53 protein-coding genes and 1 pseudogene (1 of these 54 running past the window's edge) are annotated in these 57671 nt (G+C 50.7%); 26 read left to right on the forward strand and 28 right to left on the reverse strand.

Translation table 11 applies throughout. The features are described from left to right. The 3 genes from KO503_RS10240 to KO503_RS10245 all read left to right on the forward strand — a co-directional run. A partial coding sequence (locus KO503_RS10240) for a hypothetical protein (RefSeq protein ID WP_215991466.1) occupies nt 1-1071 on the forward strand: 1071 nt, incomplete at its 5' end. A 181-nt stretch (nt 1072-1252) separates the two neighbouring features. Then, nucleotides 1253-1516 carry a hypothetical protein gene (locus tag KO503_RS18020; protein ID WP_354667587.1) on the forward strand — a complete coding sequence of 88 codons (264 nt, stop codon included), beginning with the start codon at nt 1253-1255 and terminating at the stop codon, nt 1514-1516. A 109-nt stretch (nt 1517-1625) separates the two neighbouring features. Beyond that, nucleotides 1626-2987 carry a YbaY family lipoprotein gene (locus KO503_RS10245; RefSeq protein ID WP_215991467.1) on the forward strand — a complete coding sequence of 454 codons (1362 nt, stop codon included), beginning with the start codon at nt 1626-1628 and terminating at the stop codon, nt 2985-2987. 248 nt (nt 2988-3235) lie between these two features. On the opposite strand, the gene KO503_RS10250 is transcribed toward KO503_RS10245, so the two are convergent. From KO503_RS10250 to KO503_RS10265, 4 genes are read right to left on the reverse strand one after another with little or no spacing between them, the layout of a single operon-like run. After that, entirely contained in the window at nt 3236-3742 is a 507-nt protein-coding gene (locus KO503_RS10250; protein WP_215991468.1) for a hypothetical protein, read from the reverse strand. 8 nt (nt 3743-3750) lie between these two features. Continuing rightward, nucleotides 3751-4743: a YHYH protein gene (locus KO503_RS10255; RefSeq protein WP_215991469.1), complete on the reverse strand. Its 993-nt coding sequence runs from the start codon at nt 4741-4743 to the stop codon at nt 3751-3753. 33 nt (nt 4744-4776) lie between these two features. Next, complete coding sequence (locus tag KO503_RS10260) at nt 4777-5925, reverse strand: DUF1566 domain-containing protein (protein WP_215991470.1); 1149 nt, start codon at nt 5923-5925, stop codon at nt 4777-4779. A gap of 11 nt (nt 5926-5936) precedes the next feature. Next, nucleotides 5937-6425, reverse strand: coding sequence for a MarR family winged helix-turn-helix transcriptional regulator (locus KO503_RS10265; RefSeq protein ID WP_215991471.1), 489 nt, complete (start codon nt 6423-6425; stop codon nt 5937-5939). 235 nt (nt 6426-6660) lie between these two features. Here KO503_RS10265 and KO503_RS10270 point away from each other — a divergent pair, with 235 nt between their 5' ends. Further along, complete coding sequence (locus KO503_RS10270) at nt 6661-6849, forward strand: ParD-like family protein (RefSeq protein ID WP_252731035.1); 189 nt, start codon at nt 6661-6663, stop codon at nt 6847-6849. Between the two features lie 513 nt (nt 6850-7362). Here KO503_RS10270 and KO503_RS10275 read toward each other — a convergent pair. From KO503_RS10275 to KO503_RS10285, 3 genes are read right to left on the reverse strand one after another with little or no spacing between them, the layout of a single operon-like run. Continuing rightward, nucleotides 7363-8349, reverse strand: a complete 987-nt coding sequence (locus tag KO503_RS10275; protein ID WP_215991472.1) for an ATP-binding protein — start codon at nt 8347-8349, stop codon at nt 7363-7365. Further along, nucleotides 8349-10691, reverse strand: a complete 2343-nt coding sequence (locus KO503_RS10280; RefSeq protein ID WP_215991473.1) for a DDE-type integrase/transposase/recombinase — start codon at nt 10689-10691, stop codon at nt 8349-8351. The genes KO503_RS10275 and KO503_RS10280 overlap by 1 nt, the downstream gene beginning before the upstream one ends. Next, complete coding sequence (locus tag KO503_RS10285; RefSeq protein WP_215991474.1) at nt 10688-11467, reverse strand: Tn7 transposase TnsA N-terminal domain-containing protein; 780 nt, start codon at nt 11465-11467, stop codon at nt 10688-10690. The genes KO503_RS10280 and KO503_RS10285 overlap by 4 nt, the downstream gene beginning before the upstream one ends. Before the next feature lie 911 nt (nt 11468-12378). Between KO503_RS10285 and KO503_RS10290 the strand changes: the two genes are divergently transcribed. The 5 genes from KO503_RS10290 (at nt 12379) to KO503_RS10310 (ending at nt 18605) form a co-directional block, all read left to right on the forward strand. Further along, complete coding sequence (locus KO503_RS10290) at nt 12379-14130, forward strand: hypothetical protein (protein ID WP_215991475.1); 1752 nt, start codon at nt 12379-12381, stop codon at nt 14128-14130. A gap of 366 nt (nt 14131-14496) precedes the next feature. Further along, nucleotides 14497-14829: a hypothetical protein gene (locus KO503_RS10295; RefSeq protein WP_215991476.1), complete on the forward strand. Its 333-nt coding sequence runs from the start codon at nt 14497-14499 to the stop codon at nt 14827-14829. A gap of 155 nt (nt 14830-14984) precedes the next feature. Then, complete coding sequence (locus KO503_RS10300; protein WP_215991477.1) at nt 14985-16859, forward strand: TniQ family protein; 1875 nt, start codon at nt 14985-14987, stop codon at nt 16857-16859. Nucleotides 16860-17014: 155 nt separating this feature from the next. Next, entirely contained in the window at nt 17015-17773 is a 759-nt protein-coding gene (locus KO503_RS10305) for a hypothetical protein (RefSeq protein WP_252731036.1), read from the forward strand. Nucleotides 17774-18023: 250 nt separating this feature from the next. Further along, a complete protein-coding gene (locus tag KO503_RS10310; protein WP_215991478.1) occupies nt 18024-18605 on the forward strand; it encodes a rhomboid family intramembrane serine protease in 582 nt (193 codons plus the stop codon). 295 nt (nt 18606-18900) lie between these two features. Here the strand turns inward: KO503_RS10310 and KO503_RS10315 are convergent, their stop codons facing one another. Further along, nucleotides 18901-20820 (reverse strand): ATP-binding protein, encoded by a 1920-nt coding sequence (locus KO503_RS10315; RefSeq protein ID WP_215991479.1) that lies wholly within the window; start codon nt 20818-20820, stop codon nt 18901-18903. A 294-nt stretch (nt 20821-21114) separates the two neighbouring features. On the opposite strand from KO503_RS10315, the gene KO503_RS10320 reads away from it, so the two are divergent. After that, nucleotides 21115-21552 (forward strand): hypothetical protein, encoded by a 438-nt coding sequence (locus KO503_RS10320; protein WP_215991480.1) that lies wholly within the window; start codon nt 21115-21117, stop codon nt 21550-21552. A 232-nt stretch (nt 21553-21784) separates the two neighbouring features. Here KO503_RS10320 and KO503_RS10325 read toward each other — a convergent pair whose 3' ends face one another. Next, nucleotides 21785-22309: an SOS response-associated peptidase gene (locus KO503_RS10325; protein WP_215991481.1), complete on the reverse strand. Its 525-nt coding sequence runs from the start codon at nt 22307-22309 to the stop codon at nt 21785-21787. Between the two features lie 64 nt (nt 22310-22373). After that, nucleotides 22374-22784, reverse strand: coding sequence for a MerR family transcriptional regulator (locus KO503_RS10330; RefSeq protein WP_215991482.1), 411 nt, complete (start codon nt 22782-22784; stop codon nt 22374-22376). Nucleotides 22785-22856: 72 nt separating this feature from the next. Here KO503_RS10330 and KO503_RS10335 point away from each other — a divergent pair, with 72 nt between their 5' ends. The 3 genes from KO503_RS10335 to KO503_RS10345 are packed head-to-tail and all read left to right on the forward strand — an operon-like array spanning nt 22857 to nt 24556. Then, nucleotides 22857-23330: a methyltransferase family protein gene (locus KO503_RS10335; RefSeq protein ID WP_215991483.1), complete on the forward strand. Its 474-nt coding sequence runs from the start codon at nt 22857-22859 to the stop codon at nt 23328-23330. Further along, nucleotides 23323-24006 (forward strand): cation transporter, encoded by a 684-nt coding sequence (locus tag KO503_RS10340; protein ID WP_215991484.1) that lies wholly within the window; start codon nt 23323-23325, stop codon nt 24004-24006. Before KO503_RS10335 ends, KO503_RS10340 begins: the two co-directional genes overlap by 8 nt. Beyond that, entirely contained in the window at nt 23996-24556 is a 561-nt protein-coding gene (locus KO503_RS10345) for a methyltransferase family protein (RefSeq protein WP_215991485.1), read from the forward strand. The genes KO503_RS10340 and KO503_RS10345 overlap by 11 nt, the downstream gene beginning before the upstream one ends. 340 nt (nt 24557-24896) lie before the next feature. Here KO503_RS10345 and KO503_RS10350 read toward each other — a convergent pair whose 3' ends face one another. Next, on the reverse strand, nt 24897-25916 hold the full coding sequence (locus KO503_RS10350; protein ID WP_215991486.1) for an IS110 family transposase: 1020 nt from the start codon (nt 25914-25916) through the stop codon (nt 24897-24899). 275 nt (nt 25917-26191) lie between these two features. Between KO503_RS10350 and KO503_RS10355 the strand changes: the two genes are divergently transcribed. Both KO503_RS10355 and KO503_RS10360 read left to right on the forward strand, forming a co-directional pair. Next, nucleotides 26192-26482 (forward strand): ankyrin repeat domain-containing protein, encoded by a 291-nt coding sequence (locus tag KO503_RS10355; protein WP_215991487.1) that lies wholly within the window; start codon nt 26192-26194, stop codon nt 26480-26482. A 118-nt stretch (nt 26483-26600) separates the two neighbouring features. Further along, a complete protein-coding gene (locus KO503_RS10360) occupies nt 26601-27962 on the forward strand; it encodes a YbaY family lipoprotein (RefSeq protein WP_215991488.1) in 1362 nt (453 codons plus the stop codon). Between the two features lie 226 nt (nt 27963-28188). On the opposite strand, the gene cueR is transcribed toward KO503_RS10360, so the two are convergent. Next, nucleotides 28189-28572 (reverse strand): Cu(I)-responsive transcriptional regulator, encoded by a 384-nt coding sequence (cueR, locus tag KO503_RS10365; RefSeq protein WP_215991489.1) that lies wholly within the window; start codon nt 28570-28572, stop codon nt 28189-28191. Between the two features lie 91 nt (nt 28573-28663). Here cueR and KO503_RS10370 point away from each other — a divergent pair, with 91 nt between their 5' ends. The 4 genes from KO503_RS10370 (at nt 28664) to KO503_RS10385 (ending at nt 31646) form a co-directional block, all read left to right on the forward strand. Further along, a complete protein-coding gene (locus tag KO503_RS10370; RefSeq protein WP_252731037.1) occupies nt 28664-29413 on the forward strand; it encodes a MauE/DoxX family redox-associated membrane protein in 750 nt (249 codons plus the stop codon). 72 nt (nt 29414-29485) lie between these two features. After that, nucleotides 29486-29920: a c-type cytochrome gene (locus KO503_RS10375; RefSeq protein ID WP_215991490.1), complete on the forward strand. Its 435-nt coding sequence runs from the start codon at nt 29486-29488 to the stop codon at nt 29918-29920. Next, entirely contained in the window at nt 29920-31224 is a 1305-nt protein-coding gene (locus KO503_RS10380) for a multicopper oxidase family protein (RefSeq protein ID WP_215991491.1), read from the forward strand. The genes KO503_RS10375 and KO503_RS10380 overlap by 1 nt, the downstream gene beginning before the upstream one ends. Next, a complete protein-coding gene (locus KO503_RS10385) occupies nt 31221-31646 on the forward strand; it encodes a c-type cytochrome (RefSeq protein ID WP_215991492.1) in 426 nt (141 codons plus the stop codon). The genes KO503_RS10380 and KO503_RS10385 overlap by 4 nt, the downstream gene beginning before the upstream one ends. A gap of 327 nt (nt 31647-31973) precedes the next feature. Here the strand turns inward: KO503_RS10385 and KO503_RS10390 are convergent, their stop codons facing one another. Then, nucleotides 31974-32921: an SDR family oxidoreductase gene (locus KO503_RS10390; protein WP_215991493.1), complete on the reverse strand. Its 948-nt coding sequence runs from the start codon at nt 32919-32921 to the stop codon at nt 31974-31976. 168 nt (nt 32922-33089) lie between these two features. Between KO503_RS10390 and KO503_RS10395 the strand changes: the two genes are divergently transcribed. Beyond that, nucleotides 33090-33983: an AraC family transcriptional regulator gene (locus tag KO503_RS10395; protein ID WP_215991494.1), complete on the forward strand. Its 894-nt coding sequence runs from the start codon at nt 33090-33092 to the stop codon at nt 33981-33983. A gap of 262 nt (nt 33984-34245) precedes the next feature. On the opposite strand, the gene KO503_RS10400 is transcribed toward KO503_RS10395, so the two are convergent. Both KO503_RS10400 and KO503_RS10405 read right to left on the reverse strand, forming a co-directional pair. Next, entirely contained in the window at nt 34246-36132 is a 1887-nt protein-coding gene (locus KO503_RS10400; protein WP_215991495.1) for a UvrD-helicase domain-containing protein, read from the reverse strand. Then, nucleotides 36129-38156, reverse strand: coding sequence for an ATP-dependent nuclease (locus KO503_RS10405; RefSeq protein ID WP_215991496.1), 2028 nt, complete (start codon nt 38154-38156; stop codon nt 36129-36131). The genes KO503_RS10400 and KO503_RS10405 overlap by 4 nt, the downstream gene beginning before the upstream one ends. A 280-nt stretch (nt 38157-38436) precedes the next feature. Here KO503_RS10405 and KO503_RS10410 point away from each other — a divergent pair. Further along, nucleotides 38437-38556: pseudogene (locus tag KO503_RS10410) on the forward strand (transposase); the annotation flags it as partial. Nucleotides 38557-39214: 658 nt separating this feature from the next. Here the strand turns inward: KO503_RS10410 and KO503_RS10415 are convergent. Genes KO503_RS10415 through KO503_RS10425 form a run of 3 tightly spaced genes read right to left on the reverse strand, consistent with a single transcriptional unit; the run spans nt 39215 to nt 43247 of the window. After that, a complete protein-coding gene (locus KO503_RS10415) occupies nt 39215-40225 on the reverse strand; it encodes an ATP-binding protein (RefSeq protein ID WP_215991497.1) in 1011 nt (336 codons plus the stop codon). Continuing rightward, nucleotides 40225-42462 carry a hypothetical protein gene (locus KO503_RS10420; protein WP_215991498.1) on the reverse strand — a complete coding sequence of 746 codons (2238 nt, stop codon included), beginning with the start codon at nt 42460-42462 and terminating at the stop codon, nt 40225-40227. Before KO503_RS10420 ends, KO503_RS10415 begins: the two co-directional genes overlap by 1 nt. Further along, on the reverse strand, nt 42459-43247 hold the full coding sequence (locus tag KO503_RS10425) for a hypothetical protein (RefSeq protein WP_215991499.1): 789 nt from the start codon (nt 43245-43247) through the stop codon (nt 42459-42461). Before KO503_RS10425 ends, KO503_RS10420 begins: the two co-directional genes overlap by 4 nt. Nucleotides 43248-44424: 1177 nt before the next feature. Between KO503_RS10425 and KO503_RS10430 the strand changes: the two genes are divergently transcribed. Next, complete coding sequence (locus tag KO503_RS10430) at nt 44425-45036, forward strand: hypothetical protein (RefSeq protein WP_215991500.1); 612 nt, start codon at nt 44425-44427, stop codon at nt 45034-45036. Between the two features lie 355 nt (nt 45037-45391). On the opposite strand, the gene KO503_RS10435 is transcribed toward KO503_RS10430, so the two are convergent. Further along, nucleotides 45392-45580 carry a hypothetical protein gene (locus tag KO503_RS10435; protein WP_215991501.1) on the reverse strand — a complete coding sequence of 63 codons (189 nt, stop codon included), beginning with the start codon at nt 45578-45580 and terminating at the stop codon, nt 45392-45394. Nucleotides 45581-45684: 104 nt separating this feature from the next. Here KO503_RS10435 and KO503_RS10440 point away from each other — a divergent pair, with 104 nt between their 5' ends. Then, nucleotides 45685-46260: a tetratricopeptide repeat protein gene (locus tag KO503_RS10440; protein ID WP_215991502.1), complete on the forward strand. Its 576-nt coding sequence runs from the start codon at nt 45685-45687 to the stop codon at nt 46258-46260. A 546-nt stretch (nt 46261-46806) separates the two neighbouring features. Next, a complete protein-coding gene (locus tag KO503_RS10445) occupies nt 46807-46986 on the forward strand; it encodes a hypothetical protein (RefSeq protein WP_215991503.1) in 180 nt (59 codons plus the stop codon). A 26-nt stretch (nt 46987-47012) separates the two neighbouring features. Here the strand turns inward: KO503_RS10445 and KO503_RS10450 are convergent, their stop codons facing one another. Continuing rightward, entirely contained in the window at nt 47013-47246 is a 234-nt protein-coding gene (locus tag KO503_RS10450) for a hypothetical protein (RefSeq protein ID WP_215991504.1), read from the reverse strand. A 156-nt stretch (nt 47247-47402) separates the two neighbouring features. Between KO503_RS10450 and KO503_RS10455 the strand changes: the two genes are divergently transcribed. Next, entirely contained in the window at nt 47403-47744 is a 342-nt protein-coding gene (locus KO503_RS10455) for a hypothetical protein (RefSeq protein WP_215991505.1), read from the forward strand. A 425-nt stretch (nt 47745-48169) separates the two neighbouring features. Here the strand turns inward: KO503_RS10455 and KO503_RS10460 are convergent, their stop codons facing one another. The 5 genes from KO503_RS10460 to KO503_RS10480 all read right to left on the reverse strand — a co-directional run bounded on the left by KO503_RS10460 (nt 48170) and on the right by KO503_RS10480 (nt 53721). Next, nucleotides 48170-48976 (reverse strand): inositol monophosphatase family protein, encoded by an 807-nt coding sequence (locus KO503_RS10460; protein ID WP_215991506.1) that lies wholly within the window; start codon nt 48974-48976, stop codon nt 48170-48172. Then, nucleotides 48973-49926: a glycerophosphodiester phosphodiesterase family protein gene (locus KO503_RS10465; RefSeq protein WP_215991507.1), complete on the reverse strand. Its 954-nt coding sequence runs from the start codon at nt 49924-49926 to the stop codon at nt 48973-48975. Before KO503_RS10465 ends, KO503_RS10460 begins: the two co-directional genes overlap by 4 nt. A gap of 10 nt (nt 49927-49936) precedes the next feature. Further along, a complete protein-coding gene (locus KO503_RS10470; RefSeq protein ID WP_215991508.1) occupies nt 49937-51631 on the reverse strand; it encodes an ABC transporter permease in 1695 nt (564 codons plus the stop codon). Next, a complete protein-coding gene (locus KO503_RS10475) occupies nt 51628-52626 on the reverse strand; it encodes an ABC transporter ATP-binding protein (protein WP_215991509.1) in 999 nt (332 codons plus the stop codon). The genes KO503_RS10470 and KO503_RS10475 overlap by 4 nt, the downstream gene beginning before the upstream one ends. Nucleotides 52627-52707: 81 nt before the next feature. Beyond that, nucleotides 52708-53721, reverse strand: coding sequence for an extracellular solute-binding protein (locus tag KO503_RS10480; protein ID WP_215991510.1), 1014 nt, complete (start codon nt 53719-53721; stop codon nt 52708-52710). 152 nt (nt 53722-53873) lie between these two features. Here KO503_RS10480 and KO503_RS10485 point away from each other — a divergent pair, with 152 nt between their 5' ends. Then, a complete protein-coding gene (locus KO503_RS10485; RefSeq protein ID WP_215991511.1) occupies nt 53874-54989 on the forward strand; it encodes an ROK family protein in 1116 nt (371 codons plus the stop codon). Nucleotides 54990-55315: 326 nt separating this feature from the next. Here the strand turns inward: KO503_RS10485 and KO503_RS10490 are convergent, their stop codons facing one another. The 3 genes from KO503_RS10490 to KO503_RS10500 form a co-directional block, all read right to left on the reverse strand. Next, on the reverse strand, nt 55316-55726 hold the full coding sequence (locus KO503_RS10490) for a GFA family protein (RefSeq protein ID WP_215991512.1): 411 nt from the start codon (nt 55724-55726) through the stop codon (nt 55316-55318). A 465-nt stretch (nt 55727-56191) separates the two neighbouring features. Then, entirely contained in the window at nt 56192-57097 is a 906-nt protein-coding gene (locus tag KO503_RS10495; protein ID WP_215991513.1) for an HNH endonuclease, read from the reverse strand. A 430-nt stretch (nt 57098-57527) separates the two neighbouring features. Beyond that, nucleotides 57528-57671: the 3' end of a hypothetical protein gene (locus KO503_RS10500; RefSeq protein ID WP_215991514.1), read on the reverse strand. The gene runs 414 nt beyond the window's last position; 144 of the gene's 558 nt are visible here — the last part of the coding sequence; the start codon falls outside the window, past its right edge; its stop codon occupies nt 57528-57530.

A 57671-nucleotide genomic window follows, 5' to 3' on the forward strand; every position in this document is an offset into this window, starting at 1 on the left:
CGTAAGCGGGACAAGACCATTGTGCAAAATCCCGCCTACGCTTCAGTTCTTGCGGCTTTCAATCGTCTTCAGGAAGTCGCTGGTAAAACAGGGATTGGAGGTGCGGAATTTGAACAAATAGAACGTATCAATATTCTTCACGCGAGCGCATTATATGAAAGGTGGTGCTTAGTCCGGTTAATATCGCTGTTAACAGATACCTTTGGCTTCACACCCGAACTAGACTGGCTCGATCGCGTGATTGAGGGCGTCTGCGGTCCACTTACTTCGTTCGATTTGCATTTTAACCGAAGTGATTTGGGAATGTCGGCACAACTTGAGATACAGCCAGTGCTAGAAAATGGTCGGCGACCCGATTTTCGCATCACTTTCCAAAGGGACGTTAGTGAGAAAGAACAAAAATCTTCATCAGGCGCTTTCGTTAAATTCTCTAGTGATGACCTTTCTGGTTTAATTCTCGACGCTAAGTTTCGCACGCGTTGGTTTCCCGGAGAAGGACAGCAGGTGCTGCAAGACATTGCTGTAATGCGAGGTTACGAGAGGTCAGCACGTCGTGTTTTTATCCTTCAGCCAGCCGGGAATGTGGTTTCTAGGCCAACCTCACCGCTTCCATGGGGGCATGACTGCGATTTTGGCGAGAACGAGCCTGGAAACCATCGACAAGGGATCATAAAAATCTCTCCAGAACCCAGCGCTTGGATGAATCTCCAACGTCTCATTTCTCTAGAGTTACAGGCCAGCTTCCCTGCACCGCAGAAAGATGATTATGGTAAGTGGTTTAGTAATAGCTTTTGCGTATCATGTGGTTGCCGCCACAACCCATCGGATGTTGAGCATCGACGGACCCAAAAGGATAACAACTATTGGATTTTAACTTGTCAAGATTGCGGGCTGTCAACTACCCGAACCCACTGTTTCTCGGGGTGCGGAACGTCTCTTTTCAAGAATGGACTTAACATGACATATCATCGCACAATATCTGACCAGCCTAGCAATATAGCGTGTCCATATTGCGGCGAGTTCTTTGACCGCAACATTCAAAACACTACTGGTGACAACCCTATTCGTTAAGCTGCACCGCGGCGAAGGTTTTTTTGGTCAATGGCCGGTATAGGCCGTTCGCCTCAAGCTCATGGTCTTCTGACTAGACATTAATATCAAATCTGATCACCATCTAAGGCCAGATCAAGTAGGGTGCTGGAGGCGCGCTTCACATCGTGGCCTCATATGGCTCCGTAGAAAACATTTCATTCTGGCCAATGCCGGTGCTGATCTTGAAGCGCGCGATAACCACGGAGGGACGCCACTTCATGTCGCATCGCAATTCGGAACGCCAGAGAATGTTGAAATGCTGTTCAAGGCTGGGGCAGATGGAGCCGCGTTGAATGATGTCGCGAAAACGCCTTCGGACTTGGTGGCAGGTAATCCAAGCTTTGTGGATATCGGCGTCGACTGGACCGGGAAGCTTTTGCTCACTGAGTCAGAGTTTGATAATGTCTTAATATCATCACCATAACTCTATAGTTTTTTGAACGAACTTTTCGAAATAGAAAGAAACGCCAGTGCTTTATTCCCGCTTTATGGCCATACTCCTGACGTTTGTATTTTCCTTTGAAGGAATTGCGGTGGCTGAGACTGTCACGGGCACAGCAACCTTCCGCGAGCGTATCATGCCTCCAGCGGATGCACGCCTTGTTGTGACCTTGTCCGATATTTCGCGTGCAGACGCTCCAGCGGATGAGCTGGGACGCATCGAAATCGAAAATGCGGGCGGCCCACCTTACGCGTTTGAGATCGAGTATGACGCAAGCGAGATTGAGGAAAACCACAGCTATGCGGTTCGCGCGGCGCTCTGGGCTGGTGATCGCATGATGTTTACCACCACCACGGTCGCGCCCGTTATCACGCGCGGAGCACCGGATGAGGTTAATCTTATCATGGTGCGGATTGCCTCAGAGGCGCTAAGCAATGCAATTACGGACCAACCACTAATTGGCGCGCACGGTCTACAACTCCCTGCAACGTTCACAGGCACGCTTCCTTGCGCGGACTGTGAGGGGATCACCTATCACCTCGATATGTGGCCGGATCAAGGCTATCACATGCGCCGGGAATGGCTGGGGCGCGCTGGTGATACTGGCGACAACATTCAAGACGATATCGGATTTTGGTATTCTGATGCACAAAGCAAGACGATTGTCCTGTCCGGTTTGACTGACACGCCCAACCAGTGGGAGGTTAAGGCAGCTAACAAAATCAGGTCGTTGGATATGGACGGGAATGTCATCATATCCGACCTTCCCTATGAGCTGACCGGAAACGGCACGTTGGATGAAACAGATATCGAGGATGTCTTTCTCGGCGGCATGATGACCTATGTGGCGGATGCTGCGATGTTTCAGGAGTGTCGCACTGGGCGCAGCTATCCTGTGGTCATGGACGGTAATTACCTCGAGATGGACCGGGCATATCTTGCCGATCAATCTGACGCCGGTGCCCCACTTTATGTAAATGTCGAAGGGTCCTTTTTGATGCGTCCCGCGATGGAGGGACCAGAGCAGCGTAGTCTTGTTGTGAATCGGTTTGTTCGCACCCGCCCAGGCATCACCTGTGAACGCCAACGTGCGGATGCTACGCTGACCAATACCTACTGGAAGATTGATACTCTGGCAGGGGAGACTGCAGTCGGTTTGCCATCTGGCGGTCATGAAGCACACATGATCCTGCGCAAAAACGACGGTCGGTTTTCAGCAACAGTGGGATGTAATGGAATGATGGGTGATTTCACACAGCAAGACGGAACATTGAGCTTTGGCCCCTCCGCCGCGACACTCATGGCATGTCCGCCACCGCTGGATGCAATGGAACAAAGCCTTGCGCGGGCCCTTGAGGCCACTCAAAGCTACCGTATCAATGGTGAAACGTTGGCACTCTACGATGAGGCAAATGACATCGTTGCGCTTTTGACGGCCGTCTATTTGTATTAACCGCCCGAAACTAATTGGGTCGTTTAGATTACAGCATCTGACCTTATCGTCTCAAAGCTGCCGTTTGTTACGCAATACGTAAAGGGCAGCTCCGGGCAGAAAGCGGAGTTTTCAAAGTTTGAAAGTTGCGCCAAAGCTGCCATTCGGCAAAGATGCAGCTAACGGCAACTTGGAGCCCTAATTCACATATGCTGCGCTTTGCACAAATGTCTGTTTTAAGAAAATTTCGGTGAGGATGGGCTCTCTAATCAGTTCCCGCTCGATGGGCGAATGACCGGAACCGTCGACGCTATCAAATCACCGTCGGGGTTTGCCCAAGTGCTGTGATCATTTGCGTTTAGCGTGACCGTCAGGGCGTTCACACCCGGCGAAAACAGCGATGATGGGACATGATACCAGTTGCCATAGACCCGCGCGATTTTCACGCCGTTGATGTAGATATGCGCATGGCCTTCGTTTGCGACAACGTCTCGGTTTATCGCTGCGGGCGTGAAGGTAAAATTCTGCACGAGAATTTGCACGTTGTAGCCGTCCATCGCGTCTGGAAAGGCGAGATGCGTTATGCTGGGGATGGGTAAGTCTGGGTCAACCGGTCGCGCGGGGTGGTCGTGTTCGACGCCTTCATCGGCCATTGTTGACATGTCGTGATCCATTCCGGACATGTTCATTTCAGACTGCTGCGCATTTGTTGACCCAACTGCGAAGAACAAAAACGCGGCGGCAAGGCCTGCCGCGTTCCAAACCACTTTGTGCATATTGGTCCTCATTGGGGCGGCGCGGGCATGACAGCCATAAGCGCGTCCACGCTGATGCCCAATGCTTCGGCGGCTGCATCAAAGTCTGGTGAACCACCGGCCCCAAGCGCGTTACGCAACGTATCAGTGCTGATCCCAAGTGCTGTTGCAGCCCCCGTTAGGTCGGGGCCGCCGCCACCCATCGTCATTGATGCTTGTTCAATCTCGCCGTGGTAACAGTCGATCATGTAGGGCGCTTCGTCCGCCGTCAGATGATAGTGATAAATGCCATCCGGAAACTCAGGTGTTGCCCCAACGTGGCCGCTACATTCGTCCAGCTCATCGCTGCCGATTTCTGCGCCGTTTAGGTCCTGATTTGCGTAGACTGGAAAGCCATCTTCAAGGACACCCAACATATAGGAATGCTCGCCTTCGATATCCAAGCGGACGGTTAGGCAAACGGGTATCCCGTGGTAGTGATAGTCGGACCCGTCGACCAATGTGTGACCGTTGCATTCATCCAGAAAGGCGACGTGATCGTGTATCACCTGATCATCTTGTGCTGTGACGGTGCGTTCAAAGTCTTCATAATCGTTGAATATCTGCGCGCCGCTCAACGCGACGCCGATCCGACCCAATGACGTATCCGTCACCTCTTCCGAGTATGTCGGAAGTGTCGTGATTGTGGTGTCGATTGGCGATTCCACAAAGTAGTCGGCAGAGTTCACCATATCGAAGAACTCGGCGGGTTTATCGGCAAAAGGCTGATCCGTTGGATCCGATGGGATCAGGTATTTATCTGCAAACCCGTGATCAGGGATGCCATCGGATTGAAACGTAAATGTATCTGCCGCGTCGTCGACGGTAATGGACACGTTGTCAGCCCAGTCCGCCGACGCAACTGCGGCGCTGGTATCAATGCGCGGTGTATCTTGGGCATTGGCGGGTAAAAGAAATGCAGCACCAAGTGTGGCACTTAAGGTGATCACTGAAAGTGAGTTGGCCGTGGTTTTGGTCTTCATGTAAGCGACTCCTCTCAAGAGTGCTGGAAACATCTATTGCGTAACATCGCGCACAAGGCGGACAGAATTAAGTGGCCGGTAATCGCCCTCTGCCGAAGGTGAATCTGCCGCCTTTCCAACAAAACGAACAGCTCCAGCACCGTGGATGTCTTCACCATCTGAGCCGGGCGCATAGCCAAACGCAACATACCAAGCGTAGTAATGTTCCGGGTCGGTGGGGCTAAAGTAGGCGGAGGTCGATGACCAATAGTAACGGTTCGCTTCGGTCCAACTGAACACCTCCGCATCAATGGCAGGAAAGACGCCAGAATAATCAACAATGCTTTGCAATTCTCGGATATTCGGCAAGCGCCAATCGTCGTAGCCTGCCAGTTCGGCCGCACTGCCATAGGCCAGCGCGCTTTGCCAATCCATGTCCTCGCCCGCATCTGCAGCCGCCCACATCAACCCAGTGGCAGCATCCGTGACAGTGCCGTCGCCATTAGCAGTAAAGACATTTTTACCGATCTCGTCGCCGGAAACACAACGCACCAACTTGCCAAACTCGGCTGGACCAGCGGTGTTGTTCTCGCCGGTCTCAGGGCCACCGGCTCCCTCTGTCTCTGCGGTTTGCTCGAACTCAGGCATATCACCCGGCGTCTCGGCCGGGTAAGCTTTGATGTGACCTGTGACGTGATTGACGCCAAAGGCAGAGGCCGCGCCACCATGGGTCGTTCCGACATAGTAGAAGTTGCTGGACCAGAATTGCTGGTCTTTGTCTGCGCCGTTAAGCGTAAAGACACTTGTATCAATATATGGCCAGCCGCTGCTGAAATCGCTGATCCCGAACAATTCTTTCAGATTGGGCGTGCGCCAGTTATCACGCCCAGCAAATTCAAGAGCTTCGCAGTAATCCTGAGCGGCCTGCCAGCCCAAACGTTCCTCGCTTGGAACTTGTTGCCACACCAGCCCCGTGACATTGTCGCTGATAGTGCCGTCACCGTTGTCAGTAAAGCTTTGAGGCGTGGCTGTGAACTGCGCGTCTTGTCCCGCAAATGCTTCGCCTGCGGCAGGACAGGCGATCTCGGCTTTATTGTCGAAGCAAGCATCTTGACCGGTATCGGTCAGAGGATAAGTGTCGCCTGCGGACGAAGAAAGTGCAGTTGTCACAAAAAGAATGGCGGAGAGTGTGAGCGTCTTCATGGGGTTACCTATTATTGGTGGTTCAGACGTGCGATGGCATTGTCGTTGGTATCTGTCGGAGCAGATCGACTCGGCGCTTTGCCGCCAAGCCGCTCCAGTAGGCTGCGCGTCAGATCAGCAAGCTGTGAGGCGTCTTCTGCGCCCATCGTGTCTTTGATCAAAGTGTCGATTTCCTGCCAAGCTGCGTAAATATCCGCCAGCAAATCTCTGCCTTTTGGCGTCAGCTCCACGATATTGCTGCGCGCTTCAGCGGGATCGACCATGCGTGAGATGTAGCCAGCCTCGATCAGCCGAGCTGTCATCGTGCTCATGCTGGCGGGCGTGATGCCAAACTCACGGACAAGCGTCACCTGAGAGACGGCACCCATGCGTGCAAGCGCATCAAGGACGCGCGCTTGGCTTTGTGACACGCCAATGTCTGCCAGCTTCTGGCGAAGCTGTTCCCCAACAAGGTTGGCGGAATGAAGTAGAAGATGGAAGTTGAATGACTCTGTTTGCATGCTAACAGTTAGTAGGCTAACTTTAGGTGCGCCGCAAGTCTTTTTTGTTGGCTATGGATTTTACGGATACGGGATGCGGGCGTTGGTTGGAGCCATTCGAGCGGCAGCTTTGTCCCGCACTCCCGCCGCTGGGACACATTGCCATGAACGTTGGCTTTGTCAATTCATCCCTGAAGCGCCACAGCCGCTTTGGGCTGACTAATGCTGTTAGACGCATATTGCACGAGGGTCCGCTATGGCCGGGAGCGACACGCGCGAGGGGCGACCAGGTGCTTGGCCCTGCGGCGCAGCAAAGGTCGGGAACGAGCCCGCTCTGGACGAGGAATTGCGCAAGTCCAGTTTGGTCATGTGCCGTTCGATCAACGCGCAGGCCGAGTTCTGGATGAAGGTTTCCGCCCTTCAAGTCCGGTTTTTCATTCGCTGATGCAAAGGTAGTGACCACCAGTTGGCGGCTTTGAATCATAGATCGCGACTACTGATACTGAGGACGATTGTTCGTCGACGATAGATACTACTTTGATTATCAAGCCAATGCATTGATTAAGGCCGATATGTGTTCGTGAATACACGAAATCAACAAAAGCGGGGTTCTTCTAACAATCCTCATGATATTTCAAACTTATCAGTAGCTTAGTAATTTCCGTGGGATATCAGCATAATAAATCTTGACAGGGTGTGCATGGAAAAATGCCATTTTGTGCATTCTTATGCCCCATCTACAAAAACAAATGTGGATAGACCATAAGGGCGCACACTAAAACGATTCGCTAAAAATGAAATCAACCTAAGTTGCTGAAATGTAATCTAAAATAATCGCCCTTGAAGGTGGGTTCAGCATAACCATGCACGCACGAACCATAACCATGCACACCGAGCAAAAAAGCGTAAAAAAAGACCCGCATAGTGCGGGTCCTCAACCTACACGGTCGGCAGTAGGTTACTTCTTTTTAGGTGCTTTTTTCGTGCGCGTCTTTTCATACATCATGAACAGCTTCTCCTGATCGAAATTGTCTTGATAGTTCGGCATAGAGAAGGGTGAATATCCCAAAGGGGTGCCAGAGATTTGGGAGAAAGCTTGAGAGAAGTGATCGTTCTTGCAGACCTTATCTCCGTTCAACAAGGCCAAGCTGAGTGCTTCGATCAGCAACTCGATTACCAGACCCCAGCGTTGACAGGCGGCGAAGGTCAGCCGCTCCAGAAAATCCTGCATCTCGAAGTCATCAAATTCCAGCTGAGCTTTGTCGGCATAGATGAACATAAGATTCATCAGCTCCTCCATATCGGATTTTCGAGACAGCTCTATGCCATCGAAACTTACGGTGCGAAGTAGCCAAGCAATTTGCTCCTCCTTGCGTATTTGAGTGGCAAGACTTGGGACGCCTGACAAGATCAACATCAGAGGCCATTGTTGGTCTTTAAGCAGCGACTTGAAGCTGTCCAAGATCTTCTGGTTCGTGAGGCTATCACCCTCAGTAAAGACATGTTGGCATTCGTCAAAATGAATGCCGACCACTCCCTGGAGTTCCGCATATTTCCGGACCTTCGACCAAATATCACTCTGGCTATGACGTCCCTTCATGGAGTAACCCAATACTGACAAAATCTCGATTCCGAGATCTTTCCAGGTAACTTTCCCAGACAACAAACAGGAGACAATCCGAGCAGGTCGACCGTCGGGCATCACGGTCGTCCCGTTATTAAATTGGGTAAGCATCCTATCGATTTCGGTCGATTTACCTTGGCGAGAATCGCCGATGACAACGATACCCCGACTCTCAAATCGACGCCCAATAGAAGCCTTGGTGTAATAGTCGGTGGCGCACCATTTCATCGCGTCAGCCAGGTCGTCTGCCCGATCGAAGGGAAAACGCGCCTCCATCAACGGCTTCCTGACTTCTACTTCTGTTGTATCAATAAAAGGCATCACTTCAACTCCTTGAGGTTGGTAGGTCGCGCTGTCTTCATGGATTTTCCTTTCGGCGCGCGCGACACAGAGCGCTTTGGAGATGAGATATCTTCCACTGCGTAGGCTTCTGAAGTTTCAGAAGCGAGAATTTGTGGATTGTTATGTTCGACGCTGTCGATGCTTGGTGTCTCGGGCGGGGCATCTACGGTCCCGTCGATTACCGAAGGCCCCCCGCCCAATGGGATAATTCCCTCATTCTGATCAATTTTGGTGACCGCATCGAGGCGGGCTGTCCCGGCAAGCCTCTGTGTGCGAATGGTTCGAGCGCCAGCGAAAGCAGCCTTCGCCAACGTCTTGCACTCCTCAATCGAGGTGTAGCTGCGGGGCAGATCATGTTCGACACTGATCGTCGAGATGTCATTGTAGCGCCGGCTGCGTGCCTCCAAGAGTCGATCATCGTAGAGCTCGGTGACCTCTGGGTCCTCGCGGCGATACTCGGCAACAAGTTGCAATACTTCGCCCAAAGTCATGTCTGCAAATGCGGACGTCTGGAGTATAACTTCAATCGGATCGCGAAAGCCCGGCATAAGAACCGTCGCGATATTAAGATTATCCGGATCTACGAAAACCTTAACCTTGCCTTCGAAGAATTGTTCCTCTCGCGCAGCTTGCAGCTCATCAGAGTTGAACCAGATGCCTTGGAAAACGCGAACGCCTTCATCGGATGGTGTGGCGCAGGCCTCCCAGCCCAAATGGATGCGGCGCGTATGAGGGTCAACGGCCGCTATCTGACCACGTGTTTCGTTGATCTCCTGATAGACATCCCAAGGGCGACGTCCAAAAATACCGGCGCCATAGTGCGTTTGAAACGGATACTCATCCACGAGATAGCGGGTCAGCATGCCATACAGCATCTCCACATCGACAACTCCGTTTCGTATGGCGTCATAGCCCGGAACATCGCCTGGACGACGTCCCGTGTATCCAGGCATCAGCTTGAAAAAATTGGACTCGATTGTTCCAAAAAAACGTTCGTCATGCGCGCGGTCTGTCGGAGAATAAGTCCTTGTAATTCCGTTGAACGTTCCAAGTCCCATTAGCGCCGAAATAGTAGCACGATTGCGCAGGCCTACTCCGTTGTCGTTGCGCAAGTGCAGCAGGCCGCACCCCTTGGCAGCTTCACGGGTGCAACCGTAGCGGATTTGTTCACGAGTCTTGTCACGCGTTGCCATCCGAAGGAGGGCCAGGGTCGCATCGGCATTGGGGTTTTCGGTAATGATCCACGCCAGCGGCATACGGCAGGCCACATCAAACATGACGATGATGTGGAGCCGTTTGCGGATATATTTGTCAGCAGCCTCGTATGCACATTTTGCATCGTCAGAGAGGGTATGCCAAAAACCTTCCTCTTTCGCTGAGGTCACCATGGACATCTTTTGCTCGTCCATTCCGCAGAGTTCACCGATCATCAGGGCGCGAAAATCAGTGCTGCCCCGCCCTTTCTTTCTTTTGGTTTCACGGGGACCTTCGACGGCAATTGCATATTCAGTCGGCGTCAGAAGGGCATCCCGATGCTTTCGCAAAGTTTTTTTCGAGGGGACAATAAGGCTCGGCAAATCATTAAGTTCCCGGCTCTTATTCAATGCCTTGACCGAGATCTCCAGGTAATTGTGAACATTCGTGTTCGAAGGGGCTTTTTTGTCCAGGCCAACCTTTTCCCATGCCTCGGTCATCAAATTACGGAGCTCTACAGGAAGGCGAGAGGTTCTATTGCCTCGCAGGTGCTGAAGGGTAATAAGCGCTTTAGCACAACGATCACGGGGATCCAGATCGATGTAGATCTGATAGTAATCATTGATGGTGCGCCCTCGATAGAGCACGTGCCCTTTGACCTGTTCTCCTCCCCTTGGAGGTTTGATGAAAACCCGCTCCCCCAACAAAAGTGTGGTTTGTTCAGCAATAAATTTGCGGGCCGCGTCTGTGTCCAGTTTGCGGCCTGAGGGGGTGAAACCCGGATCATTTTGCCTGCACTTTGCAACATAGATATCCACAGCCTCACACATCGCGAGGTGGAGCCGTCCCAGTGCTTGCTGTTTTTCATTTTTCAAAGACTGAACCGAGAAATACCCATCAAGGCGCTGAGTGAGGTGTCCGCCAGATGCGGCTTGTTCGGAATTTATTTTCCCTCCCGGCAGCTTGAGGTGTTCAACCAATCGATCAAAAGAGACAACGGTGGCAATGCCATCGTCTAGACCAACCATGGAATATCCATTGTCCGTGATCCCGGTGACCGCCATTGGCCGATTCAATAAAGTAATCTCTGTTCCTGGCGGGAAATTAAAACGTGGGGCAATAGTCATGCTGCTACTCCGATATGTGAATGTTCCCAAAGAACTTGATCAAGGTTCGCGTGAAGCAGGCCTTGGGCAACAAGCCGGTAACAGGCTCCAAAGGCCCGCCGCTGAGAGACGCCGACAATCGGGAACAGGTCCTTCATATAATACAGCGTTCTCAAACCGCAGGCCTTCTGCCACACGGCATCGTCCGCCTCCCAATCGGGGGCGGCCATAAATGAATACATCCGGAACAAGTTCTCGCGCCGCTGCCGGGTGTAGTCATTCGCATTGACGACGATCAGGTCGTCTGCGGCAGACTTTGGCGTTGCAGTGCTGATGGCGTCGATCTCGCGGATCGTCCGCTGTTTCTTAAGGCTCTCCTCGTTTCTGACATAGACAAGACGGCGATGCCCGCACCGAAACGTTACCTGAAAGTCATAAGTATGGGTGCGGTTGGCCCCATATTCATCTGTAAATTTCACACTCAGCGGTTGAAAATGCAGATCATAAACATTGGGGCACATCAACAATTGCAGGGCAACCGCAGCCTCTGCGGCGCTCTCTGCGATACCAATCTTCGGCACCCCGTCATTGGCAGGCGCACAGTATGGAATGAATACCTTATGACTTGTGTTGCTGCGTGAACTCGGGTTACGGACGCCGTCAAATGCAAGCACTCCGTGGATTTCATTCAGTTCAATGGGGCTCATACGGGGCAATTTCTGCGGCGCATGCAACCAAGTATCGTGATCTTTAACGGCATCGATATGATCGACGTAGTTTCGTTCCTTTGCAGGCATTGGTTTATCCTATTAAAGCAGTAGAACCTCGACCGGACATTCGGTCGTTGTCATCGCATCGCGCAGAACATGCACTCCACAGGAAGTGGCAGTCAGTGTTCGCGCATGCCTTCTCCATTCCCGCTCATGGCGGGTTCAGGAAGGCGGAGGATGGACAGAGAAACCTTGAACACAGGACCCAAATATGCTTTGGTCTGAAGTGAGAAGATGGACGGCTTCAATGTTGTCCGAGAGCAGTTGAACCGTTGGCGCGGATCAGCTGCTTTTTTGTTTTGTTAGTTTGTCATAATAACGCTCCTTGTTTTCCTAAACTCTCGGATGCTCGCTTTGATCCTTGGTCTGCTAATTACCACCCGCCGCGCCAGAATAAAATATTTTATAATATTTCAACCACTTACAGAAAAAATATACTCATTCTTTTTTCCGCAAGACAGGCTGACAAGCCGTTGTTTCTTTCTCCATGAGTGGCACTAGATTTCGTGCCCAACCTCCTTCCGTTGACCCAAATTCACTTCCGGAAAACTTGGTCGGTTAAAAATCCTTTTTCAGATAACGTCCCGAGATTTCCATCTAGAGCTCCACCTTGTGGCTATGGCGCACCTGAAGCATTGGTATGATTCTCATTCTAATCCCCTCTTTTTCTGTAATGCCCGCACTTGGCTGCTCGAGCTGGCTCAAACACCTCGCCCAGTCATGATCATACAGATTTATCAATGCTCCTTTGCCGACAACATCACACTCAAAAGGTAGCGAAAATCATGCAGATCTGCGAGTTCAGATTACATATCAATAAAACATCTATCAGTGTCTGATAGATATTTTATTGACTGCAAATTTTCAGTTGGTTCTTTTACACCCAAGAAATTTCCGACATGGTAAGCTAGAAGTTCTTTCGTGGGGTGAAACCGCAAATGCAAATTCCGTCTGAGATTGATACAAACAGTTTTGAAGGCCTGACTCGACTGCTGCGGTTTACCATCGGGATGAGGGACAATGATGAAGACAAAGCCGCGCTCAAACATCTTGAAAAACGGTTCGGCCTCACCGCCTACGAGCCACAACTTCGGGGCGCCCTCGAAGATTTTGCAGAGCATCTTAACAGACTTGAGAGCAAACAACGTTTTGAAGCCGTTTGTTCCCTCATTTCAGGCGCGATTGATCCAAATGACATATTGGATCAAGAGCTAGCCCAGGCCATTCTTGACTTCAGCCGCCATAAAAGGATTGTGCGTTTTTCATTCACACCAAGCCTTCTGCTTTGCCTCAAGCACGCACAGATAGTTAAGCCCAAACATTTTCTATATGAACTCAGATATAGTGGGGTTGGCTTGGACAAAGAGCTAGCGGCTTTTGCATCACTTTTTCTAAATTTGGCCATCTATGTGGAATCCAACCCGCCTTGGGTTCCAGACATGGTTTTCGACGATAGCGAGCCGAACACGGAACTGCCAGATCTTGAAATATCGTTTCCGCCTGCAAACTTCAAATTAAATGACGCACCCCACCTTGAAGAAAGCGTTCGAGCATCGAAACTGCCACGTGCAGTAGATCGCGGAAAATATGATCTCGAAAGTGTAATGCTGGACTACCTTTGTTTTACAGAAAGGTCGGTTTTAGTTTTTACCTCTGAGAGTTTTCTTCACTCAACCAAGCAATCACGTCTTCTCGTCCGGCAACGCCTGTTAGATTTCCAGCGCATCGACAGCGTGACAGAACTAACAATGACTTCGCCTCATTTGTTCTTGATCGAACTCGCCCCTGAGCTCGCTCAGGTGATTTCCATTCGGATGGCTGTGAGTTCAGACGCCAGCCAGATCGGCTTATCCGCAATTAAACCAAATGAAGACAGCAGAAAAGTTGCATATGTTCCTGTGTCCGATATTCGCTCGGCAGGCGACACATTAAAGCCTGCGCGCTATTTGGTGACAGGCCCAGCCGGTGGGCGAAATCTCGCAGAGCATTTCAGAAACGCCTTCTATCCGGGGAAATACAAGTTGGCAGATTTATTCGAAATTACCCGGCCAAAAACAACAAGGCATGATCCAGTCGGAACGTTTGAAATTCAGGAAGTCCGTGCTGGCAATATATCAGCAAACGGCGAAATCACGGGGCAGCTTCGGAGAATTAGCATTCGTTCGACCTTAGCGATTGGGTTGGAGGAGCAGCTCATCAAACCTGGTGACATCTTATTCGCCCACCGGGGACCGATTGGTCACGCAACATATGTGACCGACGCGACTACCCAAAAGTCGCCGATGTGGGCCGGTCAGACGCTACTGATTTTCCGACCACGAAAAAGAAGCTCGGGCAACCAGAACGCGATATATTGTGATCCAAGGGTGTTATTCATGTATTTATTAACCCCTGCAGTCCAAAAAGATTGGAGCAGGTCCGTTTCGGATGAGCGCAGCCCAGCGATCCCGATAGGTCGCATCGAAAGCTTAAATCTACCAGAAAACCTTATTCTTCCCAGGAAGCCAAAGAAGGGCGATCCGACAGCTAGCCAATATTCGAGTCATATTCATAAAGAACAAATACTTACCGAATATCAAAAAAGACAAAAACAACTAATGAATCTGCGAGAACTTCAAGACAGCATGAATGAAGGTTTAGTGCGGGTCTGGGATTCGGCTTGGGAAAAACAGGTAGACGGTAAAAATTAAAGAGCTTCACGAGTGGAAAAGTGTTGGTGGCAGGAAGTATCTTCTATCGCGGCTCCGGTTCGGTGACTGTCGAACATAGATGACGTGAAAACTGAAGCTTCACCGATGCAGGAATGTTGGAAATCTGTGATGGCATTGACGATTTTCGGGCCGTCGACCTGGATATCGGCGCGGTCCGTAGACGGCATTTGGCTTGGGGCACATTACAACAACCTATGCCCGCACCCAAATGCAGATCAACGAGGTAGGGAATCTGACTCGACACACATTAACTATGGTATAATATTTTAAGGTGAATGTAGCTAACAGAACTGCAACATCTCTAATGCCACACTATCATCAATGCTTGAAATTAGGGGCCTAGATATGGTTGAACGCCCTACACTTGACGATATCCAGCGTGAGAGCGCGCTCTTTATTGGGCCACCACAACCAACTCAAGCACCAAAAATGCAACGGCGGCTGACAGTAAATGACGATATTTATGTCGAAACGTTTGTAACTGCCTATGTCATCCGGACGGCACTTGATGCAGACTTGCCAATCGACCCAGAAAGGCTGCCTCACAAAATAGTCGAGATTATCGAAATGAACGGATCGGGACGCGACAGACCCGTTATTGATGGCCGCGCGCATTACCAAGTTGTCGACGTTATTGAGGCGCTCGACATTCGAAACGGTAAGGCCGTTCGGGATTGATCATTGGCCCGACGTGAAGATCAGGCCTTAATACAACGGCAGACGGCTAACGTAATCGCAACTACGCAACCATTTCGGAGCTCCCTCCATCCACTTTAGTCGACCCTACGTATCAGAAGGGTTAACTCATAATTTCTGACAAGTTCATATTATTCATGACAATTTTACCTATTTCCAATCCATCCCCTGCCCCTCGAGAGACCCTCTACTCTTATCTTGCCCGCCTTGCAGCGGTCTGGCAGACAGATGCTCGCGACTTGGCCTATGACATGGGTGCCCCCTACAATCGATTGTTGGATCAGGACGAGGACGCTATTGAGGCCTTAGCGGGTTGGGCTAACCTCATTCCGGACGTCACTGACGAGCTTCTATCCTGGACTGGGGTAAGAGCCGGGAATGTCAGGATGCAGTTCAGGGGCGAACTTTTCATTTCAAGAGCCTTACGCAATCCGGTGATGCGAGGCTGTCCAGTCTGCTTGCGTAAAGACACTTCAAATGCGAAAGGACCGGCCTTCTCAGCTATGGTGATGCGGGGAGATTGGCAGTTTCGCGAAGTAAATCTTTGCGTCCGACATGGTCATCCAATTGTTCCATTGTGGGAGACCAAGGCGATCAAAGACCGGTTTGATATCGGCGCACGACTCCGAGAGATCGAGGAGAAGATCCTATCAGGAGGCTTCGACCAACCGAGATTGGAGCCATCCAATTATGACCTCTGGCTTGATCGACGACTTGAGGATGGTGATGACAATACGTGGTTCAAAGATCAGCCCGTCCATATCGTAGCTCCTCTCTGTCGTCTAATTGGGCAGGCTACATCGCGATTGGGCACCTCCAACGGTGCGGTTATTTCCACTTTAGCTCATTCGGCTGGCTTCGATGTCGTGGTGCAAGGTAAAGGAGCGATCCGTGCAACTCTTGATCAAATCGCTTCTACGGCGACAAAATCGTCTGATGAGCCCAGAAAAATCTTCGGGATGCTTTATAGTCAATTAGACCGTGACTATCGGAACGAACCGGGTTTTCACCCGTTCCGGAGCCTCCTCCGAGAATGCGTCCTCGACCATTGGCCCCGAGCCGCAGGGGATGTCGTGCTGGGACACGTTGTAAAAGAGCGCCGGCGGCATTCCCTCACAACCGCGGCGTTAGAGACAGGAATCGGAATCGGGGTGCTGGAACACTTCTTGGTCGAGGCCGGTGTGTTCAAGACCGAAGATGGGCGGCCCCACAGCCGCAAGCTGTTTGATGCCGAAGCTCATTCAGCATTATTGGCAGAGATTCCGACACTTGTCGGGCCGATTGCTATGCGTAAAGCGATGGGTGCCACGCACAAAGAACTTGTAGCTTTAGAGAATGAAGAGCTGTTGATTCCACGAACCAAAGTTAAAAAGATCAAGAGCCCTTGGCGCATCTCTGACGGAACCGTCCTCGTTGCCGAGTTGTTGAAAAACTCTATTTTGGTAGACGAAAACGAAAGTAGCTGGGAAACGTTACTCCACGGAAGCAGGCGGAGGGCGATAACCCTAAAGGGTTTAGTCTGTGGCATCAAAGAAGGGCAATTGACAGTCGGCAAACGGATCGGAGTCGAAGGTTTCCATGGGATTGTGGTGCAAAAGACTGAGGTAAACCGATTGGCGGGCCCCCGCACCAGAGTTGAGGGTGAGGTGCTTGATGATGAAGCAGGGACAATGTCCGCGGCCGAATTCGGCAGATCCATCGGATTGCGAGATGGAGAGGCCATTTTGGCCTTAATTAAGGCCGGGTATGTGTCTGCACGGTTGATCACAAGCCCGCTAACTGCGCGGCTACAATACCGGATGACGCCGAACGATATGGCCAATTTTAACCAGCGCTTCGTAACTCTATCAAAGCTTTCAGCCGAAACGGGTCAACACCGGAACACAATAAGAGGCATTTTCAAATCAGCCAGAGTAGCCCCATTCTCACCTGACGGTCAGGATTTCGGCGCGGTATATCTGCGGGACGATGTTGCTGGGTTGGTGAGAAAGGATGGCCGTTTTGAGGAGTGAGAAGATAGCCCCTCAGCTTTTAATTGAATCGTGCAGCAAAACCCATGTGGTTGTATCAGACGACATGACGGGCTTGATGCCGCACGCCCAGTTAAACCGGCGATCAGCCCAAGGCGTCAATGTCTGCGAGCACATAATCATAATGCGTGGTCACTATGGGATTACAACTCAATCTGTGGCAACATCCTGACATGATCGAATTCCGCACTCTCGCCGATGACCATCCGGACCTTGCGCATTCTCCGCTGCTTCGCGGGGCTCTCCTGACTATGCAGTATGCGCTGAAGCACGGGGCAATCGAACTTACCAAAACCAAAGCTTTCAAGCGCACGTTTGTCCATTGGGCGGTCGAACATTTCGACTGGCCGGGCAAAGGCGCGGATGAGATGTTCCGTTACAACAAGGTGATCAATGAGTATGAGTTCCCCCCACTTGAAATTCTACATTTTTTGTTGATTTCCCTGCGCCTGGGGCGTCATTTCAAAGGTGAGTTTCGGCTGACCAAGCGTGGCACAGAACTGGCACAAGCCCCTGGCCACCTGTTTGCCGAACTGATCCCATACTTTGTGCTTCAGATCGATCATGCTTCCTATTCACGTTTGGAAGACCGTCCATTTGGGAAGTGGGACGTCTGGTTAAACGTGATCAATGTCGAGGCCGATCATGGCGCTACTGAGGCTGCCTTGTTCGAAACGTTCTATGATGACCCACAAGATTGGCACACTGCAGGATGGCGAGAGATGGCCGCGTTTTCATCTTACGTGCTGCGGCCGCTCGAATGGGCAGGATTGCTCATCGAGGTTCGCGAAGACGACTCCGCTCAGCGGGGCGGCCATATCTTCAAAACCCCGCTCTGGCGCAGCGCACTTAACCTTGACACCGATGACACGCTTCGGCCGATGTCCATTCAATGAGACATATTTATTGCATCCTAAAATGCAACTTTCCTCGGGCATAATTGTCCCGTAGTCGTCATGGGGGGACAGGCTCGTATGTCGCATTGCAGCAATCCGGAAGCTGCCATTCCTTACGCCCAAGCCGTAAAGTAAAGAGGTTGGCTACCTCGACTTACTTTCCTCATGGACAAATTTTTATGCAGTATGCAAAGTTATTGAAGATACTGGCCGGGCGTTTAGTTTCGCCATCATGAGGAAACGAGAGCACATGCGAGCATTTTGGCGGCGCATCGCGTCACTAACAGCTTTTATCGGGCTGCTCTGGTGTGTTCACGTCGTCAACTGGATTACCGGCTACAACTTGAACACGGTGTTCGGGCTGATCCCTCGGCAAGCCAGCGGGCTTGATGGCATCATAGCAATGCCTTTACTGCACGGAAACTTCGCGCACCTGATGTCCAATACGCCGCCACTGTTGGTGATGGGAGGGCTTTTGGTGGTGACTGTCACACGAAACATGCTTGCCGTGAACGCCATAGTCATTGGCTTGGGCGATGGGTTTGTCTGGCTGTTCGGAGGTTCGGCCATCCATATCGGTGCGTCAGGGCTAATCTTCGGCTGGTTTGGCTTCCTGGTAGCACGCGGCGTGTTGGATCATTCTCCAGTCACGCTGGGCGCGGCTCTACTGGTCGGCTCACTATACGGCTCCATGCTCTGGGGTATTCTCCCAAGTCAGCTTGGCGTTTCCTGGGAGGCACATCTATTCGGTGTCATCTCGGGAGTGGCTGCAGCATTCTTTGTGAAAACAAACGTCCATACTGAGCGGCTTCGTGGCGACCTTCAGGAATGAAGCCGCTCCTTCGGGGCGACCCGTTCAAGAGGTTGCGGACAGAAAGGGGATGACTATTAGAATAGATCATCCAAAAAAGCTCTTCCAAACCGACATGAGGTTGGCTGCCAATCGCAGAGCAATAAGGGACCAGATCGCGGCGTAAAAAGGGGCCACTGCGTTTGACATTGTGTTGCGCTTTGGCGCGAGTGCTCGCCACAAAGCTGAAACGTGCCAAAGCGCATGCTGGCCGTAGGGCCAGCATTTTCCGCGTTTTACAGTTGGCAAAACAAAAATTACTTGAAGAAACACACGACTACTTACCCAAGGTGGAAATCAGCCAGTCAATTTCATTGCGGGCATTGGAAATCAAACTTAGGTAGGAGTGAATCGAAATATTTTTGGCCAAATTATCGACCGAGACATTACGCTTGCGCTCTTTGCCAACCAGCATAATCTCAAATGACATTCCTGAATGAAACTGTATCGAAAGCTCGTCGCGATACTCCTCAGCTTGAGAAATTTCATCTCTTCCAATGGTTTTTGATGGTCGCTTGAATTCAATGAGCAGATGGCGACCGTCAAACCCTTGGGTTAAAAGTAAATCCGGACGGTTTTTTGCTTTTGAGCCATTATATTTTTTGTCGCAATACTTTTGCACAATTGTTGCCAAAGTTTCATTAGACGACATTTGAGAATATCGATGCCCGAAGACCCACAGGTTCTTTTCCAAAGACGTGTGCATAGCGTCTTCTTTGGTTTTGTCGTCATCGGCTAGGCTCTCGAGGTAGCTCAAAAACTGTCGCCTACTACGCGCTTGCCTTCCTACATTAGAGAGTTCCAGAAGTCCAAAGTCTTGCAAGGAGTCCGCAAAGTCATGAATGTCGCGAACACTGGCATCATTGATTTTTTCAAGAACGCTCCAATAGCCATCAAGCTCCATCGCGTCTAAGGCAACGTCAGCAATCACCTTTATTCTTTCGTCACTTTCGCCATAGAATTTGTTTAATATCTTGCTCAAAGCATGCTCAGCATAATGCCTGCGATTTTCTGGAAAGCTTTGCAGTCTTCTGTCTAATGCCTTCTTCAAACGAGCCTGCTGCAGGCTCATTTGATTGGTATGAGTTTCTTTCAACTTCCCTTTCACTACACCCTGCACATAGGCTTTAACTTCTTGGTAAGCCTTACTACTTTCGTTTACTGCCCCCCAATCCGCTGTAACAAAGGTATCATTCTCGGGAACAGAAATTTCACCAGCTAGGTTTTTTAAGAGCTTTCTCGGAATATCTTCGTCATCGTCCAAACCAAAATATGATGGAACCCCAACAATCTTTCCACCAACACGTAGGCTTAATCCCGGTGACTTCGGTTTTGATTTATCTTCGGAAATCGTAAAATTAACTTCGACGTTCCCCGCCTCCGACAAATTCTCTTGCACTGCTACGGACGCCCCTCTCAAATCATTGAAAGAAACACGTTCACCGTTAACGTGAACAGCGAATTTTTCTTCGCGACCGTATTCACGCACGATCAGCTCTTTGAGTTTCTTCGCTTGAGGAAAGTTCAAGCTCTGATCCAACTCTTCCAATGTTATCTTGGTGCCAACGTCACGGGTATCACTCTGAACTGTTGAAAAATTCAATGGGATTTTCTCCAGGTCAGCATCGTTGTCGATGAGTTCCCGCTTATCAATTTTAAGTTGGCATCTTTTCCCTTCTGTGAACGATTCCAGTGTCATGATACTCGCCACAGTTAATCCTGCAAACTTACCAATTCCCTTGCGCCCTTTGATCTTGCGCCCCAAAAGTGGAGATCGTTCGCCAATCCGTTTTCGTTTGTCGCTGGCAATATCAAGGTATTCATTTCGAATTGCCAGTTCAGACATGCCAACGCCATCGTCCCGAATTTCGACAGAGTCATTGGACATCACTGCTGGTAGCGAAACCCAAACGTTCTGAGCATCAGCATCCCAGGCGTTGTCAACCAGCTCTTTGAGCGCGACTTCGCTAGATCGGTATGTTTCACCAAGTAATCTTGTTAGCCGAGGATTGACCAAGAAATGCGCTTTAGTATCCATACAGTGACTATAAGGAACAATCTCACGACTACTAGATGAATTATAAGAGTTCGAAAATCGCACTTCTAATACCGACATCATTCTTTTGACCAAATTACAAAATCGTGTATGCTTTTTTGAACCGAGAAAGTCTGCTTTGGGGGAGCTGCGTCGCAGCATCGGGCTTCATTGTGACCGACTATTAACCTAGATCGGATATTAACCTAGATCGGATATCGGCCGTTGGGAAACGTCGGCGGATTGCCGACATTCGCTGGGTTCTGCGCAGACTCCGCCTCTGCGGGACGAAGTGATCTTTTACTGCAGCCGCTCAAATGCCTGTTTTCCCTCGGATCATAGCCTATAATGCCAACACTGATTGACGCCGACGGCACAGCATGACTTTGCCGCGGCTGTTATTTTCACAAAAGATTGTTACGACACTTAAGCCAATTAAAAATGAGGGAATTTGACATGCTAGACCATCGTTTAAAGTTCGCCAGTTTTGCCGCCTCGGCAATGGTGTTACTTCTGTTGATCGGGAGCCCACAAACATCGATCGCCCAAGAAGCCGAGTTCTTGCTGGAAGGTGATGGTGACTCCGGCGTCACTGACTACGCGCTACTTCTCGCCGTTTCAGGGAATGACGCAATAATCGCCATCAAGGGAAGTGGTTGTCTAGGCAAAATGGATGCTTATTTCTCGCGCATAGATCGCATGACTTGGCTTCTTTCCTCAACTGGAGACGGCGACCAATGCGAGATACTGATCAAAGAAGATGGCAAAGGTCTGATTGAGACTATTCAAGGGCCGGGCTGCTCATACTACCATGGGGCAATATGTGGTTTTTCAGGGCGCTTCAAGGCTCCCACAAGTAATGGGTTGGCACCAATTTTTGACCCGATGGGATAGTGTATTCGCCAACAAAAATGCTGATCTAAAGGTTACTTCGCCTCGAAACCGGACGTAAATGAATAGTGCAGCATCAGTCACGTCGGGCTCAAACCTGCCGTTAGTTGCAATATGTATCTGTGTCCGCTTTTTCATAGATATCATCATATGAATGGCAGTTTTCCCATAATACGAGCGCCTCAAATTAAAACTTGGTCCTCCCATTTCGTTGACAGGTAAAATTTGGACATGGCTATTCAGCGGCTTCGATGAGGCTGGACCCTTCATCCATCAATCCGAACCGCTCAACGGGCCATGTCTTTAGGGCTGTCCCGATCCCGATATCGAGGTTTGCCGAACCCTCTAGCCATGCCTCACGCTCTTCCGAATTCAGGATCACAGGCATACGATTGTGGATCCCTACCATCGCATCCGTTGCCGCACGGGTCATGATGGTGCAGGTCCGTATATCATTCCAAATAGAGAACAGCCCAGCAAAATATAAATTGGCATCGTTGCCCGCCGGAGCAAAAAAGTTGGGCCTACGATTTCCTTTGGGGCCTGTCCATTCATAGAACCCACCAGCGGGGATCAAACACCGTCCATATCGCCATGCAGCGCGGAAGGTCGGCTTTTCACGCGCCTCTTCGATCCGAGCATTGAACGTGGTCGCTTTCCATTCCTTGGGATCATTTGCTTTGAACCAGGACGGGATAAGCCCCCAACGCGCGCCTGCAGCAAATTCACACCTTGTCCGCCCAGCAGACCTTGGGGACATGTGCAGCTAAGGTCTAGTTCGAGCCCATACCTACAAAGCTGCTGGGGTGCGGCGAAAGTCTGCTTTAGTGTTCAGTTTCGCAAAGCCCGTGATCGGCAAGCGTTTCGATGACGGCACAGGTGGCCACATTTCCAGCGTCACATTTGGTGATGCGTTTCAACTCACGCTCCAATCGCCGCAGCTTCGTAATCCTACTCTGAACATCTTGTAAGTGTTGGGCAGCAATACTGTGAGCATCACTGCATGGTTTCTCTGGGTGCTGGCTCAGATCCAGAAGCCCCCTGATATCCTCGACCGAAAACCCTAGGTCACGAGAGTGACGAATGAAGGACAAGCGGCTCAGACCATCCTTTGTGTATCGGCGTTGGTTGCCTTCTGATCGCTCAGGTTCATCAATCAGACCCATTTGCTCATAGTATCGGATCGTCGGTATCTTGACGCCCGTGCGTTTGGAAAGCTGGCCGATTGAAAACATCAAATTTCCCTCTTGAAGCTCTAGTGGCTAGAGGAATTATAGTTGTGAAGAATCGAATATGGAAGTGTCTTCATGAACATACCCCCACTCGCACAACTGGCATTTTGCATTGTGATGGCAAGCTTGCTTGCCGCATTCGTCCCGCTGGCGACTTTTGAAACACCCACGTGGTTGATTGCCGCGACTGTAACGGCGGGAGCGCTGTTTCTACTACCTGCAGTCCTGAGCTTTATCCGCCACAAGACAACCGTGAACCCGCAATCACCAGAATTGGCGAGCACACTGGTGACGAACGGCATCTACAGTGTGACGCGTAACCCGATGTATGTGGGAATGCTGATCATTTTGATGGCCTTTGCCCTGTGGCTCGGTGCGGGCAGCGCAGTCTTTACTGTTGTTGCATTTTTTCTAGCCATTGATCGTTTTCAGATCAGGGGCGAGGAAGAAGCCCTCATTCGGACTTTTGGAAAACCCTTTGACGACTATGCGGCGTGTGTCCCGCGTTGGCTCTTAATCCGCACAAAACGAGGAACATCGCATGACTGAAACAATCAGCAAAACCGAAGTCGCGTGTGGTTGCTCTGGCAACCCAAAATTTGATGGTGTTGATCCAGCTTACAAGCGAGTTCTGTGGGGGGTTATCTTCATAAACGCGGCCATGTTCTTTGTAGAAATGTCGGCAGGCAAACTTGCTGGATCGCAGGCATTGCAAGCAGATGCCCTCGACTTTTTGGGGGATGCATTGACCTATGGCCTTAGTCTCGCGGTCATAGGGATGAGCCTTAAGGTTCGTTCAACCGCTGCACTGATCAAAGGTCTGAGCTTACTGTTTATGGGCCTTTGGGTCTTTGGCTCGACAGTTTACCAGATATTCATTCTGGGCGTTCCAAGCGCACAGATCATGGGTTTGATCGGGCTACTGGCGCTGGCCGCGAACTTGGCAAGTGTCCTGCTTCTGATGCGCTACAAGGACGGTGACGCCAACGTGCGTTCTGTCTGGTTGTGTTCGCGCAATGATGCCATCGGCAATGTCGCTGTCATGATTGCAAGCTTCGCGGTCTTTCTGACGGCTTCGGCGTGGCCTGATCTTATCGTAGCAATCATCATGGCAGGTCTGTTCTTGCGCTCAGCCCAGCTTATTCTGGTTCAAGCGTGGCAAGAACTGCGCTCAGGCGAGGACAGTGGCGCGCTGGAAAGTCATGGGCATGACCATGCTGAGTAACATCGAAATCCTCGCCGTTTTGGTCGGTGGGCTCGCAGGTTGCTATCTGCTTGCTGCGTTCGGGTGGTCCATCGCGTTTCCTAAGCGTCGTATCTGGCCCCCGAAGCAAGCCACAACGAGCATCAAGCTTCGGGTCTGGCTGGCCACGGTTTCAATATTTGCCGCTACGTTGGTGCTGGGTATTGCAAACTGGAACAGCTTTGATTGGCCCATGTTCGTCCGGTGGGGAATTGGTCCTACTCTGATGGTCGCAGGTAACGTCGTCGTCTGGATGGGGGTCCGGAAAATTGGCCTTGGCGCAACCAGTGGCGAAGTCGCTGAGTTGAAAACAGATGGTCTCTATCGGTATTCCCGTAACCCGCAATACTTGGCGGATATGGCCATTCTCGTGGGATGGGCGGTGCTTTCTGCGTCTGGATGGGCGGCATTTATCGCAGCGTTCGGTGTCTTGGTTTTAGCCGCGGCACCATTCGCGGAAGAACCTTGGCTAGAAGACACCTATGGGGCGGATTATAGAACTTACAAAGTTAAAGTGCGACGTTACCTTTAGCAAGATTGCCGAAAGCGGACTTTGATTTTCTAGCGAGCAAGGTCGGGTTTGTCCCGCATTGCCGTCACTGACAAACAACACTATGAACGTCGTGTGTGGATAGCTCCTGCATAGCAAGACATTTTTGAAGTAATTTCGCACTGGTCAGAAGCAGACGTGTGTCCGGCCTATTTGCGCGGCACTCGTAGCCGCTGGCCCTGATGGTTTCCGCGACCAAGTCCCAAACGGCTTATCGAACAACAACGTGTCCTGGACATTCGACGGGGTGTCTTGGTTGGCGGGCTGACTGTGCGCCATCATTTCATTGGTCTTGCTGTCTCGGGTGTTCCTTTCTTATCTCTTAAGCTGTGTGAGGCCGATAGTATTCGTTCTTGGTCAGCACCGCCCAGACTATTCGTGCGGTCTTGTTTGCCATTGCGACAGTCGCCAATCGAGCAGGTTTGCGCTCAAGAAGACCGATGGCCCATGGGTCGACCCGATCAGGGTTTACTTTCATTTGCCGCAATCGCGCTGTCATACCGGTCACTAAAAGACGCCGAATGTAGCGGTCGCCCATTTTTGTAATCCGCCCTAATCTTTCCTTTCCGCCGCTGGACAAATTCAATGGTGTCAAACCTAACCAAGCCGCGAATTGTCGGCCATTCTTGAACTGCTTAGCGTCGCCAACTGTGGCAACAATGGCTGACGCGGTGACGGGCCCGACGCCTGGGATCGTGCGCAACAGCATAACGCGTTTGTCCAGTTTCGAATGAAGCCGCATGCGCATCTCGTACCAACGGAACCTTAGATGCATCGCGATAAGTTGGTGGCTGAGTTGTCTCAGAACATCGATTGCGATTTGTGGTAGAGCGGGCTTCTCTCCTTCGAGAACTCCTTTCGCGTATTTGACTGCTGCTCCAGTTCCTTGTGGAATGATGACACCAAACTCGGCCAGCAGGCTGCGAAGCATGTTGCTCAGTTGCGTTCGCTGCCTGACGATCAAATCGCGCGCGCGATGCAGGAATAATACGGCTTGCTGTTCCTCAGACTTGGGCGCAACAAACCGCATCGTCGGGCGTGTCACCGCTTCACAGATAGCTTCAGCATCATTGGCATCAGACTTGCCGCGTTTGACATAAGGCTTCACATAATTGGCCGGGATCAGCCTAACATCGTGCCCAAGCTTGGTGAGTTCTCGTGCCCAATAGTGGCTGGACCCGCATGCCTCCATGCCGATCAAACAGGGTTCCAATTTGGTGAAGAACTGCATGAGTTGTGGGCGACGGATAGCTCGATTGAAGACAACCTTCCCATCCTTAGTAATTCCGTGGACCTGAAAAACATGTTTGGCCAGATCAATACCAACTGTTGTAACTTGCATTGTATAGCTCCTTTCCTAGCAGTGATAAACAACTGCAGTATGGCGCATTGTGACGCCAGTTGAAGCAGGAGCTATCCACCCCATCCGCTTTGTCAATTCACCCCTCAGGCGCCACAGCCGCTTTGGGCTGGGAGCGGTCATTAGACGGTTTTAGCGCGAGCGGCAGCTTAGGGCCGTTCGCCTCAAGCTCATGGTCTTCTGACTAGACATTAATATCAAATCTGATCACCATCTAAGGCCAGATCAAGTAGGGTGCTGGAGGCGCGCTTCACATCGTGGCATCATATGGCCCCGTAGAAAACATTTTCATTCTCGCCAATGCCGGTGCTGATCTTTCAGCGCGCGATAACCACGGTGGGACGCCACTTCACGTCGCATCGCAATTCGGAACGCCAGAGAATGTTGAGATGCTGCTCAAGGCTGGGGCAAATGGAGCCGCGTTGAATGATGTCCCGGAAACGCCTTCGGACTTGGTGGCAGGTAATCCAAGCTTTGTGGATATCGGCCTCGACTGGACTGGGAAGCTTTTGCTCACTGAGGCAGAGTTTGATAATGTCTTAATATGAGAACCATAACTCTATAGTTTTTTGAACGAACTTTTCGAAATAGAAAGAAACGCCAGTGCTTTACTCCCGCTTTATGGCCATGCTCCTGACGTTTGTATTTTCCTTTGAAGGAATTGCGGTGGCTGAGACTGTCACGGGCACAGCAACCTTCCGCGAGCGGATCATGCCTCCAGCGGATGCACGCCTTGTTGTGACCCTCTCCGATATTTTTCGTGCAGACGCTCCAGCGGATGAGCTGGGACGCATCGAAATCGAAAATGCGGGTGGCCCACCTTACGCGTTTGAGATCAAGTATGACGCAAGCGAGATTGAGGAAAACCACAGCTATGCGGTTCGCGCGACGCTCTGGGCTGGTGATCATATGATGTTTACCACTGACACGGTCGCGCCCGTTATCACGCGCGGAGCACCGGATGAGGTTCATCTTATCATGGTGCGGGTTGCCTCAGAGGCGCGAAGCAATGCAATTACGGACCACCCACAAATTGGCGCGCACGGTCTAGAACTGCCCGCAACATTCACAGGCACGCTTCCTTGCGCGGACTGTGAGGGGATCTCCTATCACCTCGACATGTGGCCTGACCAAGGCTATCATCTGCGCCGGGAATGGCTGGGCCGCGCTGGGGATACTGGCGACAACATTCAAGACGATATCGGGTTTTGGTATTCGGATGCACAAAGCAAGACGATTGTCCTGTCCGGTTTGACTGACACTCCCAACCAGTGGGAGGTTAAGGCAGCTAACAAAATCAGGTCGTTGGATATGGACGGGAATGTCATCACGTCCGACCTTCCTTACGAGCTGACCGGAAACGGCACGTTGGATGAAACAGATATCAAGGATGTCTTTCTCGGCGGCATGATGACATATATGGCGGATGCTGCGATGTTTCAGGAGTGTCGCACTGGGCGCAGCTATCCTGTGGTCATGGACGGTGATTACCTCGAGATGGAACGGGCATATCTTGCCGATCAATCTGACGCCGCTGCCCCACTTTATGTAAATGTCGAAGGGTCCTTTTTGATGCGTCCCGCGATGGAGGGACCAGAGCAGCGTAGTCTTGTTGTGGATCGGTTTGTTCGCACCCGCCCAGGCATCACCTGTGAACGCCAGCGTGCGGATGCAATGCTGACAAATACCTACTGGAAGATTGATACTCTGGCAGGTGAGGATGTTGTCGGCCTGCCATCGGGCGGCCACGAAGCACACGTGATCCTACGCGAAAATGATGGTCGGTTTTCAGCAACGGTGGGCTGCAATGGAATGATGGGTGATTTCACACAGCAAGACGGAACATTGAGCTTTGGCCGCTCAGCAGCGACACTCATGGCATGCCCGCCACCACTGGATGCAATAGAGCAAAGCCTTGCGCGGGCCCTTGAGGCCACTCAAAGCTACCGTATCAATGGTGAAACGTTGGCGCTCTACAATGAGGCAAATGACATCGTTGCGCTTTTGACAGCCGTCTATTTGTATTAACCGCCCGAAACTAATTGGGTCGTTTAGATTACAGCATCTGACCTTATCGTCTCAAAAGCCTTGCCAACTATGCTGCGCCAGCCATCAAGGTCAGCTATGCGCAGATAGCGACCTTTGCAAAGTCTGGAACCGTAATCTTCCTTCTCGACGTGATCGGCCCAGATCCGACATTGGCTTATAGCGCAGCCAACGGCAGGTTTTGTGCATCACCACTGTAAAACAGTTATCATCCTAAATAGCTAATAATCGGACAATCTGGCCGGTGGTCTCCACGGCATGATGTCACCAAATGTGCCAATTCGTCGTGCAGGGATTGTAATTCGCGTTGTTTGATTTCGATTTCTTCCAAGCGTTTTGACGCGATGCGTTTGACCTCGGCACTTGTGCGCGCTTGATCTTGATATAGCCCTAAAAGTTCGCGGCATTCTTCGATGGAAAAACCAAAGGCGCGTGATCTGCGGATGAACACCAGCTTACGAACAGAGACTTCGTCATAGGTGCGGTAGCCTGCATCAGATCGTGCGGGCGCTTCGACCAAGCCAATATCAGCATAATAGCGCACCGTTTTGACGGATAACCCCGCCGCTTTTGCTGCCGATGAAATATTCATAAATCCACCTTGACCTTCCAGTTACGGGAGACCTTATGTTGCGTGCAAAGAACAATCAAGGGCGCATCGCGTCCGCAAAAGGACATGCAAAATGATCGCTACAAAAACGAATAAAACCGCCACACTTTATCGCATGGTTATGACAGATCACATGTGTCCCTACGGTCTCAAATCCAAAGACCTGTTAGAGCGCAACGGCTTTGTTGTTGAGGATCGGCACTTGACCTCGCGCGATGAAGTGGATGCATTCAAGGCCGAACATGATGTCGAAACAACGCCACAGGTTTTCATCGATGGCAAACGTATTGGTGGCTTTGATGACCTAAGCGCATACTTTGGCACAGCAACGAAACCCAAAAATGCGACAACTTATAAACCCGTGATTGCACTTTTTAGCATCGCAGCGCTGTTGGCCGTATGCGTGACATGGCTGTCTCTTGGGACCGTTGTTGCGGGGCGCACCTTGGAGTGGTTCATCTCTATTTCAATGGTGTTGTTGGGCCTTCAAAAACTGCAAGATGTCGAACGCTTTGCAACGATGTTTTTGAATTACGATTTATTGGCACAGCGCTGGGTTCGCTACGGTTACATTTATCCTTTTGTTGAAACTGGCGCGGGCCTTTTGATGATGGCAGGCCTATTGACTTGGCTTTCCGCACCCGCTGCGCTGTTTGTTGCAAGCATCGGGGCGATAAGCGTGTTCAAGGCCGTCTACATCGACAAGCGTGAATTGAAATGCGCCTGCGTTGGCGGGGACAGTAATGTTCCGTTGGGATTCGTATCACTGCTTGAAAACGTGATGATGGTGGGCATGGCTGTCTGGATGCTCTCTAAACTGTGATGCGCAATGGTTTGACCTTCCACCTAGGGGAAGCTGTAGCACAGTTGAAAATGATGGAAACGAGAGGCTTTAATGAAACATAAACTCGCAATTGGCGCACTTATTATTGTGGGTGGGATAGCCTATCTGACGTGGCCGAATGATGAGCCAAGCGCATCATCCACACCTCAATCCAGCGTTGCACAAGGTGCGTTGGCGAAAGTCCTTATACCCGAGATGCTGTCGCAAAATGCCCAAATTGGAAAACGTGCGTTTGATGCCGCCTGTGCCGCGTGCCACGGGGCAAACGCAGCTGGGCAAGATGGCGTTGCGCCGCCTTTGGTTCATAAAATCTATGAGCCCAGCCACCACGGCGATGATGCTTTTCAGCGGGCCGCAGCATCCGGCGTGCGCGCACATCATTGGCGGTTTGGAAATATGCCCCCAGTTGAGGGCGTGACGCGGGGCGATGTGACTATGATCATAGCTTATATTCGTGAATTACAACGCGCAAATGGGATCAACTGATGACACTCAATAGGCGGCAGTTTTTGACCTCGGCTTCTGCATTTTCAATGTTACCAATGCCTCTTTGGGCCGCGACAAGCACGGCTCATTTGCGTGCAGAGCCGGTAACGCAACAAATCTTGCCCAATGGTGGCCCAGCAACACAGATGCTTGGGTTTAACGGGTCCACACCTGGTCCAACAGTGCGCCTGCCGCGTGGCAAGCGCGCAAACATTAAGGTTGAGAATGGCTTGAATGAGGGGACTTCAGTCCACTGGCATGGCATTCGCTTACAAAACCGGATGGACGGAGTGCCGGAACTGACACAAGAACTCATCCTTCCGAATGACAGCAAAACCTATAGCTTTACGCCGCCGGATGCCGGCACCTTTTGGTATCACTCGCACTACATTTCGCAAGAGCAAGTGGCGCGGGGCATGATGGGGGCTTTGATCATCGAAGACGATACGCCACCAGACGTAGACCACGACATCACGGTGCTCATTTCGGATTGGCTGATGCAAGATGATGGCAGCTTGAGCGACGCGTTTAGCGACATGCACACCATGGCTCATGGTGGATATATGGGAAATTTCGCACGTGCGTTTTTATCACAAACGAAGGTCAAGCTAGGGGATCGAGTGCGCTTTCGCCTGATCAATGGCGCTACAAATCGCGTATTTCCGGTGGCGGTTGGCGGCATCAGTGGCAAAATCGTTGCACTCGATGGCATGGCTCTCAGCGTCCCGCGTGATATGGCCGATCTTGTTCTTGCGCCGGCGCAGCGCGTTGATGTGATCGCTGATATCACCGGCCCAGTCAGCTTTGATATGGTGTCACGCCAAGGCGCGTTTAAATTGGCGAATTTGGTTGTTGAAGGCACTAATACAGTCCGTCAAATAGCTCAAATTGCACCTCTGGAACCGCATGGTCTTTCTCGTCCAGATGAACCCAGGCAACACCTGACCTTGCAAATGCAAGGCGGAGCCATGAGCGGGCGGCATGGAGGCGACAATATCTGGGCTTTCAACGATACCTCAGATTTACCGCAAACGCCCTTCGGCACCTTTCAACGTGGTGAGACGGTGAAAATCACGATGGTCAATGACACAGCGTTTGCCCACGGCATCCACCTACATGGGCATCATTTCTATGAGGTTGAAGCGGATGGCAGCTTAGGTGACTTGCGTGATACCACGCTTGTAAATGCTGGTGAGAGCCGAGATATTATCTGCGTTTTCGACAATCCTGGCCGCTGGCTGTTGCACTGCCATATGCTTAGTCATGCCATCGGAGGAATGCGCACTTGGGTCAATGTCCTATGAAAATACTTACATCCTTCTTATTCGTTTTTGCATCAAGTGCTGCGGCAGATCACGAACTTGACGCACGCGACTTAAATAAGGGTCGCGAGCTTTATGTCGAAACTTGTGCCGCATGTCATGGCGCTGACTTAAGAGGTCAGCCCGATTGGCAGATAGCAAACGATGAGGGCGTTTTGCCAGCGCCGCCGCATGACCGGACAGGGCACACATGGCATCACGATAACGCTTTGCTATTTGACTACACAAAATTTGGTGGAAGAGGAACTCTGGCTTTGCGTGGCATCAACGACTTCAATAGCGGAATGCCGGCATTCAAAAACACGCTGTCAGACGACGATATCTGGACCATATTGGCCTATATAAAATCAACTTGGCCAGAGAGGGAACAGCAAGTCCAAGCCAGCCGCAATCCACCCCATTAATACATAAACTTCAGACATCAATATGTAACATGTCAGGCCTTCAATTTCAATTTTTTAGCATAGCTGACATTGGCACATGCTGCAGCAAAAGGCAGCTCTCCGCCCTCACTTCTGAAAATGTCTGATGCTATGGCGGCACAGGTCATGTCCGCTTCGGGCTGACAGCAGTCATCCCGTGTGATCGCTCAGGCCGGTGGCAGGGCATTTTGCGCAAAAACCACGCGCTGCATTGCCGCACGTCCGCTTCGAGCCCAAAACGACGGATGCTGCGCCGTGTTCAAATGTCTGCTGCTGCGCGCGGAAGCGACCCACTGGTTCGCGGGTTGCTCAAATCTCCCAGCTAAAATCGGTTGCTTCTTCGGACACCCGCCACAGCTTTTCCATCACATCCTTGTCGTAGGCATGGGGGTTTAGCGTGCCTTTGCCGACCGGGCCGCCCGTTTGCATCAAACCCGTTGGGCCATAGAGCGCGCGTTGTTCTAACCCGTCTTCTGTCGCGCACATAACTTCAGGATAGGAGCCTCTTTCAGCAGTTTGCACCATTGGCGTTTTGCTCATCAGCCACCAAGTCAGCCGCGTCATTAGGCCACCACTAGAGCTGATCAGCGATGTCGCGGAAGCGCCGGGATGGCAGACGTAAATCGACACGTCCTTGACTGTCCCTTTCAAGCGATCCTGTAACTCATAGGCAAACATCATCTGGGCCAGCTTGCTCTGGCTATAAACAGGATTGGCGCTGTAGTTCTTGTCCCAATTCATGTCGTCAAACTGGATGGTTTTGATCCCCATATTGTAGCCAAGGCTGGCAACAACGACGATCCGGCCTTTACTGGCATCGATCCGATCAAACAGCATTCCGCACAGCACGAAATGACCATAGTGATTTGTGCCAAGCTGGCTTTCAAAGCCATCAACGGTGAGTTGCTGTGTCGGCACTTGAGCGATGGCGGCGTTACAGATCAGCGCGTCGATCTGGGGAACGGTTTTCAGCACTTCATCTGCTGCTGCGCGGACGCTTGCGAGATCGGACAGGTCCATACGCACAAAGCTCACTTCTGCATCTGTGCCAAATTCTTCTTTCAGCGCAACGACGGCAGCGGTCGATTTCTCGGCGCTGCGGTTTAACATCACGACCTGTGCCCCTTTCGACAGAAAGATGCGTGAGGCTTCAAATCCAGCGCCAGCGTTGCCGCCGGTGATGACGTAGGTTTTTCCTGCAAGTGAGCCGAGACGGTTCGGCGTCCAGCCTTTGGGCCCGAAAGTTGTATCTGCCATGGTGTTGTTCCTTAAGGGGTCGGCCATTTGCCGAGAAATGTGTGCTATCGTCTTGGCAGTGTAGATAGCTCTCATCGACTGACTGAAATAGACCGTATCATAACGAATACTTGCCTGATTGTATCAGTCGGGTTGTCACGGCTAGATTTGCCGCTCTAAACTGAACGCATGAGCAAAGAACAGATCAGACAACTTATCGAAAGCCGAACCGACCAAGACGGTCTCACTGAAACTGGCATAAAAGGTGTCCGCTTGTTTCGCGCCACCCAAGCGATCCCTTGCGCTCCTGCGGTGTATGAACCCAGCGTCGTTGCCATCGTGAGCGGGGCCAAAGAGGCAGTATTAGATGGCGAACGACACGTTTATGACAGCAGCCACTACCTGTGCTGTCCGATGTCCATGCCGGTGCAAGCGGGAACGCCCACGGCATCACCAGACAATCCGCTATTTGGCGTTTATGTTTCGCTCGATCAACGGGTTATGACGGAACTGACCCTAGAAATGGATAATCTTGGCGATTACGTTCCCATCGGAAAGGGGAGCCTACCCGCACAGGGTATCAGGCTAGCCTATTGGGACGACGCATTCTCCGATGCACTTCTACGTCTGCTTCAACTGGGTCAAAATGAAACGGACACTGCAGTGCTTGGTGATGCGCGGCTGCGGGAGCTATCATTTGCAATCTTGAAGGGTGAGGCAGGTAGTTTTGCTCGGCGAGCTTACGGCGCTGGCAATGCCATCGCGCGCTCTATTGCGCATGTATCCTCTCACTTAGACGCGCCAATTTCGATTGATGATATGGCAACCCGTGCTGGTATGAGCCGCGCCGTGTTTCACCGAAAATTCAAGCAAGTCACAACAATGGCTCCCATCCAATTCGTCAAATCGATGCGCCTTAACAATGCTGCGATGAAGATTGCTGGAGGTATGACCGTGAACGAGGCAGCGATAGACGTTGGATACGTGAGCCCGTCTCAATTCAGCCGAGAATTCAAACGAATGTATGGGCAATCACCACGACGATGGAGTGACGGCCAACAAGTTGCGTTTGGCGTTGCCTGAGGGCTTGGTGCTCTGAAAAGTTGTGGGAACAGCAGACATTGGGCTGCGCTACGTGAACGGCGGCAAAGTCCGCGATGCCGCCATCCCGCACGTCAAGATGCTGCGCTAACGGGTCAATGTCTGCTTCGGGGAAGCAGCAATGCAGCGACGATAGGAACGACCAATGGCAGGTTTGGGCCGATCGCGTCGATCGACACTTCGGGCGAAAACCGGACTTTCGCGCTGACGCAAAATACAGTCGGCGGGTAAAAATCCGCCCGCTTTACGGAAATGCTAAGATGTTTGGCACGCCGGCCTGTGTCAGTAGATCATACAGCGGCTCTAATTTCACGGTCCTACCGTGACCTCTCGTAAAGAACACTCTTTGCTCTGCCCGGGATACTGCTACAAAAAATGCCAGCGCTTCTTCATCCATATCCGCTTTATAGAAAAATGATTCATCACATAGGGAAAAGAAAATGATTGTGTGCGCCTCCAGTCCTTTGCTCTTATGAACTGTCATAAGGCGAACCTGGTTGATGCCTTGATACCTATCGACAACTTCGTGCCAATTTTTAGCTCCCTGTGAACATTCAGCAAGAAATTCTGCGATGCCGTTTTTGATTTTGGAAAACCGTTCAGGGTTCTTGTATTCTTGGGCTAGCCTACGAAGTTTGTCCTCTCCGAGTTGCACGGTGATTAAATCGACTAAGGCATCCCAAGAAAATGAGCCGTCGGATGACGTGGTGAACTCTTCAAACGCCTTTGTCGCCTTTCGCAATACTTGCTCAAGTCTAAACTGCTCTGCGCTTCGTTCACTCGTTGAGCCATGCGAAATCGACATCAGTTGAATAAGATCTGGATAGGCTCGGTATCGGCGATCACCAGTTGCAACTTGAATAAATAGCACAACCGCTTGCGCTAAAGGTTCGGAGGACAGATCCTGCAACGAAATACCACTTTCGCCAATGGTTCGCGCTTCATTTCTAAGCGCCAAACCTACCTCTTCAAAAGCCGCTCCAAGGCCATTGTTTTCGTGATCATCTGCCTTTTGCCTAACTAAAACAATAAAATCATTGGCGTTCATATCGCCACTTTCGATCTCGCGAGAGATGAATTCAGCAATGCCTTTGTGTTCATCGCCATCGCTTGAAAAAGTTACTATGCCATCAGAAACCGATGGAATTGGATCAGCCGCTTTTGAGCATTTGACAGTGATTGAGGCCGGCTCAATGGTTTTTGCCATTGAGTTCACAATATCCACTATCCGCTGATTGGATCTGAAGTTAGATGCTAGGGCCACATTTTGAGAGTTGAAATCCGTCGAGAATTGCCGAAATCGTTCACTTGTGGCTCCCGCAAATGTCATGATCAGCTGTTTGTTATCGCCCACTGCAGTCAAAATTGACTGAGAGCCGCCAAATATTTCTTTCAACACGGCATACTGCGGCAGGGTTGTGTCTTGGAATTCGTCCAAAAACACGTGGGAGTAACTATTTAGGAACGCTCGTTTAATTGGCGGGTTGTGGTGGATAATAGTTTGCGCAAGCGTCTTAACCATATCAAAGGTAAGAGGCTGAGTGGTTCTTGATAACTGATTTGTCCACCACGCAAGTGTCATAGCTTCAACGGCAGATGCGGGTTGCGGTCGATTCGTTGGAAAAGGCGACGGCGCTCGACCTAAGTATGCGTGGCCATTTTTAACGGTATCTGGATGAAAAGTTTCATGGTTGAAAGGTGCATCCAAGTTAGGCCTATCACCAAACTCTTTCCATATTCGCCAGTCCGGAAATGAAACTTCATAGTTGCGGCTGGGTTGAACCCATTCAGGCAAACCCTCACGAAAGCGATCTAAAATCCCTTTTGCAAACGCGTCGAAGGTATAGGAATCGAAACGCTCTGAAAGCTCAGGCCCAACTCTCTTTGCGACCCGTTCCTTTAAATTTCTTGCCGCATCTCGTTTGAAGCTGATCGCCAAGATTTTCTTTGGTGCAATGCAAGTGTTTGTCTCCAATAGAAATGCGGCCCGTTGAGCTAGAAGTTCCGTTTTTCCAGCTCCGGGCCCTGCTTGAACAGCTTGGGACACATGGCTGCGAACAACATCTAAGCTGTCTTGGTCAAGTTGGATGCCATCACTTGGACACCATGCATCCCGCGAAACGAAATTCATTCGGAATTCTCGGGGTTAAAGTCGATTCCGAGGCGATTGGCACAGTCTTTATAAAGGTTTTGAAGCTCGATTGGGCAAGCGTTTCTTAGCTCGGTTTCCGACAACAAAGACATAGCCTCAATGTGCGAAACTGGTTTGCTGCCCTTATTGAAAAGATCATCATAGATCGCCAACTGTGCGGCAGTTGGGGGTGACGTATTGGCATAGTCCGAAAGTCCGCCTCCAGCTTTCCCGAAAACGCTCTTCTCATAGTCTGCTGCGGTCAAATCAGAAGTGTCTGCTATGCTCGAAATCGACTGGTATTGTTGCGGGTATGCTTTCAACATCATCAGGTCGAGATCGAGAGGCAGTGAAAAGTGGACCCCGTGGCTCTTCAGCCATTCATATCTGGCTGTAATTTCGGCTTGCTGCATGCCTCTCCAAGCAGCTGTGTCTGGTGGCATCGCATCGGAATATGTCGTGCCAATCTTGGACAGTTGCTCAGTCGCATATTTGAAGCGCAATACGCCGGCATTGTATCGTCCAAAATCGTAATCCAATAATGTCACGTGAGGGATATTTAGATCATTTAGAAGCTTCCAAAAGTGATTGACATGGCGACCACCTAGAGGAACGAATGCAACAAAAGCAGGATCCAAATCCAACATTTGGTTAAAGGCTTTTGCAAGTCGCGGAATTACGATTTCCTCAGAACGACCTTCACCCAACACAACCAGCTTCGCAAAATACAGCTCAGGGTTTGAGCGAACAGCTTCATAAATGTATTTGTATTTCTCATCAGTCTTAGCGGGGAGAGTTATGCTTTTTGCATAAGACACTCTTTTTTGTTCATCGTGCCGCATGTAACGAATTTTTTCGGGTTCAACCCTCCTAATGGCTCCCGCAGAGTGCGACGTTAATATCCCCATCGCGCTATCATTTGAGCACAACGAAGACATAAGTGTTATCATTCGAGACAAGTAGAACGGCGAGAGATGATTTTCGGGTTCCTCAAGGGCGATGATCGTAAGCCATGGCTGTAGTTCTGGAACGTCACGATACCCTTCAACCGACTTTCCAATATGGCGTTCATTTAGTTGAATGATACTTGCGACAATAGAGATATACAGAAGAGATGCTTGTCCTTCGCTCAGGTCCTCGATTGCATATTCAGCACCTGTTTCCGACGGGCTCAATTTTAAGGTCAGATCGCGAAGGGCCTTGTGAATTTCTTGTGCCAATATGCTAAGCTTGGTTTCCGAATACAGTTCGCCCTTGAACAGTTGCCCCCAATTCTTTGATAGTTCTTTAACAACCCCATTAACGGCGGGAAGACCATCAAAAACTTTTTGTAACTCGGCTCTTTGGGTTTCAAGTTGCTGTTTACCAGAGGACAAATCTCCAAATTTCTCAAGCCAAACGAGCAGCTCTTTCATCGCACTCTTAACCACAGCAGAGTTATTTCGTGTTGCAGGTAAGTATTTCAGCTGGATCCGCTTACGTTGCGCCGTAGGCATCGGAATTTTTGCTATGTCGTCATCACCAAAGGGAACATCTTCAGTGGTGGTGACCCAATAGATTCGTTGATCAATGTCGTCTTCATCGATGCCGAATTCCCAAGTGGCTTCGAGCCTAATTCTGGCCTGTAACGGTTTTCCTGGTCCAGAACAGGACATTGCGTGGAATGTTTCGATAGAGACATCAAGTGCGCTGCCGGAGGCCACGTCAACCGAGTTTGCCAGCTCGGGAAAACTCAATATGGCTTCAATGTAAATTTCCCTGTTGGCTACAGGGGGGATAGTTTGCGTATCGTCGCTTTGGACAGATGGACCGGGAACCTCTCCAGCGCCAAAGTGGACGTCATCTCGTCTCAGACTTCGCTCGGCAGATGTGCGGCCGAAAAGCCTTTGAAGGGCCTTTAAGACGGTCGTTTTCCCGCTTCCATTGTCACCAATGAAAGCGGTCATCTCTGGATCGAGAATGATGACTTCCTCCTTGGATCCAAAACAACGAAAGTTCTTGAGGCGCAATTCCTTAATATACATTGATCAAATCCAAAAAATATAACTTAGACATGAATACACTGGTCGTTCTGAGGTGAGAAGACCAAACCGCCAATTGAATTTTCTCTGCAAGACATTGAGCGCCGCGCCGCAGCATTTTGAGAAGTGCCCAAAGGCAGCTTTGGGCCGTTCGTGTAGATCGACACTTCGGGCGAAAAGTCGTCGTTCGCCGCATTCTAGCGGATGCTAACGGATGGTTTGACCTGCGCCCCAAAAACTCCTCCAAATTTGTGTAGAGTCCGCCCAACAAAAGGACGGACAAATGAAGGCACGATTTACGGACGAACAGATCATTGCGATGATCAAGGAACAGGAAGCTGGGGAGAAGACTGCTGATGTGTGTCGGCGACACGGGATCAGTTCAGCGACGTTCTACAAATATGGACCTGTCACGGTTTGATGCCGCACCAAGTGCTCGTCTATACGTTTCACATATCAGTCAGGAGGAGATGCGTCGATGAGGGTCATAAAAATCAAGGACGACCTGCACGAGGAATTGCGCAAGTCCAGTTTTTCATTCGCTGATGCAAAGGTCGTGACCACCAGTTGGCGGCTTTGAATCATAAATCGCGACTACTGATACTGAGGACGATTGTTCGTCGACGATAGATACTGCTTTGATTATCAAGCCGATGCATTGGTTAAGGCCGATATGTGTTCGTGAATACACGAAATCAACAAAAACGGGTTTCTTCTAAGAATCCTCATGATATTTCAAACTTATCAGCGGCTTAGTAATTTCCGTGGGATATCAGCATAATAAATCTTGACAGGGTGTGCATGGAAAAATGCCATTTTGTGCATTCTTATGCCCCATCTACTGTCGTTCGACATCTAAAGACCGACTTAGGTGGTAATTTTAAACATACAAATCAATAAGTTACACTATACCCCGACAACCTGAAAGCAAACCTACCGACATCCCGAAACCAACTTCCGACGTCCCTATACCAACTAGATTTAAACCACTGTAGCATAGAATTAAAAAAGGCCGCCCGAGGGCGACCTTTTATCTGAATGCAAAGTGCTTGTTTCAAGCGCTATTTACGCCTTGAGCGCTTCCGCGGCTCTTTTTTCTCAGCAACATTTCGATCTAGAACAACAGTCGAATCGATGCCTTGCCAACAATCGGAGATGAACGGGTTCATCTCCTCATCACAATCAGTGCGAACAAAGTATGCTTCGGCGAAGTGATCAAGATTGACTTCATCATCTCTCTCAAATAGCGCTTCGCCAATTGCCTCGATGACCATTTCCACCGCCACGCCGAACCGGTAGGCCGCCGCATGCATAAAAAGTGGCATAAAGGCAGGTTCATCCAAAAGGCCCCCATGCGAAAGTCCGGCGGCGACAACTAAGTTCTCAGCGGATTGCCTTAGGTTCAGACCATCACTGTTTACTGTCATCGGGCGAATTTCTAACGGCCGAAGGCGCCGAGCCAGAGTCTTATCGAAATTAATCAACTCCCGACCTTCACATGTTGATGTCAGGATCAGACAAACGGGCCAAGGACCATCTTGCATAAGGTTCCGAAACCGCTTCACAAAACCCTGCATGGTGTCGTCGTTGGCATAGCGGCCTGCATCCTGAACTTCGTCGAGGTGAAGTCCCGCAATTCGGCGGTGCTCGAGTTGCGTTTTCAGGCAGCCGATCAGATATTCTTCTGTCCTTTCTCCCTTAGTCGGGTAGTCTAGCTTGTTGAGAACCGCGCGACAGGTTTCCTTCACGCCGGCTTTTCCGGGCACAATCGCGCTGACAATCTCGTGTCCATATTCACGACCACCCGTTGCAGCTGCAGCGCATTCAAACCTCCGAATGGCCTCTTTGACCATCCGTGACTTGCCACTTCCAGGGGGACCGATCAGGCACGCGCCTTTTTGCTCAAATTGTCCACGGCACAAGTTGGCCTCTCTCGCCTCCATCACGCGCACGATACGATTACTCATTTTGTTGAATGTTTCCGTCTCGAAAAACGTTGCGGAAAGGTCGGCCATGGCAACTTCGTTTGAGCGAACTGCTTCCATCTCCATAATAATATTACTCAAAGCCATTACCGACCCCCTTTGTTTGTTGTTGAACGAGAAGTGCGCTTGCCCTTTGAACGAAATTTATCAAGCGGGTTCGACCGACGGTCGTCGTCCGCCGAAACGTCGGCAGGAGTCTCGCCCACCTCTTCATTTTCGTGTTCGCCTCCAATCCTTTTGCCGCTGGTGATGGGATCAATGTATTCATCCCGACCGACAAAGGGTTTTTCATTGCGGCCTTTGCCGAAGCTTGCTTCACGGGCAAGGCGATCGATTTCCTCAAGAGTTCTGCCGTGCGGGCTCACACCTGCCGAACGAGCGATCGCGGCACTTTGTCCTTGCCATGCTTTTCTGGCTTCTTCACGCACAGGTGCCCTGGAGCCAACATCTTGTTGTGCCTGCGCCTTTTGACGCGCTTGTTCACCTTTCCACCAAGCGAGTGATTTGCCGCGCATGGCTTCGTCAAGGCAAGCCACAGAAATCAGATCCAGATCGGTGAGAACAGAAATGGCACCCATGTCCAAGGGGTCCACTTTGATTTCTAATTTTTCACCGGGCTGGGCAATCCGTTCCACACCCTTGGACATGCGTTGATTACGGATAAATTCATTCGAATATGTCAAACCTTTGAAGCGGATGCCGGCCTCCGACACCCCTGCAGTTTCGTATGTGCCGCAAGCCTCCCGCAGCGCGGCAGGGCCGGGAAGCATCGTAAGGTCGAAGAGTGGATCCTGCGACAACTTTTCCCAAGCTCCTATAGGAGTGCGATTCTTGAGCCCACGATGCGGAGAATTATTATAGTCAGCAACGAACTGCACGAAGTTGCGTTCCAATTCATCATCCGACATACAGGCTTCTAAATAGGACTTCCGGTCATTGAGCTGGCTAACGCTTCCTGCAGTCCAGCCTGGCTGGTGGCGCGCCCATTTCAATTCAAAGGTCAGGAAAAGTCGCTCGATAGTTCCACGTAGCTCCGGGACACCGGTGACCGCATTCAAGAAAGATCCACTCAATCGCCGAACTGCTTCGCCAAAAAGCGCTCCACCAAAAGGATGCTTGCCAAACTCCGACCCAGAATCAGTTGACACCATGTGAATCTGGGTGCGGCAATTCCAAGAAGCGTTACGTAGACCAGCATCTTCCAACAAAAACGTCTTATCTGCAAAGCAATACCTGAGCGCCTTGAGTGACGCGTCCTGGTTCGGCGCCTTGCAAAACGCAAAACCGAGGATGACCCTGGTGGCAGCATCAAGCGCAACAACTACCCAGCGCCGGACCTTCCGGACCTTCGCCCTCTGTTCCGGGGGCATTCTATTCAGTTGTTCGCGAGTCGCATCAAGAGTGACCACGTGAACCTTCCATGCGTCCATGATCACTTCTTGGCCAATGGCGCTGGCCTGCATTCCGCCTTCAACCGAACCGAATTTTGCTTTTGCAGCTGCAAGCCCATCGCGCTGTAAGACTACAGTGTAGGGATCAAGGCGCTCGTCTATCCACCGCTCATAAGTCCTTGCTGATCTGACTTTAATCAAGACCGGAAAACCCTGCGAACGCCGCCTAGCGTTTTCTTCCTCTACTCCAACAACGGCCTTCTGCGCGACATCACACTTCGCTATTTTGGTTGCACTGGCATACTCATAGAGGATTATAAGTATGAAATGTAAATCGATTGCCTCCTGATGATCGATGTCGATCGGATTAGCGCGAGGCGGGAGAAAGACCTTAGGGTTATTTTGCCCCTTACGCATTTTACGGTAATATTCGAGGAGCGTTGTGTTCGACGGCAATGGTTTCAAGCTCTGGGTCGAATTGGATTTTTCGGTCCCGTAGTCCATACGCGCCTGATGATCACGAAATTCGCGTTCCAGTTTAGAACGACGAACCTCAACCCCCGCGGGGGTCAAGGGCATGCCCATCTTGCAATAGTGGGCCATGCGACGGCAAAGAAAGGTGATCCTATCGATGCGTGCGCGCTGCTTCCGTGTTGCCCCGAACAATTCGTCAGTTCCGTGCAGAGCACGATCTGTCTGGCGGGCCAGACTGTGATATCCTTTCTCAACAATAAGAAGCTCACATTCCAGCAGATTCACGATCTCGTCGACCGAGAATTTCCTAAGGACGATGCCATGTTCTGGATGACTGACTGACAGTTGATAATGTGTGACAATGCTGCGGCTACAATCCTGAAGCGGAATGATCTTGGTGACCTCGTTTCCTTCAAAAGAAATGCGATCGGCAGCGGTTATCGCAGAAAAATAGCTCATGCCGCCCTCCGACATACAAGGTCGCTTTCAAACAGATCGAGGGGGTGCTTGTAGATGTCACCATCACCGATCAACCGGATCGCAGCCCGCCAGCCTCGGTTTTCCAGCCCAGCAGCCTCGACCAGCTGACCAAGGGTGAAGGAGGCCGGAAGATGACGCACACTTTCCAAGACCGTGCAATCGGCCTCTGGATCCCAACCACGACGGGCGAAGTGGATCTTGCGGGCGCATTCACGCCAAGCCGGGTGGAAGTGGTAACGCGACATCACAGCGAACGCGTCGGCGACTTCGGGCAAGCACTGCGCCGCGATGTCCGCAACCTCCGCAAGATAGGACGGTCGACGCGCCTTTTCATCATACTTTACCGAAACCAGCAATTCGTCTCCATTGCGCAGCAGCACGTGGGCGTCCACTTTCGTGTGCGATGGCGAACCATCCTGCTTGACGAAGTTCACGCGTGTCAGCTGTTCTTTGAAATTCACTACATTCGGGTGGGCTGCCAGGTTTTCATAAACCTGCGCCTCTTCGAACGACGCGCACCAGAACTCTTGAAGGACGGCAGTGCGGTGTATCCGAGTGACCAAGGACACCTTGCAGCAGCCGCTAGACTTGCCGATCTCCATTTTCTGGAGGTGGGAGCGGTTGACGCGCATCGGGTCCTCAGGATCTGCAAAAAGAGGCAGCCCTACCTTGCTGTGGGCACAGCTGTGCCGTGGTGCGATTTCTGTCGTCGGATGGCATCCACTTCTCGCGGAGAGACCACGCTGTTCCTGATTTTCTTCCATTGTTTCAGTCCATATCTTCTTACTCCGGAGGCAAAGCCACGGATGATTGGTGTTTGACCGAACTGAGAACTTCGGGTATCAAGAACCCATGCAATGAAGTCGACTCAGCCGTCGATGAAGAACAAAGCTCGGATCCTGCAACGGTCCGGGCTTTTTGTATTTCTGGGTCTCTAAGTCATTGGTCCCCCTTTTCGCCCAGGCAAACGCTGCCGGTGTAAGCACGTCAATTTTGCGTCGACTTTCACAAATTTCGGCAAACTAGACATGACTGAACAGACACAACGATTCGAGTCAACACACTGATTTTTAAGTGATTTACAGAATTTTTTTGTAAGTTTATTTTTCAAGAAGTGACCGAGGGCGGGCACCCGCGACAACGGCACTACCATGTGCCATCCGCTGTCCTTGAGGCATGCAAAATCTACCTCTTGCCAATAGGCGAGAAGCTTAAGCCCCCCAGAACCAAGAGGACAAACATCCGATTGCGGAAAAACCGCGAAAAAATGTATATGAGAAACAAGATTTAGCATGTGCGGAAGCCCATCGAAAGTTGGTCGAAGGACCTCTGCTCAGTCGCGCGTTACTGAACCGAGGGATTGGAGCCCGCAATAGTCTGGGCGCCGCCTGGATTTTATATTTGGCGAACACCCCTATATTTGACATAACTAGGCGCTATGCCGGGATCGAAGCCACGCTATCTTCACATCTATTCCACCAAATTCCAGTGGACCTGTAATTATTATAGAATATGGATTCCTTTTAGTCGAATCAAATTCATAAAAATCGAATAAAAGATATAAACACTTGATTTTAGGTATATATTCTATTGTCTGCCGTCATTTCATCGTTGGATATGGGCTCAGATCATTTTGGATCAGCGCCCACCAGATGGAGCGGAGACAGTTGGAGATCTATAATCTGCGCCCATCGACACTAAGTCGCCTTCCATTCCTCTGAAATGTGCTGCGCTGCAAAAACACGATAGCAGGCATTGCTCGCAGGCAATAAAGACCGCAACTTCACAAGGGTGTGCTTATTCACTCCCACCTCAAAACCGCGAGGCATTGGATGAAGCTTGAAAAATACTATCGGCCCAGACTGGCTGAAGCAGGATACGATCTCTTGGCCGTATTTAGTCGGTTCGAGTATGCAATGAAGAAAGGCGGGGTTTCGGACATTGAAATGTTCGTTTGATCAAGCCACTACGTCAAGCCTCATCCTCGCGAATGGCCGAACCAATGATTTCCATCCGTCGATCTTTCCCAATTGGTATGCTGGCCAGAGGCTTGCTCCAACCAGCAGGGATCGTCGTCATATCGAACGTCTGCCCGACCTAGGCATCCTGTCACTCGTCGTCGGCGCGTTGGCGATTACCCTCACCGTTTGTGCCGGTAATCGCTTGAGATCAAAGACGGGATCAAGCAACGTCGCAACGCAGCTTATTTTACACCGTCACCAGCTTTTGAGCATAACTCGAAGAGATCTGAACGTGCGACAAAAAACTCCAGAGGAAATCGAAGCAATGGCTTTGGAAAAACCTTCTTCGGCCCCGGTGGTTTCGGAGCAAAGACTGTTTGGGGTCGATGACAGAGACCGTTTCTATTTAAACATCTTGCGTGTCAGACAATTTGACAGGCGTAAATACTGCCTCCTGACCCACCACGACCGTATAGCCGACATGACCCTTTCCATGAGATTTCCGCGCAAGCGGAAGGAGGCTGGGGTCATCAGCTTTAAGATTTCGTTAGAAGGGGTAAACCGCTATCAGGGCGAAACTATTTTGCGTTGAGTTCTTAGACCTACATAGGCAACCCCACCCCAATCGCGAATTCGACCGGTGGAATTTCAAAGTAGACAATCATGATGTATCCTTCGAACGCTACTCAATGGGGCGCATTTACACGATACTACTTCCCGTAGCCGAGCTTTGGAAATTCGCGAGAGATTGGGGGATTTCTTCAAATATGACTTTGCAGGGTGAGGCGCATGAGGACTTGGGAAATATGGTGCTCATGGACTCTGAGAGGGGCTATAGGGCCCTTGTAGATTGCTGGCGCTAAAACGATATCTGACACATTTGGATCAGGCGTGATTACCAGAACATCGCGCAACGCACGCGCGATCCATCAGGCAATAGAACTGGTTCACCCCGCGCTTTTCTGCGCGGCGATGGCATCTGCTATGATCTGATAGGCCGTATCGTAATCTACACCAGCGCTCTCGGCGCATTGCTCTACCGTGCCACCATGGGCATAATTATCGAGCACGCCACGTATCGTTTCGCGATCCACGCCCTTCATGACTTTATCGTTTCTATCGGCGGCATCATTCATGGAACCTCACTTTTCTGGACCATCATAATGCTCTACTCTAGGCTGCCAACGAGAACTGTCGACCATTTTTCTATTTCGGCTAATTGGTGTAGAGGTATCATGCCATGAGTTTCCATCAGTCAGGAATTTATACTTTGGCGCATGAAATTGAACCCACGCTACAATTTCTTCGCGACGAGATCACCAAAATAGCTCATCTCGCCGCGCAAGAACCAGAAAACAGATTACGCCAGCATGATCTGTTTCACGGCATCAACAAACTCGGCAAAGCGCTTTTGGAAACAAACCGTCTTGACGAGGCGCTGCGAACCTATCTTGAGGCAAGCGATTTGGCGAAAGGTCATTTAAAACAAGAGCCTGAAAGCGAGCATTGGCGCGGATTTCTCAGTGTTAGCTATGATCGTATCGGCACCATTTTGTTCAAACAAGGCCTGTATGAAGAAGCTTTGCAGTCCCATCGTGACTGCCTTGCGGTCCAGGAACGCCTTGAAAACAGAACGCCAAGAACCACTGTTGGGCAAAAAAATATAGCCCGCAGCCACGACAAAATCGGTGCTGCGTTGGTCCAATTAGGCCGCAATAAGGAGGGTCTGAAGGCGCAAAGTGAAGCGCATGCCATTCGCGAACGCCTCCCCGAAATAGAACGCGAAAGCCGTGAGTGGCGAGATGGGTATTTTTAGCTCTATCAAGCCAGCCAGCGCACCACCAAACCAACTATGAATGTCCGAACCTTCAGCTTCGACATGAATAGTTCGCACTTGCAGCTAAAGTCCGGTATCCGCGCTTGATGTCGATCGACGTGATCGGCATTAAGCCGCCGTTCACTTAGCCAGTCGCGCTGCAGCGCATATTCACCAAATCCTGCGCATCGCCGCCCTCTAGGCACAATGACACTTCACGCGTTTTGGCCAAATGCCAGTCACCCGACGCCTCAATTCTCTTTCAAAGTGATTTGCACGATGGCCGCTATGCTTTCTTTTAGTGCCGCTTCGCTCTGCATCCATGCGGTGGGCTCGATGGATAACCCCGCAAACTCTCGTTATGAATGAGGGAAGTTTGCTCAATTGACCTGCCCACCGATCATACCCGTATTTCAGCTTTGAGTCAGTGAATAGTCCCTTGTTATCAAATATCAGAGGGCTGAAATTGCATATCTTCTGGCGTTTAGGCTTATTTGAAGGGCCACATACTTTGGCTTCATTTAAATAAGACTCAAAGGAACTATCATGCTTCACGCCCTTCGCAACACCGCAATCATTCTCTGTGCATTAACTGCGACATCAGCTTCGGCCAAACCGGCTGGCCCGCTGGCACTCGGCTTGGGTGCAATCATTGCTGTTGGAGCGGTCCATTCCGGCGCGCCAGAAACATCGCCCTTGCTGCAAGTTCCATCAGGTGCAAAATAAAGAGCGCCGGACTAGGTTAAAAGATCTCATAAAGTTAGGTGGCTTTGAATCGCCGTAATGATGTTCAACCTGCTAAGAATACGCCAGTCTGGTCGCTTGACCGCAACAGCACCCCATGCGGTTGCAGCTAAATAACTCACTTGGGCCGCCATATCATTGGTCCGGCGGGGCAGCAATTCTAACCCTCGAAGTCTGCAATGAGGACGAAGCGAGCTTTCGCTGCGGCTTAACCAATGGCCGCTTATGGTAACTTCGGACATGGATGCTCCTTCCTTTTATGCTGGCTTTAACACCCACCACCTTGGCACATTGCAATGCCATCAAGAGGGGCCTCCACGCCATCAACAAAGCCTGTTACTCCATAACAAGCACGCCTCATCGCATTTTGGGCGTGTTAAACAACGAAAGAAATTAAAATGAAAACCTATCAAAAATTTACTTTTATCGCCACAACGCTGGGCGTTTTTTTAGCTCCAGTGGTCGCCAGCGCAATGGCCTGTCAGAGCTGCAGCAGAGGTGAATGTCAGCAGTTGGCGGATAAGTATAACCTCGGCTATATGAGTTTTGATGGCCCGGGAACTTGCACCTATGCACATGGCGGCTCCGGCTCTGACACCGCAGCAGTTGCTATCGATTTTGAGGATGCGGTCAAAAAAAGCGAAGCCATAAGTAGGAAAACTGGACAAACCGTTTCCAGCGAAAAGCTTATGAAGAAAGAGCCAAGCAGCGCATCAAAAGCGTTACCTGTGACGAAATAGATATTGCGATAAATACTCGCTTAAGGCCGTTGAAGACCAAGCCTTTGATTGCCCCACACCCCGGAATAGAATTCTAAAATACTATACCGGGGTGGTTTTGCACATAATCCGAGAGGTGCTCCCTAAAACCCTCCTTTTTGGCACGACCATAAAACGCTTCGACTGATGCTGCCATAGATCCCGTTCAAAACCCAAGTGGTTGTTGAACGTTTTTGTCGCTACCATGACAGCAGACTTTCGCTGCATTTGCCAAGGAGCACAAAACGTTTCTTTGCCCTGAACGTGCGTTTTTTTCGGCAGCTTAGCCGAGCTTGAACCATCCCTGAAACGGCAATGCATTGACCATTTGATCGCCGCCATTTTTCCATCTTTGCGAAACCGTAGACAAACCCAAAAACGTCACGAGCGAACACGCGCCATTCTGTTTATGTCTGGGATGCAGGTTTGGACTTGGTGATGTCATAGATAAGGGGCTGGATGGATACGGGACCGGCGGCGACGAAGGTGCTCTTTTTTCCAGAGGTGGCTGCATACGACACTGACACATTGGCAGCTTCGCAAAGCGCGATGCCGCCTGCGACATCCCAATATCCGACGTTTCCTTCGGCATAGCCTGCCAATTCTCCCGAGGCCACGAGAGCAAGGGACGTCGCACAAGAACCAAGTGTTAGACTGCTTAAGCCTTGTGACCGCAGTTGCGCCTCAATCAACTCTCTTCGGCTTGGAGGCCAATGTTCATTGTAACCTATTCCAAAGACCTTCGATGCACCGCAAGCATCGCCCCGACATCGCCCGGAATCTTTTAGTCCAAAACCCTGACCACCAAGAAGACAACGGTTCAACATTGGGATCGAGACCGACCCAAAGATTGGGTGACCGTTTTCAATATAGGCAATGGAAATTGCCCAAAGCGGCAGACCTGACAAGAAGTTGCTGGTCCCATCGATCGGATCAACAAGCCAATAGGACTGCCCTTCTCGTCCACCAAATTCTTCACCCACAACAAGATCATCCGGGAAACTCTTGGCAATTTCCAATCTGATGCAGCGTTCAACGGCACGGTCTGCGTCGGTGACAAAATCAGTGAGAGACTTGTGTTCGAGGATCAATGCGTCTCGGCGCACAAAGAACTCACGCGCGACGATCTCTGCCTGTGCGGCAATTTCTACCAAGGTATCAAAGCGCTTCCGGTGTTCTTGCGGTGTTGTTGGGGAATCCGTAGGCGGCGTCATGTATGTTCCAATCGAAAGCCGTTTTGACGCAGCCATTCCAAAAGGAATTCGGGTTCATCCGTTTGGATAACGCTGGCACCATGGGCAATCCAGAACGAATAGACACTGTCTGGAGAAATGCGCGCAAGTTGGCAATTTCGTCCACCATTCCATTGCGTTCCCGGTATCGCGGGGTCGACATAGAGTGTGTTGATGAACTGTCTTACATTGTGCGCTTCGGCAATGCGACGGGCATCGATAGAAAACAGAGAACCACCGTCCGGTGTGATGCCTAACCGGTCCAACCCGACAAAGCCTTTGGGTCCAAGAGGCAGTTCAACCACACATTCGACGCAAGAGATCGGCAGATCTTCACAGACCGTTTGCAGCGCATCTATCCCGTCGATCTGATCTATCAAAATGGGAATGAAATCGATTGGATGTGTCAAACCTGCGAGAATATCGCCCACTTTAGCAATCTGTGCCGCTCCTCGCGCATTGGTTTTGACGGTGACTTGCTCGGTTACACCCGCGTCATGCGCAATCTTGGCGATATCGGGGATGGCCTCGATGCCGGTTTTGCACTCAACATTGATCATCATCTGGGGCCCAAGTGCCAAAAATGCCTCCTCCAGAGTGGGCACGTGAGTTTCGAACGGCTCTCCCGTGCCGGGGTGGATCAAGCTAAGTGCCTGCAGGTCGGTATAAGTATGATTCGCGACCGCACCGCGCCCAGTGGTCGTTCTGTTCAGCGTGTCATCGTGTATGACCACAGCCGTTCCGTCCGCAGTGAAGTGGACATCGACCTCGACCATGTCGCAGCCCAAGCGGCGTGCGCGTTCGATCGCAGGCAGGGAATTCTCCGCTTCGATGACATGATTGTCTTTGATGAAGGCGCCCCGATGGGCCGTGACAAAAATTTCGCCCCGAAATCCTGCGAGATCGCGAAACCGAGTAGACGTAGATACCATTGTTTAATCCTTAACGGCCTGACGATTTGCCAAGACCATAACGGTCGGCAATCGAAATAATGACATATGAAAAGACCATGATCAGTGTCATGTAGACGAGATTGATGGCGGCTTGCTCTGGGTTTGCTGAGCGTGCGCCCTCGAACAGGGCGATAGATAGCGGCTTATTGTTCACATTAAACAGAAAGGCGGACATCGTATATTCGCTGAGAATCGTATTGATGTTCAGGCCTGCAACCAAAACGATGATAGGGGCGATTGCGGGCAATGTGACCCGCATAAACCTATAGAGCGGCGGTGCGCCAAGTGCTTGTGCGGCTTCCAGCTGAAACGGATCCAACGCATAAAATGCCGCACGCAAGAAGCGGATCATCAATGGAATTACGACGATCGCGTAGCCGATGGGCAATATCCAATAACTGCCTAAAAGGGTTTGGTTGCCGATAAGCAAGTTTGGTGTTGCAAAGGTGACAATCAACCCGATTGCGATAAAGGGAACCGGCAATGTCCACGGCAGCATGAACGTCAGATCCAGCGCCGTCGTCAGTTTGTTGCGGTGACGGTTGGCAAGGATGACAACAAACAGGCTAACAAGCAATGCCATAGCAACCGCAGTTCCCCCCATGAATAAACTGTTTTTCAAAGGTGTGAAGGCTTCGCCCCCAGACAAGACGGCTGCATAGTTTTTCAACGACAGGCTAGAGGGTATCACTTCAGACATGATCGATTTTGCTGGCGCGAAAGAGAACAAGACGACGAGGGCAACGGGCAAAAGTTGCAACGCCGCGATCAGATAAGCAAAGCCATGGGTGAGTGTGTTCGTGACAGGGTTGCTCAACCTGATCCGCTGGATCGCGACAGGTGTTTTTGCCCCTCCACTATAGCTGCCGCGTTTTTCAATGCGTTGCAGTAAAAGAACACACAAAATAACCGCAACGCCCAAAAGAACAGACAGCATCGCTGCCATATCCGGCCGGCGCAGACTATTCAACGTCAGGATAAGCTCGGCGATCATGTCAAACCGTTGACCGCCCACGACTGCGGGAATTGCAAAAGAACCCAACGATTCATAAGTTACGAGAAGCGATGCCGCGAAGATCGTGGGCAACAACAATGGCAGGACAACACTTCTGAAAGCCCGCAGGTTGCTGGCCCCAAGGCTTCGTGCCGCCTCAATCACCGAATAATCCACGCGCCGGATAGCCGCGCGCAAGAAAAGGTAATGAAAGCTGGTCAATAAAAACGTGTGGGCGACAACGACTGCAAAGACGCCGCTGAACCAATCATTGGGCAACGCGGGAAAGATGGACTGAATTGCGCGAGTCACGACACCAGTTTGACCATAGGTGAAATTATATCCCGTCGCAGCCACGACAGAGCCAAAAATGAGCGGCATCGCATAAGCAAATTTGAGGAACCTCCGCCCTTTTATGTCCAAGTATTCCAATGCGGCGACTTCAAAAATCCCAATAATATTAACGGTTAGAACGCTCAGGGCGCTCACAATCAACGTATTGCGAATGGCGTTACTGACCCTGCCCGAGGCTGCCAATTCCTGTGCCGCACCAAAATTAAGCCCGCTGCCGTCGACAAAGGCTTGTGTTAGAACAGAATAGATAGGCGCGACGATAAAGCTCACCGCAACCCAGAGGATCAGGGCGATTCCGATGTAGTAAAGACCCTTTTGAAACTGCAGACCCGTCATTGTATAAGCCCCCCTTTTTTAAAGCAGAGGATTTTTTTACGGTCGATGTTCAGCCTCACCTCTTGACCGAGCGCGAGGCCATGGAGGGCATCAGAGCCAACGGCAGAGAAGTGCAGCAGTTCATCTTGAAACCGAACTTCGATGGCGCTGATTGGCCCAAGGAAATCGATGTCTGTGATCGTGGCGGCGTGCTCTCCATCTTTGGCCAGAGCGATTTCTTCAGGGCGAATATAGGCGAGTGTTGCAGCATCAATCCCTAGCGCCGCTTTCGTTTTGATCTCCAATTTGTTCGACGCGCCGATAAACTCACAGACAAACGGTGTGGCCGGTTTTGAATAGAGATCTTTTGATGTCCCAATCTGATCGGCAACGCCATTGTTGAACACTAACAAACGATCAGACATGGACAGCGCTTCTTCTTGATCGTGTGTGACGAAGATGGCCGTAAAACCCAGTTCTCTTTGCAGACGTTTTATCTCTTTGCGCATATCGTCGCGCACACGCGCGTCGAGGTTTGACAACGGCTCATCAAACAAAAGCACTTGAGTTCCCATGACCAAAGAGCGTGCGATGGCAACACGTTGCTGTTGTCCGCCAGAAAGCGCCTCGGGCTTTTTGTCGGCATGTTTTAAAATGCCGGTGGCATCAAGCATACGATCAACACTGGTCTTGATCTCGGCACCTTTCTTCTTGGCGACCTTTAAACCAAATGACACGTTATCCCTCACGCTCATATGCGCAAACAGAGCGTAATTCTGAAACACGATGCCAACGTTGCGTTGCTCTGCGGGTTGGCGGGTTACATCCGTGCCATCCAACAAAATCTGCCCCGATGTGACAGGCACAAACCCTGCGATTGCGCGTAGAACGGTCGTCTTACCACAGCCCGATGGACCGAGCAGGGTAAAGAATTCCCCGCGTGCGATATCGACATTCAGATCAGGCACGACTTCGGTTTGTCCATAACAGATATTTAGGTTTCGGATGGAAATCATGAGACACCCCGTTTCATGTGAGAAAAAGGCCAACCGCACCGGGACAATGATGCGGTCGGCCAAAGAGAGCGAAGAGTGTTATTATTTTATCTCAAGTTCGATGCGTTGCATCCAACCATCGATCTTTGGCGCAACGTCATCCCAATCAATATCTTGGGGTGAAACAAGAGTTGCGTTAGCTTGCACCTCCATGGGTGAGCCTGCAACTGCCTCTGGATGAACCGGAACCTGCCCAAATTCTTCAGCGTAGGCGATCATGAATTCTGGTGAGCCAAACCAGTCAACAAAAGCCTTCGCTGCATCAAGTTGGTCTGTGCCGTCAATTATGGCAATCCCTTCCGAGATAAAGGGTGTGCCACCTTCTGTGTCCACGATCGTCGCAGTGTAGCCGACATCTGCTGCTTGACGGCCAACGCCACCAAACCAATTAAGATCGATCACTGCGTCGCCGTTAACGAAGGCTGCAGTTTTGGCGTCACCGCTTTCTACAACAATCGCGTTGTCATACAGATCTTGCATGAACGTCCAGCCCTCATCAGAGATATCGCCGTTTTCGTCGGCAAAGCGAACGAGGATGCCGACCAGATAGGATTTCGTCGTCTGCCACGCAGAAGACCCGATGACGTATTTTCCAGAAAATTCAGGTTTGGTCAGATCGAGCCAGCTTGTGGGGGCCCCTGCTGCGTCCATCGCGTCTGCGTTGTAGGCTAGGACAATCGGTGTCTGCCAAAACTTGTAGACCATGTTATCCACGTCATCGCGGTAGACAGCGGGCAGACCCTGTGCCCAGGCCGGCTCATAGGCTTGAAACATACTTTCAGTTTTAAGTGACGCCATGGCGGCATCAATCAGACCAAAAACGACATCGGCTTGCGGGTTGGCTTTTTCCGCTAAAATGCGGTCAAACAATTCGCCCCCGCCTGCGGATAGAATTTCGATCTCATGACCCGCTGCGGCGGCTTGCTCTGTGATCCATATCCCCCGTTCTTCGCCTTGTGGCGTGTAAACAGTGATTGGCTCAGCGACTGCAGCGGTTGTTGCACCCAGCGCTACCAGAGTGGTGAACGCGACTACCCTGCATTTGGTATTCATCATTGATGGTTTCCTCTGATTTGTTTATCCAACGTGACAAAACGTTGATCGCTTGCATAGCATCGTTTTATTGTTACGCTTATTAAATTACACCATGTAATGTAATGTAATTATGACATATTTGGCGAAACCGAAGACAGAGATTTAAGAGATTGATGTTAAAAGATAATATTTTGTCCTTAAATCAACGCAGACTGGTCGAGCTGGTGTTCCGCAACGAAGGAATGGCCAGAATCGATCTGGTGCATGCGACACAGATGACAGGAGCAAGCGTCACGCGGCTGACGGCCGATCTTGAGGATTTTGGTCTGTTTGAAGAGGCGGCCCAAAAGTCTGGTGCGCGCGGTCAGCCTAAAAAAATGCTTTCCATCCGGCGCCATGCTTTTCGAGCGGTGGGTGTCTATCTATATCTTAATCGGATGGTCGCCGTAATCATTGACTTTTCTGGACAGGTCTTGGCTGAAACATCCCGCCTGACCGAAGATAAAAATGCACAGGAAGCAATGCGCCTTGCTGTAGATATGGCGAACGAACTGATCGCATCAACCAAAACTGAAGCGGATAATTTTATTGGTATTGGCCTCTCGCTTCCCGGAAATTTTGATACTCACGGTAAATCATTGAAGGCTCATGAGACATTTAAAGAATTAGAGGGCTATCAGTCTCAAAACGGCATTTCAGAATATAAGGGGGCGCAAATCCACATCGAAAATGACGGGACCGCTGCTGCTTTGGGTGAATATTTGTTCGGCAACCGTGAGCTTCGTGATCCTCTATTTCTTGTGCATATAGGATACGGCTTGGGTGGCGGTGCGGTGTTAGACGGGCGTCCCTACCGCGGACACAACGGCAACGCCTGTTTACCTGGGGCCCTTTTCCCCTATGGCGCGCCCAGACCAACGCTCCAAGATTTTCAGGACGAAATGGATAAGGTCGGAATCACGCTTAGCGACATCAAAGAGCTCTCGACACAAGACCTCCGTCAAAAAGATTCTGTCGTGGCTTGGATCGCACGAGCATCCGACCAAATGCGTTTCGCGGTTCAAGTGATTAGCGGTATGTTCGACCCTAAAATCATTGTATTAGGCGGCGCACTTCCGGCTGCAATTACGTCAGAGCTTGTGACCAAAATCAATTGCACCCCTTTGCTACCGCCGTCCCGCGGCCTGGAATCCGCACAAGTGGTGGCAACGCGCTTGGGTGAGTTGAATGGTCCGATAGGTGCGGCGAGCATACCGTTTTTTAGAGCATTTTTTCCCGGGGCTTCGTAAGTTTACGCTCGGCAAGTGACAGGGTAAAAAGAATGCAATCAAGTGTTGCGGCTAAAAGGCTTAGTGTAGACATGAACGCATTGTCATTCAACGTTAGCGATCTTGGCACTGACCACAGCGATCATCCGCCTTTCGTGTCGATCGAAGCGAACGGCCCAGAGCCGACCTTGGCCACCACTTCAACATGCCGTAATGCGGTCCGCCATAGCGGTCATTCGTGCATCACGCAGCATTCTGTCCCTTGAATGACAACAGAGCCCGACGACGCCGATGGTCGCGTCCTTATCGTCTGGCTGTTGTCTGAAATGTATCATCGGCGCAACCGATTAGCTGGGAAGCCCTTCGATTCTTTGGATGGAGGTCAGGGCTTCGTCCCAGTTCGCGCGACTGGAACTGCAGATATGCGCGTCGGGTCGTATGTCGATCGGGCTGTCAAGCGACCCTGCCGGAACCACAAGCAAACCGACCTCTGGCTGGGAAATAGGCAGTGCGGATCCGCAGTCGGAGCAAAAGCTCTTGATGTGGCGTGAACCGGGAAGATGAAACGTCTTGATGTTTGCCTCGCCTGACACCCAGGTGATTTTGGCAGTGGACGAAAACAGGTTTGCCGAATGGGCCGAACCGCTGTCCTTGCGGCAGCGGGAACAGTGGCACAGGAAAAAGCTTTCAAACTCTCCTGATATGCGGAATTTCACAGCGCCACAAAGGCATTGTCCCGTGGTAGGATTGTTGTCCATTCACACTCCTCGCGACCGGCAAGCCCTGCCATCGGTCAAACTCATTTTATTGTCTCCTTGTATCCGCGTGTTGGATCCGGGTCAAAAGTGGCTAAAAGAGAGACAGTCACGGCGTCGCAGAGCATCAGCTGTTTGAAGCCGTGCCTTCCGTCGTTCACGGCCCAGAGCCGCCATTCGCTGACTGTTTGAACGCTGCGTTGCAGCTTTCGCATTGCTGCCGTTCATGCATTTTGCAGCATTTTTGACAGGCGAGTGGCGGCTGAGCGGACAAAGGGTAAATTGGCTGCGCCGCAGCGGGATACGGTGACGAACGGCAAAGCGGCCTTGGGCTATGCTGAAAAGTCAATTGTCCGATCGGTCGACACTTGTTCAGGAAACCAGGCCTGCGCTGCATTCACAAAAGGCTCCCCTCCTTTCACAAAGAGCGGACCTTCGATGCGCGGTGCAATAGCTGCGTTTTAGGCTTTATACTTTTTTAATTAGCCGATTGTCCAAAATTGCTTCGAGTTTAATTGGCATTTCAAACGGATAGAGTGTGTCGTATTTGCCCAGAAATGAATCTGGATTTTTGCAGGCTTCAGCGTATTTTGGGACGCTAGCATTTACCCATGGGCAGACCAAAAGGAATTCACCAAAGCCAACAAAACAAACCCCAGTTTTCTCATTTACCAAAATACTGTTTTCATACCCATCAATTGGCTGCAGCATGACCACATCAAAATCACTCTCCTCAAGAAATCCTTGAACGATGTATCTAGCTGGTTGACTTAAAGCATATGTATATCCAAATTTTGCGAACAAACAAAGAAACGCGTTTTTAAGGAAAGCAAGTTTTGCGCGTTTTTTATCGTAAGTAGGCACCGAAATTTTTCCATTAAATGATCTCTGAGATAAGTATATTTCTGCGATTTTTTCTCTTGTTCCAGATAGGTGCGAGGGTTTGTTGTTTTTTCCAGCACGGACATTAATTTTAGAACCAATTTTCCCTGAAATTTGAATATTCGTGGTTATTGTGGGATCTTCACTCAAAGTGATCTTCCCTGGGAAAGGCTTTGGGTCAGGCCTATTTGGATCAATAAAACGAAAAAACTGTTCTCGGGCAGAGATTTGGCTATCCAGCTTCGAACCCAGTTCATTATTACACTTTTTGCATGTAAGTGCGACTACCTTTCCGCCAACACTGGCTGGAGGCGCATGCTCGAGCGTGAGCCTGTAGTCAATTGCAGCATCTTTTTTGATTGCTCGAGCGTCGTAATCGCTGCAGCAAATTGGACACCTGTAAGCTTCACCTACGACACCAAATCCTTGAAGTGCTCTAACTCCAGCGTCGAATAAGTCTCTATGTTTGTATGATCTATCCATCGGTTTCATTAATATTTCGCAATTGATTTTTATCTTATATAAAAACTAAGGCTTAGGGGCTGATTTCAAGTGTTGCCATACTACCGGCACCTGAAGTGCCAACAGTAAATCGCTCGCGTCTTAGCATCAAATGAAATTCAACAGGTCGACAGTAGAAAACGCAAGAGCTACTGCGTCACGTCATTTGGTAAATAGGGCTCTAAACGGACTTGCGGCAATGCAGCACGTGGTTTTTGCGCAAAATGCCCTACCAACGGCCTGAGCGATCATACCGGATGACTGCTGTCAGCCCGAAGCGGACATGACCTGTGCCGCCATAGCATCAGACATTTTCAGAAGTGAGGGCGGATTGCAGACGTTCGCTGCGCGATGCATAGAGGTCTGCTGTGCCGGACAAAGCTGCCCTTGGAGGTAGCCGACTAAATGTCCGCTTTTGTAATTATTGGGAGACGCTCGACCTAACGACGCGCACCGTGGATGCGATTTGGGTATCGCCAATCGCCCATTCACTGTGATCGTTCGCGTTTAGGGTCACCGTGATAAGGTTGTCACCCGGTTGTAGGTAGCTTGATGGCAAGTGAAA

Source organism: Pacificibacter marinus, assembly GCF_018860505.1.
GTDB lineage: Bacteria > Pseudomonadota > Alphaproteobacteria > Rhodobacterales > Rhodobacteraceae > Celeribacter > Celeribacter marinus_B.

What these genes read in the sequence shown, in the direction of transcription:
- KO503_RS10390 (WP_215991493.1), bottom strand. Translation starts at nt 32,921, where the DNA reads ATGGCAGATACAACTTTCGGGCCCAAAGGCTGGACGCCGAACCGTCTC.
- KO503_RS10375 (WP_215991490.1), top strand. Translation starts at nt 29,486, where the DNA reads ATGAAACATAAACTCGCAATTGGCGCACTTATTATTGTGGGTGGGATA.
- KO503_RS10485 (WP_215991511.1), top strand. Translation starts at nt 53,874, where the DNA reads ATGTTAAAAGATAATATTTTGTCCTTAAATCAACGCAGACTGGTCGAG.
- KO503_RS10470 (WP_215991508.1), bottom strand. Translation starts at nt 51,631, where the DNA reads ATGACGGGTCTGCAGTTTCAAAAGGGTCTTTACTACATCGGAATCGCC.
- KO503_RS10335 (WP_215991483.1), top strand. Translation starts at nt 22,857, where the DNA reads ATGAACATACCCCCACTCGCACAACTGGCATTTTGCATTGTGATGGCA.
- KO503_RS10345 (WP_215991485.1), top strand. Translation starts at nt 23,996, where the DNA reads ATGCTGAGTAACATCGAAATCCTCGCCGTTTTGGTCGGTGGGCTCGCA.
- KO503_RS10305 (WP_252731036.1), top strand. Translation starts at nt 17,015, where the DNA reads ATGGGATTACAACTCAATCTGTGGCAACATCCTGACATGATCGAATTC.
- KO503_RS10320 (WP_215991480.1), top strand. Translation starts at nt 21,115, where the DNA reads ATGCTAGACCATCGTTTAAAGTTCGCCAGTTTTGCCGCCTCGGCAATG.
- KO503_RS10315 (WP_215991479.1), bottom strand. Translation starts at nt 20,820, where the DNA reads ATGCTGCGACGCAGCTCCCCCAAAGCAGACTTTCTCGGTTCAAAAAAG.
- KO503_RS10475 (WP_215991509.1), bottom strand. Translation starts at nt 52,626, where the DNA reads ATGATTTCCATCCGAAACCTAAATATCTGTTATGGACAAACCGAAGTC.
- KO503_RS10295 (WP_215991476.1), top strand. Translation starts at nt 14,497, where the DNA reads ATGGTTGAACGCCCTACACTTGACGATATCCAGCGTGAGAGCGCGCTC.
- KO503_RS10490 (WP_215991512.1), bottom strand. Translation starts at nt 55,726, where the DNA reads ATGGACAACAATCCTACCACGGGACAATGCCTTTGTGGCGCTGTGAAA.
- KO503_RS10290 (WP_215991475.1), top strand. Translation starts at nt 12,379, where the DNA reads ATGCAAATTCCGTCTGAGATTGATACAAACAGTTTTGAAGGCCTGACT.
- KO503_RS10255 (WP_215991469.1), bottom strand. Translation starts at nt 4,743, where the DNA reads ATGAAGACCAAAACCACGGCCAACTCACTTTCAGTGATCACCTTAAGT.
- KO503_RS10250 (WP_215991468.1), bottom strand. Translation starts at nt 3,742, where the DNA reads ATGCACAAAGTGGTTTGGAACGCGGCAGGCCTTGCCGCCGCGTTTTTG.
- KO503_RS10450 (WP_215991504.1), bottom strand. Translation starts at nt 47,246, where the DNA reads ATGTCCGAAGTTACCATAAGCGGCCATTGGTTAAGCCGCAGCGAAAGC.
- cueR (WP_215991489.1), bottom strand. Translation starts at nt 28,572, where the DNA reads ATGAATATTTCATCGGCAGCAAAAGCGGCGGGGTTATCCGTCAAAACG.
- KO503_RS10285 (WP_215991474.1), bottom strand. Translation starts at nt 11,467, where the DNA reads ATGCCTGCAAAGGAACGAAACTACGTCGATCATATCGATGCCGTTAAA.
- KO503_RS10480 (WP_215991510.1), bottom strand. Translation starts at nt 53,721, where the DNA reads ATGATGAATACCAAATGCAGGGTAGTCGCGTTCACCACTCTGGTAGCG.
- KO503_RS10415 (WP_215991497.1), bottom strand. Translation starts at nt 40,225, where the DNA reads ATGGCTTTGAGTAATATTATTATGGAGATGGAAGCAGTTCGCTCAAAC.
- KO503_RS10465 (WP_215991507.1), bottom strand. Translation starts at nt 49,926, where the DNA reads ATGGTATCTACGTCTACTCGGTTTCGCGATCTCGCAGGATTTCGGGGC.
- KO503_RS10395 (WP_215991494.1), top strand. Translation starts at nt 33,090, where the DNA reads ATGAGCAAAGAACAGATCAGACAACTTATCGAAAGCCGAACCGACCAA.
- KO503_RS10445 (WP_215991503.1), top strand. Translation starts at nt 46,807, where the DNA reads ATGCTTCACGCCCTTCGCAACACCGCAATCATTCTCTGTGCATTAACT.
- KO503_RS10340 (WP_215991484.1), top strand. Translation starts at nt 23,323, where the DNA reads ATGACTGAAACAATCAGCAAAACCGAAGTCGCGTGTGGTTGCTCTGGC.
- KO503_RS10260 (WP_215991470.1), bottom strand. Translation starts at nt 5,925, where the DNA reads ATGAAGACGCTCACACTCTCCGCCATTCTTTTTGTGACAACTGCACTT.
- KO503_RS10455 (WP_215991505.1), top strand. Translation starts at nt 47,403, where the DNA reads ATGAAAACCTATCAAAAATTTACTTTTATCGCCACAACGCTGGGCGTT.
- KO503_RS10275 (WP_215991472.1), bottom strand. Translation starts at nt 8,349, where the DNA reads ATGCCTTTTATTGATACAACAGAAGTAGAAGTCAGGAAGCCGTTGATG.
- KO503_RS10435 (WP_215991501.1), bottom strand. Translation starts at nt 45,580, where the DNA reads ATGAATGATGCCGCCGATAGAAACGATAAAGTCATGAAGGGCGTGGAT.
- KO503_RS10265 (WP_215991471.1), bottom strand. Translation starts at nt 6,425, where the DNA reads ATGCAAACAGAGTCATTCAACTTCCATCTTCTACTTCATTCCGCCAAC.
- KO503_RS10325 (WP_215991481.1), bottom strand. Translation starts at nt 22,309, where the DNA reads ATGTCCCCAAGGTCTGCTGGGCGGACAAGGTGTGAATTTGCTGCAGGC.
- KO503_RS10330 (WP_215991482.1), bottom strand. Translation starts at nt 22,784, where the DNA reads ATGTTTTCAATCGGCCAGCTTTCCAAACGCACGGGCGTCAAGATACCG.
- KO503_RS10385 (WP_215991492.1), top strand. Translation starts at nt 31,221, where the DNA reads ATGAAAATACTTACATCCTTCTTATTCGTTTTTGCATCAAGTGCTGCG.
- KO503_RS10300 (WP_215991477.1), top strand. Translation starts at nt 14,985, where the DNA reads ATGACAATTTTACCTATTTCCAATCCATCCCCTGCCCCTCGAGAGACC.
- KO503_RS10270 (WP_252731035.1), top strand. Translation starts at nt 6,661, where the DNA reads ATGGCCGGGAGCGACACGCGCGAGGGGCGACCAGGTGCTTGGCCCTGC.
- KO503_RS10460 (WP_215991506.1), bottom strand. Translation starts at nt 48,976, where the DNA reads ATGACGCCGCCTACGGATTCCCCAACAACACCGCAAGAACACCGGAAG.
- KO503_RS10370 (WP_252731037.1), top strand. Translation starts at nt 28,664, where the DNA reads ATGATCGCTACAAAAACGAATAAAACCGCCACACTTTATCGCATGGTT.
- KO503_RS10425 (WP_215991499.1), bottom strand. Translation starts at nt 43,247, where the DNA reads ATGGAAGAAAATCAGGAACAGCGTGGTCTCTCCGCGAGAAGTGGATGC.
- KO503_RS10495 (WP_215991513.1), bottom strand. Translation starts at nt 57,097, where the DNA reads ATGAAACCGATGGATAGATCATACAAACATAGAGACTTATTCGACGCT.
- KO503_RS10440 (WP_215991502.1), top strand. Translation starts at nt 45,685, where the DNA reads ATGAGTTTCCATCAGTCAGGAATTTATACTTTGGCGCATGAAATTGAA.
- KO503_RS10380 (WP_215991491.1), top strand. Translation starts at nt 29,920, where the DNA reads ATGACACTCAATAGGCGGCAGTTTTTGACCTCGGCTTCTGCATTTTCA.
- KO503_RS10350 (WP_215991486.1), bottom strand. Translation starts at nt 25,916, where the DNA reads ATGCAAGTTACAACAGTTGGTATTGATCTGGCCAAACATGTTTTTCAG.
- KO503_RS10280 (WP_215991473.1), bottom strand. Translation starts at nt 10,691, where the DNA reads ATGACTATTGCCCCACGTTTTAATTTCCCGCCAGGAACAGAGATTACT.
- KO503_RS10405 (WP_215991496.1), bottom strand. Translation starts at nt 38,156, where the DNA reads ATGTATATTAAGGAATTGCGCCTCAAGAACTTTCGTTGTTTTGGATCC.
- KO503_RS10310 (WP_215991478.1), top strand. Translation starts at nt 18,024, where the DNA reads ATGCGAGCATTTTGGCGGCGCATCGCGTCACTAACAGCTTTTATCGGG.
- KO503_RS10400 (WP_215991495.1), bottom strand. Translation starts at nt 36,132, where the DNA reads ATGAATTTCGTTTCGCGGGATGCATGGTGTCCAAGTGATGGCATCCAA.
- KO503_RS10420 (WP_215991498.1), bottom strand. Translation starts at nt 42,462, where the DNA reads ATGAGCTATTTTTCTGCGATAACCGCTGCCGATCGCATTTCTTTTGAA.